The organism is Flavobacterium sp. AJR (assembly GCF_002156885.1).
Classification (GTDB): Bacteria; Bacteroidota; Bacteroidia; order Flavobacteriales; family Flavobacteriaceae; genus Flavobacterium.
In genome coordinates, this window is sequence record NZ_NCWQ01000055.1 from 1 (window position 1) to 57,671 (window position 57,671).

Below are 57,671 nucleotides of genomic sequence, written 5' to 3' on the forward strand. Positions count from 1 at the left end.
ATACCACATGTTTTTATTAAAGCACTATTCCAAAAATAGATTTTTTTCTTGATTGCTCTATAACTTGAAAGTTCATTCTTTTGAGTTGTAGTGCTTTCGGAAATTCTTTCTTCAACGCCATTTTTCGATAATATATTTTAAAATCTTAAAAATAAAATGTTTATGAAAAGTTGGATGGCGGTATTCTTATTTATCTCTCAAGTAGCGATTTCTTTCGCGCAAAGCGAAACCGGTTTTTTAGGAAAAATTATCGATTCCAGAACACAGAAGCCGTTGCAATATGTTGTGGTTAGTATTCAAAATTCTTCAACCATGCAATTAACAGATAGTGATGGTACATTTAAATTAGTTTTATTATCCGAAGGAGATCAATTGTTATTACTGCACAGTCAAGGATACAAAGATTTGCTTTTTCCTGTAAAGGTCGTTTCTGGACAAATGACAGATTTAGGAGTTTTGATTTTAGAAGAAGACAATCAAATTGGTTCACAAGCTATTCTGATTTCTTTATCCGAGAGTGATTTGACAGATGATAATAGTACATCCGAGAATACTTCGGGACTTTTGCAATCATCACGTGATGCATTCTTACAGGCATCGGCTTTTAATTGGGGACAAGCACGTTTTAGGATGCGAGGCTTAGATAGTGAGCATGCTAAGATGACGATTAATGGTGTCGAAATGAACAAAATGTATGATGGCAGACCACAATGGGGAAATTGGGGAGGGTTGAATGATGCTACCAGAAATCAAGAGTTTTCTGTTGGGACGGCAACATCAGATTATACATTTGGAGGAATTTTAGGCACGCAACAAATTAATACCCGAGCTTCGATATACCGACCAACTTCCCGAATTACATTTTCGGGTAGTAATACCAATTATAGTTTGCGAGCAATGGCAACTTACGCTACAGGATTAATGCCTTCTGGATGGGCTTTTGTAGTTTCAGCAGGGAAACGCTGGGCAAACGAAGGTTATTTTGAAGGAACAAATTACGATGCCGATTCTTTCTTTATGAGCATCGAAAAGAAATTAAGTGATAGTCATTCGCTCAATTTCACAGGATTTTATACACCAAATTCAAGAGGGAAAAATTCACCAAATACAAACGAAGTAACACAACTTACCAACGAACAATATAATTCGTATTGGGGTTGGCAAGATGGTAAGAAAAGAAATGCACGACTAAAAACAGTTGAAGAACCCGTTTTAATGCTGAATCATTTTTTTAAGATAGATGATAAAACAACTTTAAATTCCAGTATAACATATCAGTTCGGGAAAATCAGCAATAGTAATATCGATTATCAAAATGCCGATAGTCCAGATCCTACCTATTATCGTAAGTTACCAAGTTATTATAGTTCGCTTTATGCAAAAGACCAAGGAGAATACCCAGGCGATTTTACTCCCGATTATGAAAATGCAGAGATAAACAGAACTCATTTCTTAACAAATCCTCAAATAAATTGGGATGAATTATATCGATCAAATCGAACTATTACAACCGACTCAAAAGGAATCGTAAATGGTTATGTACCCGCTCAGAGTCATTACGTTTTGTATGAAGACAGAACTGATGATAAAACAATATCTTTTAACTCTACTATAAACTCTCAATTAACGGAGAATATAATTTTTAATGGCGGAATTGCTTTTAGAAATTTAAAATCACATAATTATCAGTTTCTCACGGATTTATTGGGAGGATCGTATTTTGTAGATATTGATTTGTTTTATAAAGGTGATCAATCGCAATCGGATTTGCAGCATCCAAATCGTCAAGTAGGAGTAGGAGATACGTATGGATATAACTATAATTATCTGGCAAATACAGTTGACGTTTTTACGCAGTTTAAATTCTCTTATCGCAAAGTCGATTTTTATCTTGCTCAGGCCTTCTCAAGTGCTACTTATCAAAGAGATGGTTTATATCAAAACGGAATCTATGCTACAAATTCTTTTGGCAAAAGTGAGAAAGTGAATTTTGAGAATTTTGCTTTTAAGGGAGGATTAACATATAAAATGTCAGGAAAACAATGGTTGTTTTTTAATGGAGCGCATTTAACCAAAGCGCCTACAATAAGAAATACATTTCCCAACGCTCGACTTAATAATGGTATAGTCGACGGAATAGAAAGTATGAACATTAGTAGTCTTGAAGGAAACTACATATATCATTCGCCTAAACTAAAAACCAGATTTACGGGATATTATAGTTTGATAAAGAATGCAACGCAAACTTCCTTTTTCTATGCCGAAGGAATTTTTGATGATGGTGCTGGATATGATAATACAAATGCATTTGTAAGCCAGACATTAACACATTTAAACAAAAAGAATATTGGAGCTGAGTTAAGTTTTGAATATCAAATCCTACCTACTTTTAAAACCACTTTGTCTGCAGCATACGGGCAATATACGTATGATAGTAACCCGAATGTAACAATTACAAATGATGCTCAGGCATCTTTAAAAAATAGTAATCCTGTTTATAATTTCGGAACTGCGGCACTAAAAAATTATAAACAACCAGGAATGCCACAACAAGCCTATTCATTTGGGATAGAATATCGTAATCCTAGATATTGGTGGCTTGGTACCAATATAAATTACCTCACAAATTCTTATATAGACGTATCTCCAATTTCCAGAACAGCGCAGTTTTATATTAACCCTAAGAGTGGTTTTCCTTTTCCTGAAGCCTCAGCAGAAAGAACCAGGGTATTATTGAAGCAAGAAAAGTTTAATCCGATTTCATTATTAAATATCACAGGAGGAAAATCATGGCGTATTCGCAGAAAGAATATTTCTCTTTTTGCAAGTGTAAATAATGTGCTGAATACGATCTATAAAACGGGTGGTTTTGAACAAGCAAGGAATGCAAATTTCCGTCGATTAGATCAGCAAGCTTCGAGCGGAACCCCATCATTTGCGCCAAAGTATTTTTATGGATACGGAAGAACCTATTTCGGAAACCTGGCAATTAATTTATAAATATATAAACGTATTTAATATGAAGAATAAATATAACTCTTCGGTTTTTTTAGTAATTGTGATGCTTACTTTTTTTGGTTGTGCAGGAGAAGAAACGGCAATTCCAGAGCTTACTTGTAACCAGCCTAATTTAAAAGTAAACAAGACAGTGTCTGATGTTTATAATGCTGCCAATCCTGTTGCGGCTAAATATCTATATGATGATATTATAGAGGGATATGTCGTTTCTAGTGATGAATCGGGTAATTTTTTTAAAACAATATCTTTTCAAACCATACCTACAAATGGCGTTGCACAAGGATATAGTATAGGGTTTGACGCGACAAACTCCTATATCGATTATAGAATAGGGAGTAAGGTATTCATAAAATTAAAAAACCAATTTACCGATGTTAATTATGGCGGAATGCGAATTGGGAGTTTGTATGTTAATGCCTATGGAGAAGCAACAGTTGGAAGAATTGCGCAAAATGAGTATAAAAATGTATTGAATACTTCTTGCGCTGTAATTGATGAAAGCAAGTTAGTTCGTTCACTTTCGATGGCTGAATTATTAAATGATAATAACATAAATACATTAGTGCAATTATCTGATGTTCAATTTGCCGATGCAGCATTAGGTCGCCATTATTTTGAAGAAGCAAATAATGTAGGAGGTGCTACCAACTGGAATTTGCGCGATAAAGCGGGTAATCAAGTTATTTTTAGAACTAGTAGTTATGCCGATTTCGCAACCAGTTTAGTGCCAAAAGGAAGTGGAACAGTTCGAGGAATATTGACAAAATATGGTACAGATTATCAAATAATGGTACGTTCAGAAAAAGATGTAGTAATGGAGGGGAAGAGAACTATTCCGTTTTTCTCAGAAGATTTTCAATCAGTCAAGCATAATGTGAATTTTAGTCTGCCGGGTTGGAGTAATATTGTTGAAAAAGCAACCAAATTATGGAAAAGTATTGTTTACGCAGGTAATGGTTACGCCGAGTTCAATACGACAAGTACAACAGCAGCCGAAAACGTTGCTTGGTTGGTTTCTCCTAAAATCAACACAACAGATTATAAAAACGCGGTACTGTCTTTTAGAAGTGCACAACATGATTTAAAAGTGGATTCTCCGTTGAATGCTTTAGAAGTTTACGTGTCAACTAATTTTGATGGTTCGAATATCGCTAAGGCTAAATGGATAAAATTAACTGCAAAAGTTGCCTCGTTATCAACTCCTACGCGACAGTTTATAAGTTCAGGAGGAATAGATTTATCTGCTTATTCAGGAAATATTCATATTGCATTTAAATATATTGGGTCAGGTAAAGACAAAACACTTAACGGAGCTTTTATGGTAGACGATGTTGTAATTGTAGGAGATAAGTAAGGATTTATATTTTGAGTACTATTTGTAAAATAATATAAATCGCTGGTATTCAATTGATAAATAAAAACTTGTTTTAAGGATTTGTTATATCACTTAGTTTTTTAGAAGTAAAAACAGTATTTTTTCGATGATTTTTGTATTTTGGTCATCCCAAATCGATATAAATACCATGATGAAAAACTACTTCATTGCCATTTTTATGATGGCTTTTCCATGTTTGATCCACAGTCAAGATCAAGAAAATCAAGTTAAGTTAAAACAAATTAATGTCGTAAAGACTAATTACCGCGATTTAAAAAGTGGTGAAATTGAAAACAAAACGGTTCTGTTTAAGGATGGTAAACTTTTGTCAATTAAAACATCCGATGTTGTGCAAAGTTTTTTTTATAATCCAAAAGGATTGCTAGACATGACTGTAAAAGAAAGAATAGGTAGCAACTGGAAAGAGGTTGTAAATTATAGTTATGACAAAGAAGACAGAATCACCAAATTCTTAAAAAAATATGATGAAAACGGTGAGACGGTAACCAAGACAGTAACGATGACTTACGAAGGTGCCAGAATAAAAGCTATTACCAAAAAAAGCAATATTCATACTGTAATTGAGGATATTGAATATGTGGTTGAAAATGGACTTATCATCAGACGTTCTTCCAGAGATAGAAATCAACAAATTTTTAATAAGATCGAATATGTGTATTCTAATGATAATGTTATAAGACACAAAGGAGTACTTGGAGAAAAAATGTTTAATAATTTTACTTTCGATGACAAAAAATCGGTTGATTTATTAATCGTGCAGAATTTATTTGGACCAAACTATAAAGTAATTGTACCATTAATCTCTTTTCATGAAGAAGAGTTTGACTTTGAGTCTATCTCATATAATAATGAATTAGCATTTATTCCATCATCTACAAATTACACTGGAGTTACCGGAAAATATAAGTATAATGCTTCGAATTATCCAATATCATCTTCATTTTTAGAGCAAAATGGTATTGTTAAAATTGATAAAACTTACATTTACGAGTAAGAATAATTACTGAATAGCAATTGAAGTCTTTGGTTTTGTATTATAAAAAAAGACTTCAATTGGCTTTAGTACCTTGCAAATCACTAAATTTGTAGCTTATTTAAAGTTATGTTAGAAAAAGAAGTACTAAATTTTGAAAAAACAGCCATTGTTGGGATTGTAACTCAAAATCAAAGTGAAGAAAAGTTAAATGAATATCTGGACGAGTTAGAGTTTTTGACTTTTACTGCAGGCGGAGAAGTTATAAAACGCTTTACGCAAAAAATGGAACGTCCAAATCCTAAAACTTTTGTTGGAACAGGTAAAATAGACGAAATCAATCTTTTTGTAAAAGAACATGGTATTTCGACTCTAGTATTTGATGATGAATTATCACCATCGCAACAAAAGAATATATCCAAAATTATAGATTGTAAAATCCTTGATAGAACGCATCTTATCCTGGATATTTTTGCTCAAAGAGCCGAAACATCTTATGCGAGAACACAAGTAGAACTTGCACAATGCCAGTATTTATTGCCTAGACTTTCGGGTATGTGGACACACTTGGAACGCCAAAAAGGTGGTATCGGAATGCGTGGACCTGGAGAAACGGAAATCGAGACAGACAGACGTATCGTTCGTGACCGAATTGCATTATTGAAAGAGAAAATAAAAACTATCGATAAGCAAATGGGTGTGCAACGTAGTAATCGCGGTGCAATGGTTCGTGTGGCTTTGGTAGGATATACCAATGTTGGAAAATCGACATTGATGAACGCAGTTGGTAAAAGTGATGTTTTTGTAGAAAACAAATTGTTTGCTACTTTGGACACAACAGTTCGTAAGGTAGTTATCAAAAACTTACCTTTTTTACTTTCGGATACGGTAGGGTTTATTCGTAAATTACCAACTCAATTAGTAGATTCTTTTAAGAGTACACTAGATGAGGTTCGCGAAGCCGATTTGTTATTGCATATTGTAGATATTTCTCATGCTGATTTTGAAGATCATATCGAATCGGTAAATCAAACCTTGTTAGATATTAAGGCTAATGACAAGCCAGTTATTATGGTTTTTAATAAGATAGATGCTTACAAACATTTAACAATCGATGAAGATGATTTAATTACCGAAAAAACACCAAGACATTATACGCTTGAAGAGTGGAAGACTACTTGGATGCACCGTTTAGGAGAGCAAAATGCTTTGTTTATTTCGGCTACCAATAAAGAAAACTTCGAAGAGTTTAGAGAGCGAGTTTATGAAGCTGTTAGACAAATTCATATTACCCGATTCCCATACAATAAGTTTTTGTATCCAGATTATAAGGATGCAATCGAGAAAGAAGAAGACGAAGATTAAAAAAAAGCGCTTACAATTTGTAAGCGCTTTTTTTTATGTTTTAAAATAAGTAGTTGATTCCTAAACCAAATACTTCTCTGGTTTGAAATCCTTGAAAAGCATTGTCGTCATAAATCGCTTGAAAAGATAAATTGGTCGACAAGAATTTATTAATTTTCATTACAATGTTTAATGAATAATCGATGTCTACATTCTGAGGATCCTCTAAGTAATTAGAATATAAGTTTAAGATGTTTTCGGCAGAAACATTTGTCATAATATTAAGTTTATAATACGCCGAAGCATAGAAACCTAACTCGTAACGCATCGTTTTGTTCGCTTTAACGCCAAAATAAGATTCATCTACATATCCAACTTCAGAAGTGTATAACTTGTCTACAAAGGTCATTTTTGAGGTTACTGGTGCGAAGTTTAGTTTTAGATTGTCATCTTTCTTCCAGAAAATACCTGGACCAAAAGTAAGATAACCCGGAGACATGAAATTCGTGTTCTCAGTTCTTATTTCAGCACCATTTGCATCTTGTCCGTAAACATATCCTTTGGTAAACTGAGTTCTGAAATTACCAAAAAAGGAGTAATACCAATTTCCGAATGCCCTTTTTCCGTAAATAGAATTAATCTCTAAACGGTCATCTGTTTTTTTCTCAAAATCAGAATTCTCTGTTTGCAAGATACCATAAGAAGCCAGGATTTTATTGTCCCAACTGATGTCATCTTTCTTGTAGTTGATGTTGTAATTAAGTCCTAAGTTTCCTGATACATTATTTTCACCACCAGCAATCCAGTTATTAAAATTAGATTGGTTAAAAAGGAATGAGATATTCCCTGTGCTTTTCCATCCATTTCCTGTTGTATCGGATATGAATTTTACTGCTTTTTCTGTGTTTTTTACTAATTCTTTTTCAGTGTTCTGTGCCTCAACAAACGTTAAGCTTGTTAGGAAGATAAAAAGGAGTTGAAGAAGATTTTTCATATGATCCTGTTTAAAAGTTGATTTAAACAAATATACTAAAAACCTTGAAGTTGTTAAAACTTACTCAATTTTATTTGTAATTTATTTCTTATTTTCTTTATATAAAGGCACGGCAGAGCACGCTTCGCCATACATGATACTTCTGGCAAAAGGTTGTAAATAGTGTGCCGCCAAGATGTAAGCACGTGTAGGGACAGGTTTTTTAGAACATCCTTTTATAATAACAGGTTTGCTTTTATATGTAGTATAATCCAGCTCGCGCAAGATTTCTTCATACAAACTAGCATCTAGATCTTCTAATGTGCCATCAACAATTTTTTTAGCAAATGGAGCTAATTGCACAGCAACCAAAATTGAAGCCCAAGCGGGAACTATCGCATCTGTGCTGCAATTAATTGCTACATAAGCATCTTGGTATTGTGACCAATTGTGGTTTTTAAGGTGTTCGCGAAAGTCTTTTTCTTTTAATAGAAAACCTTCCAGAAGCCATTGCGAAATATCAATTTGCGCACGTAATCCTTTTGGATAATAATCCTCTAGGTCAAAAACTTCCAAAGCACTATTGGCAACTTTATTGATTATTTCTTCCATTTCTTTTAGTTTTCAGTTTCAGTCCTCAGTCACAGTTAAATACTGTAAACTGAGACTGAAAACCGTTTACTTTTTAAAGCATTCCTAATTCTAATTTAGCTTCTTCGCTCATTAACTCTTTGCTCCAAGGCGGATCAAAAGTAATCTCTACTTCAGCATCTTTTACATTGTCGATAGATTTTACTTTCTCTTCAACTTCTCTTGGTAAACTTTCGGCTACTGGGCAGTTTGGAGATGTAAGTGTCATTAAGATTTTTACTTCGTAATCAGTATTTACCATTACATCATAAATTAATCCTAACTCATATATATCTACAGGAATTTCAGGATCGTATATTGTTTTTAAGATTTTTACGATTGATTCTCCTAATTCGTTAGTGTCTATTTCGTGTTCCATTTTTTTGTATTTGTTTTTTCACCGTATAAGTGATGTAAGTTCATTTTAAACAGCAAGCTTATTTTTTCTCACCATTAAGATATTAAGAAAATTAAGTTTTGCTTCTTTATGAAATTTAATGTTTTGATGTTTTAGTTATTTTATAGTAAGATGATTAAGTTTATTTCTTAATGAAACTTAATTTCTTAATGGTTCAAATCAAAAACATTATGTTTTATTAATTTAATTTTTGTTTTTTGAGTCGAATGCCAAAGCGTACATTTTGATATTTTTAATCATCGAAACTAAACCGTTTGCACGTGTTGCAGATAAATGCTCTTTTAGTCCAATTGCATCAATAAAATCAACATCTGCTTTTAAGATATCTTCTGCTTTCTGATTTGAGAAAGCTCTAATTAAGATTGCAATGATTCCTTTGGTTAAAATAGCATCACTATCAGCAGTAAAAACAATTTTATCATCATTCTGTTCGCCTTGTAACCAAACTTTCGATTGGCAGCCTTTAATTAGATTTTCATCTGTTTTATATTCTTCTTTTATTAACGGAAGATTTTTGCCTAGTTCGATAATGTATTCATAACGTTGCATCCAATCGTCGAACATGGAGAACTCGTCGACTATTTCGTCTTGTATTTCTTTTATTGTCATGTTATTCTTGCGTAAAAGCAACTAATAAAGTTACTAATTTTTCTATTTCTGTTGGCGGAAAACCATCGTCAAATCCTTTAGTTTCATAGGTCTTTCCGTTTTGTGTTATTTTTAAATTTGCAATGGCAGCTCCATCATGAAAACGTTTTTCGGTAGGTGCTTTTAAATTTGGAATTGCCTCTAAATTTATTTTTTTAAATTCAGAAGTAATTTTCGCCCATTGCATTCCATTGATTTTGTTGGTAGCAGATTCTTCACCTCTGCTTTTTGTGATAGTAACCATTTGGTCTTTTACCACAACCTTCAGATAATAACCTCGCGACATAGCCGAATATTCTATCTGTGTTGTACTCATATCCGTATTCTTTTGGCTAGTACAGCTGTTTCCTATAAAAATTGTCAGAAGTAAAAAAGATAGTATTTTCATATGTCGTGTTGTTAAGATAGCATTGTTTTAGCTTTTTTCACTGCTTCGACCATTAAATCAATTTCTTCTTTTGTATTATAAAAAGAGAAAGATGCTCTAACAGTTCCCGGAATTTCAAAGTAATTCATAATCGGTTGAGTACAGTGATGTCCTGTTCGTACTGCAATTCCTAATTTATCAATTATCGAACCAATATCATATGGGTGAATTCCGTCGATATTAAATGAGATAACCGAAGCTTTTTCTTTACCAGTACCATAAATTCTTAAACCTTCAATTTCAAGTAATTGTTTTGTAGCATGAGCTAATAATTCATTTTCTTGTTGTTGAATATTCTCAAAACCTACGCTATTCATGTAATCTACCGCAGTTCCTAAAACAATTCCGCCAGCAATATTTGGCGTTCCGGCTTCAAATTTATGAGGAAGATCAGCATAAGTAGTTTTTTCGAAAGTAACTTCTTTAATCATTTCACCACCACCTTGATAAGGAGGTAATTTATTTAGCCAACTTTCTTTACCATATAAAATTCCAGTTCCTGTTGGTCCACACATTTTATGTCCTGAAAAAGCATAAAAGTCACAATCTAAATCCTGAACATCAGGTTTTAAATGTGGAACGGCTTGTGCACCATCTATTAGAACTGCTGCGCCAACTGCATGGGCTTTCTCAATCATATGTTTTATCGGATTGATTGTTCCCAATGCATTCGAAATATGATTTACAGTTACAATCTTAGTCTTATCCGATAATAAAGATTCGTATGCAGTGATGTCAAGTTCTCCAGACTGAGTCATCGGAATCACTTTAAGAATAGCACCAGTTTTCTCACACAACATTTGCCAAGGCACAATATTACTGTGATGCTCTAACGCCGAAACCAGTACTTCATCTCCAGGTTTTAATATAGAAGCAAAACCATTTGCGACTAAATTAATTCCGTGAGTTGTTCCCGAAGTAAATAGTACTTCGTGCAAAAGTTTGGCATTAATATGATGTTGGATTTTTACTCTTGAAATTTCGTAAGCATCGGTTGCTAACTGGCTCAAAGTGTGTACTCCACGGTGTATGTTTGCATTAATTTCTTGGTAATATTTTGAAATTGCATCAATCACAACTTGTGGTTTTTGTGATGTTGCTCCGTTATCAAAGTATACCAAAGGTTTCTCGTTTACTTTTTGTGAAAGTATCGGAAACTCAGCTCTTATTTTATGAATATCTAGCATATCTTATTTAGAAAAATTCTACATACAAAAGTACTAAAACAAAATTGTTTTAAGTAGCAATTGCTAAATTTCCTTTTCTGGTTTTAGATAATCACATTAAATACAATGTTGTCTTGCTAATTTGATATTTTTTAGAGGTTTGTATTTGATTTTGAATGGATTCAAAGTTAATTTGTGAAGAAATTATAATTATATTGCAGTGTAAATTAACCTGTACAATTATGAAAAAAATCTTAAAACTACTTGTTCTTCTTCTGGTTATCATTGTTATTTATTTCAGATTTACTACTTATCCCAAACTCGATTTGATTTCTGGCTTTACTTCAAAAAGTATTGCATCATGTCATTTTATCGATAATCGTTCGCTGGAATCTATAGAAAAAGGAGATAATGATATTCCTTTACTCGACTTGGCTACAAGTAAAATTAATGAAGAAGGGAAATTTGCTACATCAAATGTTTACGGATTAAAAGAACGTAAAGCAATTTACCGTGAAGGCATCGGCGCTACATTAATTAATGATAATTTTGATGTATCTAAACCATATGAAGTTCCTAAAAGAACGAAGTTGGTGAATAATTTACCATTCCCTTATGGGAATAATGAACCGAAAGATACCTTGTTTTCTAATATAGATTATGCAAAATTAAATAAAGCTGTTGCAAACGCTTTTGATATTTCAGGAGGAAAAACGAAAAGAACACGATCAGTTTTGGTTTTGTATAAAGATAAATTGATTACTGAAAAATACGAGTCAGGTTTTACTAAAAACAGTAAATTACTTGGTTGGTCTATGACTAAAAGTATTACTGGAACTATGTTTGGAGTTCTGCAAAAGCAAAAAAAGTTTGATATTTATAAACCAGCTCCCATAGCCGAATGGCAAAATGATGGGCGTAAAGTTATTACAACCAACGATTTGCTTCATATGAACTCGGGCTTAGAATGGGTTGAGAATTACAATACAATTTGTGATGCTACTATTATGCTTTTTGAATCTGAAGATATGGCAAAAGTACAGTTAGAAAAACCAGCTTTGTTTAAGCCTAATACACACTGGAATTATTCTTCGGGAACTAGCAATTTGCTATCGGCTATTTTGAGAAAACAATTTAAGACACATCAGGAATATCTGGATTTTTGGTATTCGGCTTTAATAGATAAAATCGGAATGAACTCTGCAGTTATCGAAACGGATATGGTTGGGAATTATGTAGGTTCGTCATATGCTTGGGCTACAACAAGAGATTGGTCGAAATTAGGTTTGTTATATTTGCATAAAGGAAACTGGAATGGAGAGCAAATTCTTGACGAAAGTTGGGTGAAATATGTATCTACACCTACCAATACATCAAATGGTGATTACGGGGCTCAATTTTGGTTAAATGCCGGTGGAAAGTATAAAGATGCACCACGAGATATGTTTTACTGTAGCGGTTTTCAAGGTCAGAAAGTATTTATTATTCCATCTTTGGATTTAGTAATAGTAAGAATGGGCTTGACAGATGATCTCGAATTTGATTTTAATGTATTTTTGAAGGAGGTAGTTTCTGCCATTAAATAAAAAATTAACCGCAAAGTTCGCAAAGTAAAAGAAATCACAAAGGGCGCAGAGTTTAATTACTAAACTTAGCGCCCTTTGCGTAAACCTTTGTGAACTTTGCGTTTAAAACTTTAAAGTTTTGCGGTTAAAATCCTCTATAAATCAAACCCCATTTTCACACCTAGTTTGCTAGCTATAATCGTAGTGATTCGTTTTTTTAATTCTGGTATTTTGATGCTTTCGATAACGGCATTAGAGAATGCATACATTAACAATGCTTTGGCTTCTTTTTGAGGAATTCCACGAGATTGCATGTAGAACATTGCTGTTTCGTCTAATTGTCCAACTGTACAACCATGAGAACATTTTACATCATCAGCAAAAATTTCTAATTGAGGTTTTGCATTTATAGTTGCTTTATCGCTCAATAAAATATTGTTGCTTTTTTGAAATGCATTTGTTTTTTGCGCTTCTTTTTCAACCAATACTTTTCCGTTGAAAACACCTATTGAACGGTCTGTAAAGATTCCTTTGTAATCCTGGAAACTTTCGCAATTTGGAGTAGAGTGTTTTACTAAAGTATAATGATCGACGTGTTGTTTCTCGCCAATAATTGTTATTCCGTTTAACGTACTTGTTAACCTTTCTCCAAAGTGATAGAAATTCAGATTGTTTCGGGTTAAGTTTCCGCCAAAAGAAAATGTGTGAACCGATGCGTGACTTTCTTGTTGTTGTGAAACATAAGTATTGTCAATCAAATTGGCTTCGCTATTATCATTTTGAATCTTGTAATAATCAATAATGGCACGTTTTTCAGTAAAAATCTCTGTAACAGCATTGGTTAAAACAGGATTCTCATTTAAACTTTGGTGGCGTTCGATGATCTGTACATGGGAATTTTCTCCCACGATTACCAAGTTTCTTGGCTGAACCATAAGTGCAGCTTCATTCCCTGTTGAGAAATACATAATCTCGATAGGTTTAGCAGCTACTTTCTTTTTAGGGATATTGATATAAGCTCCTTCAATTGCAAATGCTGTGTTTAAAGAAGTTAAACTGTCTTCTTTATTAGCGATTTGATTAAAGTACTTATCAATAACCATTTTATATTTAGGTTTTGTCAATGCCGAAGACATCAAACAAACATCAATTCCATCATGTGTGGTAGAAGATAAATGCGAGCTAAAAACACCATCAATAAAAACTACTTTATAAGTGTCTATTTCATGTAAGAAGTATTTCTTTACATGATTAAATTCGATTGCATTTTCTTGTTTCGGAAATACTGTAAAGTCATTTTTTAGGATGGCATTTAACGATGTATATTTCCAAGCTTCTTCTTTTTTAGTTGGGAAACCTTTATTTTCGAAGTTTTTTATCGCTTGTGTTCTGATTTCGTGAAGATCTGAATTGACATCAACACTTTCTTCAAAAGCCATAAAAGACGATACTAATTTTTCTTTTAAATCCATTTTTTCTTTTTGTTTAAAGTTTAAGGTTTAAAAGTTTAAAGTTGTTGTAGGAACTTTAAACTTTAAGCTTTAAACAACTTTTAATTTTCTGCTTTAATCCAGTCGTATCCTTTTTCTTCAAGCTCATAAGCCAATTCTTTTCCTCCAGATTTTACAATTTTTCCGTTGTAAAGTACGTGAACGAAATCAGGAACGATATAGTCTAGTAGACGTTGGTAGTGTGTGATAACAATAATTGCGTTTTTGTCGCTTTTTAGTTTGTTAACACCATTAGCAACGATTCTTAACGCATCGATATCTAAACCTGAATCTGTTTCGTCAAGGATTGCTAGTTTTGGCTCCAACATTGCCATTTGAAAAATTTCATTACGTTTTTTCTCTCCACCAGAAAAACCTTCGTTAAGAGAACGTGATAAAAACTTACGGTCAATTTCTAATAATTCAGATTTCTCGCGAATTACTTTCAACATTTCGTTAGCTGGCATTTCCTCTTGTCCGTTTGCTTTGCGAGTTTCATTGATTGCAGTTCTCATAAAGTTAGTTACACTAACTCCTGGGATTTCTACAGGATATTGAAAAGAAAGGAAAACACCTTTGTGTGCTCTTTCTTCTGGTGCTAAATCGGCTAAATCTTCTCCGTCAAGAAAAACCTCACCTTGTGTTACTTCGTAGTTTTCGTTTCCGGCAATTACTGCCGAAAGTGTACTTTTTCCAGAACCGTTTGGTCCCATGATGGCATGTACTTCGCCAGCTTTAACTTCTATGTTTATTCCTTTAAGAATTTCTTTATCGCCAATTGAGGCGTGAAGGTTTTTTATTGATAACATGTTTTCTTTGTTTAAGGTTTAAAGTTTAAAGTTCCCGTGTTTACTGAAACTTTGTTCCTTTAAAATCTTTCTTGTTTAAATATGATATAAAATTGTTTATTCTTCCACTTAGATTTTCAAAATCTTTTTTCAGGATTTCAAATTTATCTACGTTAATATAATTATAATCAAAAGCTCGGTATAATTGAGATCTCGTTTCTCCGGCAGAACCTTTTGCAATCGATAAAAATTGTCTAAATTCTAAATTACCGTTTCTTTCAAATCCTTCAGCAATGTTATCCATTATTGAACCTGATGATGCTTTTATTTGATCTCTAAATCTAAAATCATTTTTCAATTCGGTTTCAGTAGCAATAATCTGAATTTCTTTGGCTAATCTCCGAGCTTCTTGCCAAATGTCTAAATCTTCAAATCTTGTTATTGTTGCCATTTATATTTTGTTTAAAGTTATATTCGAAGTTTAAAGCAGTTTTAAAACTTTAAACTTTAAACTTTAAACAATTTCTATCCTACAGAACCTTCCAAAGAAATTTCTAATAATTTTTGTGCCTCTACAGCAAATTCCATTGGAAGTTTATTTAAAACGTCTTTACTGAAACCGTTTACAATTAATGCAATTGCTTTTTCAGTTGGAATTCCACGTTGATTACAGTAAAATACTTGGTCTTCACCAATTTTACTTGTTGTAGCTTCGTGTTCTATTTTTGCAGAAGGATTTTTACTTTCGATATAAGGAAAAGTGTGTGCACCGCAATTGTTACCCATTAAAAGGGAGTCACATTGAGAAAAGTTTCTGGCATTATCAGCTCGAGCACTTATTTGCACTAATCCGCGGTAGCTGTTTTGTGATTTTCCAGCCGAAATACCTTTTGAAATGATAGTCGATTTAGTATTTTTTCCTAAATGAATCATTTTTGTTCCAGTATCCGCTTGTTGGTGATTATTGGTAACGGCAATCGAATAAAATTCACCTACCGAATTGTCGCCTTTTAAAACACAAGAAGGATATTTCCAAGTAACGGCAGAACCAGTTTCAACCTGAGTCCATGAAATTTTTGCGTTAGTTTCGCATAAACCTCTTTTGGTTACAAAATTAAAAACCCCACCTTTTCCTTCTTTATTTCCTGGATACCAGTTTTGAACAGTCGAGTATTTAATTTCAGCATCATCAAGAGCGATTAATTCTACTACAGCAGCGTGTAATTGATTTTCGTCACGGCTTGGTGCTGTACAACCTTCCAGGTATGATACATAGCTTCCTTCGTCAGCAATAACCAATGTTCTTTCGAATTGTCCTGTTCCTGCTTGATTGATTCGAAAATAAGTTGAAAGTTCCATTGGGCAACGAACGCCTTTTGGAATATAACAGAATGAACCATCTGAGAATACTGCAGAATTTAATGCAGCATAAAAATTGTCTTTTTGTGGTACAACTGTTCCTAAATATTTACGAACTAATTCTGGATGCTCTTTAATTGCTTCTGAAATTGGGCAAAAAATAATGCCTTTTTCTCCCAATGTTTTTTTGAAAGTAGTTGCAACAGAAACAGAATCGACAACAATATCCATAGCGACATTGTTCATCATTTTTTGTTCATCGACAGAGATTCCTAACTTTTTGTACATTTCTAAAAGTTCCGGATCAACGTCGTCTAATGTTTTATTTGGATCTACTTGTTTAGGAGCAGAGTAGTATGAAATAGCCTGGAAATCGGGTTTTTGATAATGTACATTAGCCCATTCTGGTTCAATCATTTCTTCCCATGCACGAAAAGCTTCAATGCGCCAATCGGTCATCCATTGAGGTTCTTCTTTTTTTAGAGAAATGGCACGAACTATGTCTTCGTTTAGCCCAATAGGAAACGTATCCGATTCTATATTTGTATAAAATCCGTATTCGTATTCTTTAGTTTCGAGTTCGATTTTTAAATCGTCTTCTGTGTATTTGCTCATTGTTTTTTTATTGAAAGATTTAAAAATTGAAGGATTTAAATATCAAAATCACTTACGCAATTTTTAAATCTTTAAATTTTGCAATCATTTAATTATTTATAGAGAAAAAGATTCTCCACAACCACAAGTTCTGCTTGCGTTTGGATTATTAAATACAAATCCTTTTCCGTTTAATCCACCTGAGAACTCTAATATTGTTCCAGCTAAATACAGAAATGATTTTTTCTCGACAGCAATAGTTATATCATTGTCTACGAATATTTTATCGTCGTCTCCTTTGGTTTTATCAAATTTTAGATCATATGATAAACCGGAGCAACCACCACTTTTCACGCCTACTCTCACGTAGTCATGTGCGGCATCAAAACCATCGTCTTGCATCAAGTCGATAATTTTCTTTTTGGCAGTATCTGAAACCTTTATCATTGTTATATAGATTATTGTCTAAATTATGGGCAAAGATACTATATAAAAACCTTTTTCCATAACGCTTAACATTTTTATAATTAATGTTAAAATAGATAAAGTCTATTTGATTTCATTTAATGCAAAAGGATTTTGTTAAATTGCAGGATTATTTAAAAAGTTTGAGGTTTTGATAATTTAAGAGGCTATTTGATAGTTTTTTTGAATATATCGTGATTTTGCTTTTTTGATGTTTAATTTTATAATAAAAAATATAATGAAGTTATATCCTATAGAAACTGGAAATTTTAAATTAGATGGGGGTGCAATGTTTGGTGTTGTACCTAAAACTATTTGGAATAAAACCAACCCAGCCGATGCTAACAATTTAATAGATATCGCCGCAAGATGTTTGCTTATTGAAGATGGTAATCGACTTATTCTGATTGATACTGGAATGGGTGATAAGCAAACTGAAAAGTTTTTTGGGTATTATTCGCTTTGGGGGTCACACTCTATAGATAAATCATTGGCTCAATATGGGTTTCATCGAGATGATATTACCGATGTTTTTATGACGCATTTGCATTTTGATCATTGTGGCGGAAGTGTACAATGGAATGCTGATAAAACAGGGTATGAACCAGCATTTAAAAATGCAAAATTCTGGAGTAACGAAAATCATTGGGAATGGGCAACGAAACCTAATGCTCGTGAGAAAGCTTCTTTCTTGTCCGAGAATATTTTGCCAATGCAAGAAAGCGGACAATTAAATTTTATAAAAAGACCAGAAACAGATTTTCTTCCAACATCTGAACTTGGCTTTGGTATTTTCTTTGCCGATGGTCATACCGAAAAACAAATGATCCCGCATATTCAGTACCAAGATAAAACGATTGTTTTTTGTGCTGATTTATTGGCTACAGCCGGACATATTCCGTTGCCGTATGTTATGGGATATGATACTCGACCTTTGTTAACGCTACCTGAAAAAGCAAAATTCCTAAACGCTGCCGCAGATAATAATTACTATTTGTTTTTGGAACATGATGCACACAATCAAATTATAACTGTAGAATATACTGAAAAAGGTGTTCGCCTTAAAGATGTTTTTACTTGTGAAGAGATTCTTTAAAAGAAAACTTAAAACATAAAAAATCCCATTTTCATTATATCGAAAACGGGATTTTTTTAGTTAACTAATTGAGATTATTCTACGATAACTTTTTTAGCAGTATTTGCGCCTTCGCTTTCTAGATATACATAATAAGTACCTTTTGGTAAACCAGCCAAATGAATTACGTTGTCATTATTACCAGTGCTGAAAGTCGTTGTTTTTATCAATTTACCTAATGAATCATAAACAGTTGCTTTGTTAAGCAAAATGTTATTAATGTGTAATTCTCCTTTTGTTGGGTTTGGATAAATTACAACTTTATCGAATATGGATTCTTCGAGACCCAAAGTTTTACAAGTGTTTGAATAAATCGTGGTTGGTTCTTTTATATTTGACCAATTAGCGTTTGAGTATTCCTCATCATCTACCTGAATACAGTCAAGCTTATTAAGACCTAGAAAGTTTGTGCTAATAGCAGTTCTTTTTCCTGCTTTTGATGGTACGATAAGTTTTGTATTATTTCCATTTCGTATGTTTAATGATACTAGCGGATTGTTTGCAATATATATGATTTTAAGATTGGTGTTTTTTGATAAATCCAATGTAGTAATTTGATTAGAGGACGCATTAAGTGTTTCTAAAAGTAAATTTTGATTCAGGTTTAGAGTCGTTAATTGATTATTACTACAATCTAAATCCGTTAACGATGTGAAATTTTCAATACCTGCTAAATCTGAAATATTACTATTTGAAAGATTCAAAGAGGTGATCGTGCTTATATTTGAATTGGAAATTTTTCCGTTTAAGCCATCTGTATCAATTCCTAAATCAATTAATTTTTGTTCAAAATTATTGTCAGGTAGTAGTATGTATTTTGGAGAACAATCGGTACTAAAACTTGCTTTAGCATCTTTTTTGCTTGACCAATTTGCATCAGAATATGCTACATCATCTACTTGAATACAGGTTAATTGTGGATTATAAATGAATCCCAAATTTGAACTTTTTAAAAGCGTATTTTTTCCGTTTTTTAAATTAAGACTTGCTAATAATAGGTTTTCACTACAGTCGAAATTTGTTAAAGCAATATTTTTTGAAAGATCTAAATTAGTTAATTGGTTTACGCCGCAATATAATTCTGTTAAGTTAACATTCTTAGAAAGATTTAAATTTGTTAATTGATTGACCGCTACGTATAAAATATTTAGAGAGACGTTCTTTTCAACATCCAGATTAGTTAATTTATTGTCACTACAATTTAAATTTGTTAAAGCAGTATTATTGGAAACATTTAAAGATGTCAACTTATTAGCATTACATTTTAAATATGTTAAAGCAGTATTTTTAGAAACATTCAAATTTGTTAGTGCGCTATTGGAGCTACAATATAAAGTTGTTAAAGCAATGTTGCTAGAGGCATCTAAACTGGTTAATTGATTGTTATCACAGCTTAAAGTTTTTAAATTAATGTTACTAGAAATATCCAAATTTGTTAGTCGATTGCTGCTACAATTTAAATATGTCAGAGCATTATTTTTGGATATGTTTAAATTTGTTAAGTAATTAGCTCTGCAATTAAGGACTTGTAAAGCGGCAAAGCTTTCAATTCCAGTTAAATCGGATATCTGGCTGGCAGATGCGTCTAAGGAAGTTATAGATGAAATATTTGCGGTCATGACTTTTCCATTAATAGGACCAGAATCAAGTCCTAACGCGATTAACTTTTTCTCAAAGTTTGCGTCGGGGATTAATGTGTAAAAACTGCTTGTGTCACCAGACTCATATAAAGCGTTGATTTCTGTTGGAGTTAAAACACGATTCCAAATTCCAATATCATCTATTTTACCTTTGAAGCTTTCATCTGTAGTATCCCCAGGAATTCTTTGTCCTATCTTGAAAGTATTGCCTGTAGTGTTTAAGCTTATAAGATTTTCAGATACAAATTCGCCATTGATAAATAATGAAGCTTTAGTTCCATCGTATGTAAGTGTGTAGAAATACCAGTCATTGTTTGAATAATCAAAGTTGTTTACATAAAAAGAGCCGTCAGAAAAAACAGGGCCATTTACTACATTGAGGTATCCCTTTGAGTAAACAGAAAGAGAAAGTCTTTGTGTTTTTGCTAAAATACCATAGTTAAAAATACAAATTTCATATTTGTCTGGGGCTGTAAAGGCATCATTTGTCTTGAACCATCCCGAAATTGTTCTAGGAGAATTGTTTTGAGGAATATTGGTTATTAGAGCATTAATATTACTGCTGATGCCATTAAAAGAGTAGGCTGTATTGGCAACTCCAAAACGATCGGTAGTTAGAGTAACATCTGTAGGATTTCCGTCGCTTCCACTTCCGCTTGCATCATTTGCATTACCATTAAAAGGAAAATAAGCAAGTAATCCGTCCTTAGGTACGTATGTTGGGACAGTAGAAGTTTGAGCATAAGTTGAGGAAAACGCCAATAAAACAAACAAGAGTAGTTTTTTAATCATAATTTTAACTATTTGAATTAGAATATGCAATGATACAAATTACAAATGATTTCGTGTTAAAATATTATTTATCAGATTGTAATTAGATTCAGTATTTTCATTTCTTAAAGAATGTTTATATTTGAGCCGTTTCATTTTGTCAAGAAAAGATTAAATCAGATTCCTAACAGATTGTTAATCTGTCTTTTTTTTGTAACAAAAATCATAATTTAGGCCCATATTTTAACTTTTATTAAATTTACATAAATGAATAGTATTAAACCTATTTACATATCTGCTTGGGTATTACTTGCTTTAGCTAGTAGTGCAACTGTACAGGCACAAGTTTCAACTTCTAAAGAAACGATTACTGCACCTTTAGTTATTGTAAAAAAAGCCCCACTTTCTGAAAATGATTTAAAAAGATGGAGTCATCTGGATTTAGTAAAAGATACTATCCCCGGAATGAGTGTTGATAAAGCGTATGCCGAATTACTAAAAGATAAAAAAGGAGTAAAGGTAATCGTAGGAATTGTTGATTCGGGTGTAGATATAGAACACGAAGATTTACAAGGAAACATCTGGACGAATGCAAAAGAAATTCCTGGTAACGGAATCGATGATGATAAGAATGGTTTTATAGATGATGTTCATGGATGGAACTTTCTTGGTGATGCTGTAAACGAGAATACAGAAATGACTCGTATAGTAAAGAAAGGTGACGATGGTTCTGCGGAATATAAAAACGCATTGGCACAGTACAATGAAAAATACGAGAAAGCTTTAAAAGATAAAGAACAAGTAGATTTTTTACTAGAAGTACACAAGACTGTGAAAACAGCTCTGAATAAAGAAAACTACAATCTTGAAGATTTAAGTACAATTAGCTCTACAGATTCAAAAGTACTTAGAGCTAAAATGATAATGACCCAAATTTTTGGTAATGCAGGTCCAACTTTTAATCCTGAAGCAGATTTTGAAGAATATAGAGCTCAGGTTTATGATCAGTTAAATTATAATTTGAATAAAGAATTTGATGGTCGTAAAATTGTAGGTGATAATCCAGAGGATATTAAAAATACTCGTTATGGTAATAACAATGTTACAGGACCAGATAAAGAAAAAGCATTACACGGAACTCACGTAGCAGGTATTGTAGCTCAGGTTCGTCATAACAATTTAGGTGGAGACGGAGTTGCTAATAATGTCGAAATTATGACTGTAAGAGCTGTACCAGATGGAGATGAGTATGATAAAGACATTGCATTGGCAATACGTTATGCAGTAGATAATGGAGCAAAAGTAATTAACGGAAGTTTCGGGAAAAGCTTTTCTCCACATAAAAAATGGGTTTATGATGCCATAAAATATGCTGCTAAAAAAGATGTGCTAATTGTACACGCAGCTGGAAATGATGGATACAATATAGATATTGAGAAAAACATCAATTATCCAAATGATTCTGAAGACAACATAAAAGAGTTTGCAGATAATTTAATTACAATTGGAGCAATTAATAAAGTATACGGAGAAAATGTAATTGCTAGTTTCTCTAATTTTGGAAAAATAAATGTTGATGTTTATGCTCCAGGAGAAGAAATCTATGCAACAGTTCCTAATAACAAATACAAATATTTGCAAGGAACATCGATGGCTGCTCCAAATGCAGCGGGAGTTGCAGCTTTAATTCGTTCGTACTATCCAAAATTAAAAGCTTCACAAGTAAAACAGATATTGATGGATTCTGGTGTTTTGCTTCCGTCGATGGTAGTTTTGGGTGAAAATCCAAATCCAGCTGAAAAACCAGTAGCTGTTTCATCGTCAGAGTCGTCAAAAACGGCTAAAATGGTGAATGCTTATAATGCGTTATTGATGGCAGAAAAAATGTCAAAAAAATAAATTGTAAAGAATATTAATCCGATGGAAGGGTGGCAACCCTTCCATTTTTATTATATAGCCCATGCGAAAAATTATATTACTTTCTTTTTTGAGCCTTAGTTTTGGCTCACTAGTTGCTCAAAATGCACCTTATTGGCAACAACATGTAGATTATAAAATGGATGTATCGATGGATGTAAAAGACTATCTATACAAAGGCAAGCAAGAATTGGTTTATACTAATAACTCGCCAGATACTTTAAGAAAAGTATTTTACCATTTGTTTTTTAATGCATTTCAGCCAGGAAGTGAGATGGATGCAAGAATCCAGACTATAAAAGATCCTGATGGAAGAATGATAAATAAGGTAAAAGTTGATGGCAAAGATGTTAAAGAAAGCCGCATGAAAACTTTAAAACCTAATGAAATAGGTTTTCTTAATATTACCAATTTCAAGCAAGATGGTGTAAATGCTACAACAAGAGTTTCGGGAACTATTATGGAGGTTACTTTGGCTAAGCCAATTTTACCAAACTCAAAAACTACTTTTACATTAGACTTTGACGGACAAGTTCCAGTACAAATTCGTCGTGCAGGAAGAAATAACTCAGAAGGTGTTGCTTTGTCAATGTCTCAGTGGTATCCTAAATTGGCCGAATTTGATTTTGAAGGTTGGCATGCAGATCCTTATATCGCAAGAGAATTTCATGGAGTTTGGGGAAATTTTGACGTAAAAATTACAATCGACAAAGACTACACAATCGGAGGTTCTGGATATTTGCAAAACAAAAATGAAATTGGTCATGGATATGAAGATGCTGGTGTTACAGTAGTTTATCCTAAAAAAACAAAAACACTTACCTGGCATTTTGTAGCACCAATGGTACATGATTTTACTTGGGCAGCCGATAAAGAATATACTCATGATGTAGTAAAAGGACCAAATGATGTTGATTTACATTTCTTATACAAAAACAATCCAAAAACTACAGAAAACTGGAAGAAACTAGAGCCATTAATGGTGAAAGTAATGGATTTTTATGATCATAAAGTAGGACCATATCCATACAAACAATATTCATTTATTCAAGGTGGAGATGGCGGAATGGAATATGCAATGTGTACTCTAATGTTAGGAAACGGAACTCTTGAAGGAATTTTAGGAACAGCAACACATGAGTTAGGACACTCTTGGTTCCAGCATGTTTTGGCTTCAAATGAATCTAAGCACCCATGGATGGATGAAGGTTTTACAACTTACATCGAAGATTTAGCTTTAAATGAATTAGCTGGAGATAAAAAAGTAGAAAATCCGTTTAAAGGAAATTATGCAGCGTATTATAAATTGGTAGAATCTGGTAAAGAGCAACCACAAACTACACATGGTGATCGTTATGATGAGAACAGACCATATAGTATTTCTTCTTATGTAAAAGGAAGTATCTTTTTGTCTCAATTAGGATATTTGATTGGTGAAAACAATCTAGATAAAACACTAAAAAAATATTATAGTGATTTTAAATTCAAGCACCCATCACCAAACGATATCAAGAGAACTGCTGAGCGTGTTTCTGGAGCAGAGTTAGATTGGTATTTAATCGATTGGACAGGAACTACTAATACTATTGATTACGGTATTAAAGACGTAGTTGATGGTGGAGATAAAACAGTTGTAACTTTAGAAAGAATTGGAAGAATGCCAATGCCTATTGATTTAACTGTAGAATATACAGATGGAACTAAAGAGAGTTTTTACATTCCGTTACGAATGATGAATTTCATAAAAGAAAATCCTAATCCTTCTATGAAAAGAACGGTTTCAAATGACTGGGCTTGGGCAATGCCAACTTATAATTTGACAATCTCAAAAAGCAAAAGCACAATTAAGAAAATCACTATTGATCCAAGCGGATTAATGGCTGATATTAAAGCTGCGAATAATGTTTATGAAGTGAAGTAAATCTTTGCTCTTATTCAATAAAAAAGCCCTTAAAGACATATTGTTCTTTAAGGGCTTTTTATTTAAAAAAATGGTTTTCTTAAAAAATGATTATTTTACTACTTCCGTATTAGTTTCAGAAATAATAGTATTCTGTTTTTGTTTTTTAAATGGAAATAATTGCCTGTAACTCGCGACTCTCCATAACCATTCGACAGGACCATAGTTGTACCTAGAAAGCCACCATTTGCTTATAAAAAGCTGAACTATGAATAATGCTACCGCAAGAAAAAAGTAAAACCAATAAGGTAATGTATTGTGGATTTTTAAGCCAATACCCGAAAAAATAAAGGTAGCCAGAATGTTTTGAACCATATAATTGGTCAATGTCATTTTTCCACTCACGTTAAAATAGCTAAAAATAGTTTTTAGTTTACCATTTGTGTAAAGCAAGCATATTCCCGATGCAATAAATAGCATCGTATTTATTATTAACCAGAATATTGGATGGAAATATTTAAGGAAAGGTACTTTATAATTTATTGCCGTTATTAAAAGAAAACCGAATACTAGCGCAATAATAAAAGTTGTTATAATGGTTCTTTTTAATAGTTTTTTGAATTCAGGTAAACGATTAAAGAAGTTAATTTTTTGAGCATAAAAACCCAAAAGCATACAAGCAAACATTACTACATGTACCGTAACGGCATATACGAGATTAATCATTTCGCTATAATAAGTACCTAGCAAATTAAACTGGAAGAGATCAAGCCAATTGCCCGAGTAAAATAGTTTTAAATAACCAGCATTCGATTGTACATCGGGTAAATTCTGTTTAATTGAATTGATATAGGCCGTAAGAAACGGAATGGTCAAAAAGAGTATTGCGCAGGTTATAAGTATTGTTTTTTTAGAACTTTTGTAAAACAATAAAAGAAATAGACCCAAAAAGGCATAATCTTTTAAGATGTCGCCAAACCAAAAAGCAGAGTTAATAAAAGCAAGTATAAAGAGAATAACCATTCTCCAGCAAAAAAATAAAACTGGATTTTTGCCTTTACTTGCCACATTATTAATAAGTACTGCAAAACCATAACCAAATAAAACGCTTAGTAAAGTCCAGGATTTGGCGGCAAAAAAATATTGATTAATTGCAGCGATTACTTCAGAAAAAGGGCCTTTTTTAAGAACAGCGCTTTCTAATCCTACATAGCGATAATCGACATAGTTACCTATTACAACCCCTAATAATGCCCATCCTCTTAAAATATCTACGATGGCAGTTCTTTTGTTTTCCTGAACTGGTTGAAATGAATTTGTCATATAATTAACTGAATTTGTAGTTTTTATAAATGGTTTTTTTATTGAGATGATTATTCTGCTGCTTCTGCATTAGTTTCAGAAATAAAGGTGTTCTGTTTTTGTTTTTTAAACGGAAATAATTCCCTATAACTTGCACATCTCCATAGCCACTCAATTGGTCCATAATTGTATTTAGAAAGCCACCATTTGCTAATAAATAATTGAATTATAAAAACAGAAACAGCTAATAAAAAGTAAAACCAATACGGAAAGGAATTCTCAATATTTAAACCAATTCCAGAGAAAATAAAGGCAACGAGTATATTTTGAGATATATAATTTGTCAAAGTCATTTTTCCGCCAGCACTAAAATATTTGAAGATCGTTTTTAGTTTACCATTTTCATATAGTAAGCATATTCCCGTTGCAATAAAAACCATTGTACTTAAAATAAGCCAGTAATAAGGGTGGAAGAATTTGAGGAAACCAGCTTTGTTTTCAATAGCAAAGAAAAAAACAATACCAATTATAACGGCAATAATCAGACTGATTATAAGTACATATTTTAAAAGTTTTTTCTTTTCGTTTAAACGATTAAAAAAATCTAATTTTTGAAGCAGAACCCCAAAAAGCATACAAGCCAGCATTACAATATGTGCTATAATGGCATAAGCAGGAGAAACGATTTGTTGGTAATAAGAAGCCAATAGATTAAACTTAAAAAAGTCCAGCCAGTTTCCTGAGTGGTATAATTTTAAATATTCAGGATTGGAGATAATATCTATTCTTTCGAAGTTAAAACCTTTGATATAGGCCATTAAAAAAGGAATGATAAGAATAAGAACTGTACAGATTATACTTAATGTCTTTGCAGAACATTTGTAAAAAAACAATAATACAAGTCCTAGAAAAGCATAATCTTTTAAGATGTCGCCAAACCAAAAAATACAATTAATAAAAGCCAAACCAAAAAGCAATATCATTCGCCAGCTAAAAAAAGTAACTGGATTTTTGCCTTTCGCAGCGACATTATTAATTAAAATTGCAAAGCCATAACCAAACAAGATTGTTAATAAAGTCCAGGATTTTCCAGAGAAAAAAAACTGATCAAAATTAGATAGTATTTCAGATAACATACTATTCTTAGTTTCTTGTGGTAGATTAATGTGTGGTAAACCGGAATAATTGCCAATTGCAACGCCTAATATGGCCCAGCCCCGAAGAATGTCGACAATAGCAGTTCTTTTGCTTTGTTCGACAGGATGATAAGAATTTGTCATTTGATTAACGTTTTTATTGTGATTTGATTGATGATTTTGTATGAATTATTGAGTTATTCATAGCTAAATCAAAAATAAGAAAAATATAAAGCAATCAAATTTTAAATGACAAATATTGTTTGTAATTAAAAGGAAAGGATCTGTTTGGTAAAAAAAGAAAAGTCCATTTTTAAAAGGAATTCCTTTTAAAAATGGACTTTTATAGTATAAAGGCGATGTTTATTTTTTGTTACCTAAATGCTCCAGCATATCTTTAGTCATTGACTCAAGGTCGAAAGTATGATTCCAATCCCAATCTTCTCTAGCCGAACTATCGTCGATGCTAGCAGGCCAACTATCAGCAATTTTTTGACGGAAGTCTGGATTGTATGAAATCGTAAATTCAGGAATATGTTTTTTAATTTCTGCTGCAATTTCAGTAGGAGTAAAACTCATTGCTGCCAAATTGTAAGAGGAGTGAATTTTGATCTTTTCAGCAGGGGCTTTCATGATATTTATAGTTGCTTCTATAGCATCATCCATATACATCATTGGCATTTTAGTTTCAGATGACAAGAAACATTCGTATTTTTTATCGGCAATAGCTTTATAAAAAATATCAACAGCATAATCTGTTGTTCCACCACCTGGAGGTGTAGACCAGCTAATTAAACCAGGGTAACGGATACTTCTTACATCGACACCATATATGTTGTGGTAGTATTCGCACCATCTTTCACCAGCTTGTTTACTAATTCCGTATACAGTCGAAGGTTCCATGACAGTATATTGTGGAGTGTTTTCTTTTGGAGTTGTTGGTCCAAAAACAGCAATACTAGATGGCCAGAAAATCTTTTTTATTTTATTTGCCTTGGCTAAGTTTAAAACGTGAAACAAAGAGTTCATGTTTAAATCCCAGGCAAAAGCTGGATTCTTTTCGGCAGTAGCCGATAATAAAGCAGCCATTAAATAAATATCAGTTATTTTATGAACCTCTACAAGGTGCTCGATTTGATTGAAATCTAAGGCATTTACTACTTCAAAAGGACCAGAATTAACAACGTCAGTATTTAATTTACGAATGTCAGATGCAATTACATTTTCTGTTCCGTATAATTTGCGTAGTTTTTGGGTAAGCTCCGTTCCGATTTGACCGCAAGCACCAATGATTAATATTTTTGGATTCATTATGTGTTGTTTTTAGTAACGCAAATATAACGTTTTCGCAAATAATTTTACTTTTCGGAATAACAAATTATAAATTTAATAAGGATGAAGATTGATTTTTGGATTATTCTCCGTTGAAGAGCTTAATTATCTTTACCGTTAAGCACGCGGATGATACGGATTTACAAAAGTAAAAACGCGGATTAAAAACGGATTTTAAAAAATAATAGATAGAAAATCCGTTTAATCTGTGTTTTCGCCTTAGCGAATCTGTTTAATCCGCGTTCCTCTATAGACAATTTATGGTCAGCTTCATCATTATATCTGTTTGTTCATCATTTCCTAATTTAAAAATGTGTTTGTCAAATTCGACAAAGCCATTTTTTTTATAAAAAGCTAATGCTCTATGGTTTTCTTCCCAAACGCCAAGCCATACATAACCTACGTTTTTTTCTTTGGCAATTTGTAACGCTTTGTCATATAAAAGTTGCCCGACCTTTTTACCTAAGAATTCTTTTGAAACATAAATGCGTTCTATTTCTAAGGCATTATTATCTCCTAATTCTGTTTGTGCTTTTCCAGAATTCACCTTTAAATATCCAATAACTTCATTATTCAATACTGCAAAGAAGAATTTGGAATCTGGATTTTCAATTTCTTTTTTAAGTTTATCAAAGGCAAAACTACTGGACAAATAATTGTTCATGTTTTCCTCAGTATTAGGCAATGAAAAAGTTTCTAAAAAAGTTTGTCTTCCGATATTTTGCAGTTTTTCAATATCTGCGATTGTTACTTTTTCGAGTATAATAGATTCCATGAATAGGTAATAAATAAGTTTTTACTAAATTAATGTTTATTCCTCTTTTCTCCAAAGCAAGAATTCTTCATTATCAGTACAAGACATTGATTTTATGAAATTTTCAAAATTAAAATTTTCGTATTCTGATACGATATTGTAAACTGTTTCGAATCCTTTTGAGCCTTGAGGAATTAAACACCCAGAATCTTTACCAATTAATACCAACCAAATATCTGGTGCAAAAGGACCTTCATCTGTATTTATCAATTTTATTGCCTCAATATCTTTCCATAAAATGGTTTCAGTTTCCCTTCTCGGATGTTCTACTTTTATGAATTCTTCTGTTGTTGTTATCAGATATTCATCCTCTGGATTTTTAGGCTCAGATTTTCCAAATAGTCTGTCAAGTATTCCCATAGTTTAGCTAGTTTGAATTGCGATATGAAGTTATTGTACTGGAATTGTTTCTATAGATTTCATTTGATTAAGACCGTCTAGCATTTCTTTGAAAAGATGTAATAATGATTTCAATTCTTCGATATCTTTTATTTTTCCTTTAGTATAAAATGATAATTCGAATTCACCTTCTGGAAGTTTTTCTTCCCAGATTCCTTTTTGATTAGATATTTGAATATTTACTTCCTTTTGAGAAGATATTAAATCTCGTATTCTCTGACTTTGAAGTAATGACTTTATTTTAAGTTCATTATTTGCTTTAATTATAAATGCTTTATCAAAATCATCTCGACCAATAATAACATCTTGGGCTCCAAATAATTTTTCAATTGTTCTTATAAAACCATTTCTATAAATTTCAAATTGAAATTTATCTGCTGAAACAAAGGGGACAATTACTCGAGTTACCTCGGTGGCGTATTTGCCTGACCAAATTGTAAAATTATCAAAAGTTATTTTCCAGTTATTGTACTCGATTTCGGTTTTGTCAGAATGCCATGAATAACCTTCAATGAATTTTCCACCAGTTTCATTTGCGAACTCTTGCCAAATATTGGTTATATTATTTGTCATTTTACTATCCTCATTTTACATCTTACCCTTTTTAAGCTAGTTGCTTTTTCATTTCAATATTAAAACGGAACTGTTCTTCAACTGGAATTTCCTTACGGCTATTTTTGTTTATGTCTTTGCCTTCTTTACTCCAGAGAAATGGGACGAAATTAAAAACCTTATTTCCGTCTAATTTAGAAACTTCAGTTTTCCAGTTTTCCCATCTTTGATTTCTATAAAACTCATCCAAATCATTATTAAAGCAAAACAATAAAAACTCACTGTACGTTATTTCTAATGGTTCGTATTCCAGAGTGTCTGGAGCGAAATAATATATATTCCCTAAATCACTTCCTAAATCTCCTCCATTCAAAATAAAGAATCCTCCAAGAGCATCATCAGCAATTAATAATAATCTCGGATTTTCTCCAAACTCTTCTGTGAATTTTCCAATATTCCAATCGGGTAACGAACGATTTAGTTTCTCATTTCCTGAGCCAAGGATTCTAATCCAGCCATTATCAACTAATATTCCACCAGTGCTGAAGATAATAGCGCCCATTGGCGAACGTGTAGAAACCTGTGTTTTATACAATGCTTCTTCTGCTTTTGCACTATCAACGGTTAGGATTTCGATCTTGTTTTTGGCATCATTAATCCATTCCGTTACGATTGGCCAACCTGAATCTTCTTTATTTATTAATTCTTCGACGTTTCTCATTTTACTAATCTTAATACCAATGATTATTAGATAAATTCGGTTCGGCGTAATCTATAATACCATCATTTTGTAATTCATTTAGTTTTTCTCGGATTGGCTCATATTTTACGGTCGATAAAACTTCCATTACAAAATATCCTTCATTGAACTTTTCAGATTCGCATCCCAAATGGTTAAATATCATACGGATATCGTCAGTAGAAATAGTTTTATCTAATACTACAACCTGAATAGTCGAATTTCCTGAATGTTCTATTGTTTGTCTGTAGGTTAATTTTTGTTCTTCTTCATCAAATTCTGCAAGCACTACATCTTCGCAAGAAACGGGTGCGTAAAACGGAATGTTATCTAGTTTATATAATCCTTTTTCGGCATTGATTACTGTTGCCCATATAGTTTCTACAGCTGATTCGTTAAGGATTTCACTGAAAAATCTAAAAAGTATTTTGACATATTTGTCTTGTTCTTCTGCCATTTTATTTAAATGCTATTGTTTTTATTATAATTTATCTCCCCATTCGCTTGGGTCAAAAGGTTCAAATTCTCTTTCGGTAAATGCTTCGGTCAAAATTCCTGACGAGCACAACCAAGTTATAGTTTCTTCGAGCGTTTTTCCTGCTTTGTATATCATCTCGCTATTTCTTGGCAAAATGTAATATTCACTTTTATACAGGATAATTTCATCTCCATCAAATGTATCACCAATTCTTACAGTCCCGAAGTCTCGGGATAAAACTTCCTCTTTCGTCAGGACATCTTTTCCTTCATCCCAAAACCAATATTCGGTAATTCGACTTTTCCACTCAGCCATAGTCATGACAATTGTTTCGGGAAGATATATCCTTACGTAAGTTCCGCCAAGAATTCCGCTTCCGTACGTTAGAACATATTCTTTATAATCATCATCAAAACTGACGTTTAGTGTTTGTTCGCAAGCTTCAATATCCTCTTCTTCGGCAAGAAACAAGTCGGTTTTGTTTGTGTTATAGTTTGGGATTATTTTATAATTCTCGAAGTTCATGTGTTTTTTATTTATTATAGCTAAGATATGGCTTTTTTATTGTTGAGAATAATGTTTTCTAATAGAAAAAGCCGCAGTCACAAATCGTGATTACGGCTTTTGTTAAGATATAATTATGGGTTTTATACCAGTTTTGCAGCTACAAGATATTCAGCAATCTGGATTGTATTAGTCGCAGCACCTTTTCTTAGGTTATCGGCAACAATCCACATATTTAAAGTATTTGGTTGGCTTTCGTCACGACGAATACGACCTACAAAAACATCATTTTTACCTTCGGCATAAAGTGGCATTGGGTATGTAAATGTGTCTAAGTTATCCTGAACTACAACACCATCAGTATGATGTAAAATTTCACGTACTTCATTTACATCAAAATCATTTGTAAACTCAACGTTTACCGCTTCGCTATGACCACCAACAACAGGAACACGAACCGCAGTTGCTGTTACAGCGATAGTGTTATCACCTAGAATTTTTTGTGTTTCACGAACCAATTTCATTTCTTCTTTGGTGTATCCGTTTTCTTCAAAGCTATCGCAATGTGGAATCGCATTTCTGTGAATAGGATATTTATAAACCATTTCGCCTTTTACACCAGCGTATTCATTCTCTAATTGTTTCACAGCTTTTACTCCAGTTCCAGTGATAGATTGGTAAGTAGAAACAACGATTCTTTTTATGTCGTATTTTTTGTGCAAAGGAGCCAATGTTAAGACCATTTGTATAGTCGAACAGTTTGGGTTTGCTATAATTTTATCTTCTTTAGTTAAAGTAGAAGCATTGATTTCTGGAACAATCAATTTTTTTGTTGGATCCATTCTCCAAGCCGATGAGTTATCGATAACTGTAGTTCCTGCTGCTGCAAATTTTGGTGCCCATTCTAGTGAAGTTTCACCTCCTGCAGAGAAAATAGCAATATCAGCTTTCAAATCTACTGCGGTTTGCAATCCAACAACCGTATAATTAGTTCCTTTATATTCGATTTGCTTTCCAACTGATTTCTCAGATGCAACCAAAATTAATTCTGTAACAGGGAAATTTCTTTCTGCCAACACTTTTAGCATTACTTCGCCAACCATACCGGTAGCGCCTACAATCGCTATTCTCATTTTTATATTTTTTATTGTGAATGTTTGTTATTTGAAGTGCAAAAATAGGTATAATGAAGTTGAAAACAAGCGGGTTCACAAAAAATAACAAAATGTTACATTTGCAACAAAAAAGAAAAACCGTTCAGATTTTGAACGGTTTAGTTAGACAATAGTGTAGCGGATTATTTTTTTAATAAATCTCTAATTTGTGTAAGTAATTCTTCTTGAGTTGGTCCAGCTGGTGCAGCAGGAGCAACATCTTTTTTCTTTGCTTTTTCAGCAGCTCTTAAAACTATAAAAACAAAAAATGATATAATTACAAAATTAATTATTGCTTGAACCAGATTTCCGTAAGTAATTACAGCAGCACCAGCGGTTTTAGCAGCAGCTAAAGTTGTATATGAATTTCCATCCAGAGTAATAAATTTTTGAGTAAAATCTATCCCACCAGTAAGTAGACCAACAATTGGCATAATAATATCATCTACAGCAGAACCAACAATTTTTCCAAATGCACCACCAATAACTACAGCAGTAGCTAAACTCAGTACATCACCTTTCAATAAAGAAGCTTTAAAATCTGCAAAAAATCCCATACTCGTTCTTTTTTATTTGTTATTAATTTAAGTATTCAAAGATAATAATAATTCTATAAAATAAATAGTACTAATTTACTGACGGAAAAACACACGTTTAACCCGTTGCGAAATACTAGTTAGGATTTCATACGGAATCGTACGTAATTCTTGTGCCATTTCTATAACAGTTGGGCTTTCGCCAAAGATAATTACATCATCACCTTCCTTACAGTCAATAGCACTTACATCGACCATAAGCATATCCATGCAAATGTTTCCTACTATTCGAGCCTTTTGATTTTTGATAGTTACAAATCCGACTCCGTTACCCCAAAGTCTGGCAATACCATCAGCATAGCCAATTGGTATTGTTGCGATTCGGGTTTCTTTTTCAGCCATAAAACGACGTCCGTAACCTACGCTGTCATCAGCAGGAATAGTTCTTACTTGCGAAATTATTGATTTTAATGTGCTTACGTTTTCCAGGTATTTTTGTTCTGCAGGATCATTAGAAACTCCATATAAGCCAATCCCCAAACGCACCATATTGTATTGTGCTTGCGGGAAATTACTAATTCCGGAAGTATTCAGGATATGACGAATTGGGTTAATGTCTAATTCCTTTACTAATTTAGAAGATAGTTTTTCGAATAAATCAATTTGAGAAAGAACAAAATCAAAATGTTTTTGTTCATCGCTTGTTGCCAAATGCGATAAAACACTTTTTACCTCAACGTTTGTATTCCCTTTTAGAGTAGCGATTAATTCATCGAGGGTATTGTCTTCAAAACCCAATCGATGCATGCCAGTATCTAGTTTTATATGAATCGGAAAATGGTGTAGTTTCTTCTCCTTTGCAATTTTCAAAAAAGCATTCAACCCTTTTAAACTATAAATTTCAGGTTCTAATTGATGCTGAATAATAGCCGAAAAAGTGGTTGTTTCGGGATTAAGCACCATAATTGGTAGTTTGATACCGCCGTTTTTAAGCGAGATTCCTTCATCGGCGAAAGCCACACCCAAATAATCTACCTTATGATGTTCAAGCAATTTGGCTATTTCTAGCCCGCCATTACCATAACTATATGCTTTTACCATCACCATCATTTTGATGTTTGGATTTATTTTAGATTTAAAGAAATTAAGATTATGACCAATAGCGTTGAGGTTGATCTCAAGAATCGTTTCATGAGTTTTCTCTTCGAGTAATGCGACAATTTCTTCAAATTGAAACGAACGTGCTCCTTTTATAAGAATGGTTTCATTTTCAAAATCCAATGATTCATAATGTGCAATAAATTCGGCTGTATTAGGGAATGTAATACAATTGGTAAATTTATCTTTATAAGCCGAAATGGTCGAGCCAATACCAATAACACGACTTATTTTATTAGACTCGATAAGTTGAGCCACTTTCGAATATAATTCATCATTAGTAAATCCGCTTTGAAGAATATCCGATAAAATCACGGTTTTCTTTTTGAATTTATTTTGACTTTCTAAAAAGTCTAATGCGATTTTTAATGATTGAAAATCCGAACTATAACTATCATCGATTATGCTACAGTTGTTGATTCCGTTTTTTACTTCCAAACGCATTTCTACTGGATACAATAAATGCATGCGATTCTGGATTGTAGCCGAATCGTATTTTAAATACAACAAAACCATTAAGCAAGAAATAGCATTTTCTATCGAAGCATCATCCTGAAACGGAATGGTAAATTCGTTTAATTCATCCTTGTATTCATATCGAATTCGTGTATTCTCGTCATGAGTTTCTTTTGTAGAAACTAAAACATCGGCATTTTTATCGGTAAAACTCCAAGAAAATAACTTCCTGGAATCGAGCAGATATTCGGCAGCAAATTGAGTTAAACAAGAATGAACAACCTCGGTTTTCTGATAAATAATTACAGGAGTTTCTTTAAACAAAAGTAGTTTCTCATCTATCTTTTGTACAAGATTTAAGAAACCTTCATCATGTGCCGAACCTATATTGGTAAGAAGTCCGATAGTAGGTTTGATGATTTTTTCTAGTTTGTCCATTTCAGAAACAGTTGAAATTCCTGCTTCAAAAATCCCCAGATTGTGTTTCTCATTTATTGCAATAACCGAAAGCGGAACGCCAACCTGTGAGTTGTAACTTTTTGGACTTCTTATAATGTTGTGATCAGGACTTAGCAAGAAATTAAGCCATTCCTTTACTATCGTTTTACCGTTACTTCCGGTCAATCCGATAATAGGGAAATGGAAAAGACCACGATAATAACCTGCAACTGCCTGCAAAGCCGACAATGAATTTTCGACAACTATATAATTGGCTCTTTGTGTATAGTTTTCTGGAATTTGTGTTACTACAAAATTATGAACGCCTTTCTCTATTAAATCAGGAATGTAATCGTGAGCATTATTGTTAGGTCCGCTTAAAGCGAAAAATAAAGTTTTAGGTCCGTTTTGTAAAGAGCGACTATCGATAGAAATATGGTCGATATTGATATCTGAATTTCCTCCAATCCATTTGGCATGAAGTATTTGAATTAGACTTTTAAGATTTACAGGCATTATATTGTGAGGTATTTTATGTTGGATGTTTTTGTGTAAAATGTTTTATGCAAAATGTGAAATAGCAATTGTGATGAGTTAGAAAAACATATTGTTGTTTGAAACATTAAAGGTAAAAAAGAGTTTTTAATATTTTCTTAAAAATAAATTTATTCAGGTTATAAAGTTTGTCTATAATGGAACGCGGATTAAACGGATTTAAAAAGTAAAGACGCTGATAAAAACGGATTTTTTAAAACAATTGAAAAAAATCCGTTTTAATCCGTGTTTTCGCCTTAGCGAATCCGCGTCATCCGCGTTCCCTTTCTTAGACACTGTTAATTTTTGATGCAAATTATACAAAGTCATATATTTTTTTATATTTGTTCAAGACAATAAATCCAAGCCGTTGAAAAAGATTCTTCCGATATTTTCGTATGTATTTCATCCATTATTTATTTCGATGTATGCGAGTATGTTTTACCTTTTCTTTAAAGGAGATATATTTGTAAATGAGGAAAAAATCTTTATTCTTTTTCAGATATTAATTATCACGGTTTTTGTTCCTATGTTGTTTTTCTTGCTGCTTCGTTCTACAGGAAATGTCGATTCGATTATGATTAATGAAACCTCACAACGTAAGATTCCGTTGGTGCTTCATTGTTTTTTAATCATTTTGTTAGTAAAACGCAGCGTGGTAATTATGCGTTATCCAGAGTTGCATTTCTTTTTTTTAGGCGCATTATTTAGTACAATAATTGCGTTGATTTTATCTTTTTGCAAAATAAAAGCCAGCTTGCACATGATAGCCATAAGTGGATTAACCATTTTTGCAATTGCTTTGTACCGACACCTTCAGGTACCAAATATGATGTATTGGGTTGCTTTCTTTATTTTAATGAATGGTTTTGTGGCATCATCCCGACTGGAAATGAATGCGCACACCAATAAAGAACTTGTAATAGGTTTACTTATTGGGATAATTCCACAATTAATGTTTGCGTTTTTCTGGTTATAGAATATAGAAAATTACACCAATATTCATTGTTCGCATATCGATGTCTTCCGTAGGAGTTTTTGCCGATTTAAATAAAGAGTTTAAACCATAATAAGCATATATATTCCAGGTATTAAAACCAGACGAAATATAAACTCCGTATTGTATTTTTTCGAAGTCTTTATTGTTTTTAATGACCACTTTTTGCTCAGAATCTTTGTAAACAGAGCGATCGAATAAAAGATAACTAAATTTTACACCTCCATAAATTCTCCAAAATTTATAACTCTCAAAAGTAGAAGTTCGCCATCTAAACTCAATCGGTAAATCAATTAAATACTGAGTGAATTTGTTTGTATTAACATCAGAATAATTCACAACATTATAAACAGGAGCGTCGTTTGTACCAGTTATGGCAAGATTTTGAAAGTAATTTTTATAGCTAAATCCTAAACCTGTGGCGATAGATACGTTACGATTTTTATTAATAGGCATATCTCTTAAAAAACCAAAATTAAGTCCTGCCGAAAATTTCTTTTGCGACAATCCTTCTGGAGCATTTGCTAATGCATTATAGGTAATTGCAAAATAAAACTGATCTTCTCGATACAGAGAATCAATTTTTACTTTTGGAGTTTCTGTAGCAGGAGCTTTCTCTTCCTGAGAAAAGACATTCAGAAACGATACTAAAAATAAACAACTAAAAAATAATCGCATTTTGGATTTTGGTTTTAATGATTGTTCCAAGAGTATAGGTAGTTTTTGCATTTTGATATTCACTTTACAAATATAAGATATTGAGTGTTTCAGTTGTGGTTTGACTGTGGTTAATTTTTTTTCCACTAATTACTCGAATTAACACTAATTTTTTATTGAGAGCAAATATACTATACATGTAGTATTTAAACTCAAAACACAAACCGCTCATAATATCGAGGAAAAGCTTTGTGACCTTTGCGTATCCCGATAGCTATCGGGACTGCGCTCTTTGCGGTTAATTTTTTTGCCACAGATTAAAGGATTAAGTGGATTTAAAAAAGTTAACCACAAATTACTCAAATTAGCACAAATTAAAAACTTTGCGAGCTTTGCGTAAATCTTTGCGCTCTCTGCGGTTAAATAATTCTTTCTGGTTAAATAATCTTTCCGGTTAATTTTCTGTCTTTAATTATAGTTTTTTAATGAAACTCCTGCTTATTTCATTTCGCTTATATGTTTTTTATACCTTTGCAGGGCATGAAAAGAAAACAACTCATAATAAGTATTTCTTTGACGATGACGGTATTGTTCTCAATGCTGTTTCAGTCATTCCATAGTTATGAGCATATTGTACAAGAGTTTTCAAAAAAACAATGTCATCACGAGTATAACGTAACAAATACCGAAATAACGCATCAGCATCATAATTTCGATTATTGCTATGTATGTCATTTTGCGATAAGCAGTTATATTACACCTGAAAAATTCACTTTTCAGTTGCCTGTTTTTCATGATGAAATCCCTTATTCCTTTACCTTTTCGGAAACAGCAATTTCATTTTCCGGAAGTCTGTACTCACTCCGAGGTCCGCCCATAGTTTAGATTTTTAGTATCCGAATAATTTCGGAATACAACGTTTTACCCTGTTTTGGTTTTCTTTAAAATCAAAAACAATCTTTATTTATACAATTCAAAATAGTAAAAATGGTTTACTAATTCTGATAGTTATCGGAGTTATTGAGCGTATTTATACTTTGGTTTTTGATTGTTTTTAAAGGAAGAAATAATCTAACTATAGCATCATTTTCAATGAAAAAAATAATAATTGCCCTAATTTTAGGGTTTTCGGGCTTGATTAATGCCCAAAATACAGTTTCTGGAACCGTAACCGATTTACAAAATCAACCAGTTCCAGGAGTTTCGGTTTATGCTCCCGAATTACATAAAGGAACTACAACTGACGAAAACGGAAAATATACTTTGAATAATCTTCCGAATGGAGGATTACGTATTGCATTTACGTTTGTAGGTTTTACAACTCAAAATAAAAATATCGAAAAACTATTAAAAGAGAATACACTCGATATCTTACTTTCGCAAGCAGCTTTTGAAATGGATGAGGTAATTGTATCAACCGCTTTTAGCAAATTGCAATCGCAAAATGTAATGAAAGTGGAACATGAAACGATTAAAACATTGCAACAAAAAGGAACTTCGACATTGATAGAAGGATTGGCAACAATACCAGGAGTTTCTCAAATTTCTACAGGAACGTCTATAGGTAAACCTGTAATTCGAGGATTAAGCGGAAACCGTGTTTTGGTATATTCGCAAGGAGTACGATTAGAAAACCAACAATTTGGAGATGAGCATGGTTTAGGATTAAATGATGCAGGAGTAGAAAGTGTTGAGGTTATAAAAGGACCAGCATCTTTATTATATGGTTCAGATGCTTTAGGAGGAGTTTTATATTTTAACCCAGAAAAATTTGCCGATGCAGGAGATTTTAAGGCTAATTTCAGTCAGAAATATTTCACCAATACACAAGGAAGTAATTCTTCTATCGGATTAAAAACATCTACAGAAAATTGGAAATTCTTGGCACGCGGAAGTTTTAATTCACATTCTGATTACCAAGCAGGAGATAGTGACCGTGTAACAAACACCCGTTATAACGAAACCGATTTTAAAACCGGAATCGGATATAGTAATTCTAGTTTCTCGAGTGTTTTACGTTACAACTATAATAAGCTGGATTTAGGTATGCCAGAAGAAGGATTTGGAGAACAAACAACAAGCAAAAATACAGAGTTTCCCAGACAAGGAGTATTTAATCATTTGTTGAGTTTAAACAATGTTTTCTTTTTTCAGAATTCAAAACTAGATGTTGATTTAGGATACATCACAAATGACAGAAGTGAGTTTGAGGATAGTAATGAAGCTTCATTACACATGAAACTGAAAACATTTAATTATAATGCCAAATACCATTTGCCTAAAATGGGTAAAATTGAAACTATTGTTGGAGTTCAGGGAATGCACCAAACCAATGCAAATTCGGGAGAAGAATATTTAATTCCAGATGCTACAACAAATGATTTTGGTGTTTTTGGAACGGCAAATTATGAGTGGAAAAGTAATGTATTGCAAGCAGGTTTGCGTTTTGATAACCGTAATGTAACTTCAATCGCGCATGGAGTTGAGGGAGAAGAAGGATATTTCCAGGCATTAGACAGATCGTTTGATAGTTTTAATGCATCGTTGGGTTACAAAACCAATCTTGCCGATAACTTGACAATGCGATTAAATGTTGCTTCGGGATTTAGAGCGCCAAACTTGGCAGAACTAACATCAAACGGAGTACATGAAGGAACAAACCGTTACGAAATAGGAAATAGCACTTTAAAGACAGAACAAAACGTTCAAACGGATTTAAACTTAGAATACAAAAACAGTCATTTTGAGTTCTTTGTAAATGGGTTTTATAATCACGTAAACAACTACATTTATACTTCGCCTACAGGAGATGTTTTAGACGAGAATGATGTATTTGCTTATGTTCAGGATAATGCCAAATTATATGGTGGAGAAATCGGATTACATTTTCATCCACATCCATTAGATTGGTTGCATTTTGAAACTAGTTTTGAAACCGTAACAGGTAAAAAACAAAATGGAGATTACTTGCCATTAATTCCTGCAAACAACTGGAATAATACGATAAGAACAGAGTTTAAAATTAGTAACTGGTTCCAAGATGGGTTTGCTACTTTAAATGTAAGTTCAACTTTTAACCAAGACAATGTAAGTGGTTTCGAAACAGCTTCAAAAGGATATTCGCTACTTAACTTAGGATTTGGAGGAACAGTAAAGTTGGGTAAAACGGCTTTTGATGTAAATATAAACGGAAACAACTTATTCGATAAAAAGTACATCGCGCATTTATCCCGATTAAAAACAGATGGAATTCCTAACATAGGACGCAACATAGTTTTAGGTGTAAACTTCAATTTGTAGAAGAATCAGTATTAAAAAAAGCTCTAAAAGCGCCAACGATGTAGTTGGCGCTTTTTATAACAATACCAATGAAAAAATAACTATTTTTGTTTTAAACAGTAATATTATAACAATGAAAAAAATTAGTATTCTAATGGCTATAACCGCTACAACTGTTGCGTTTGGACAAAGTCAAAAATCAAATGCAATAAAGTATCCTGATACTAAAAAAGGAGAAACAGTTGACACCTATTTTGACACTAAAGTAAACGATCCATATCGTTGGCTTGAAGATGATAAATCTGCTGAAACTGCTGCTTGGGTAAAAGCAGAAAACAAAGTTACGTATGCCTATTTAGACCAAATTCCTTTTCGTGAAGAGTTGAAAAACCGCATGGAGAAATTATGGAACTATGAAAAAATTGGAGCTCCTTTTGTAAAAGGAAAATCAACATATTATTCTAAAAACAACGGATTACAAAATCAATCTGTAATTTATAAAAAAGGAGTAAACGGAAAAGATGAAGTTTTTCTTGACCCAAATACATTCTCAAAAGACGGAACAACATCTTTAGGAGGATTAGATTTTAGTAAAGACGGTTCTCTTGCAGCTTATTCTATTTCTGAAGGAGGAAGCGATTGGAGAAAAGTAATTATCATAGATACAGAAACTCGTAAAGTATTAGAAGATACATTGGTAGATGTAAAATTTAGCGGAATTTCCTGGAAAGGAAAAGAAGGATTTTATTATTCTAGTTATGAGAAACCAAAAGGAAGCGAATTATCTGCTAAAACAGATCAGCACAAATTGTATTTCCATAAGTTAGGAACTCCACAAAAAGACGATAAAGTTGTTTTTGGACTTGACCAAAAAAGAAGATATGTTGGAGGTTCAGTAACTGATGATATGAAGTATTTGGTGATTACAGCAGCAAACTCAACTTACGGAAATGAGTTATACATTAAAGATTTATCTAAAGAAAATAGTCCAATTATTACTATCGTAGATAACTTTAATAGCGATAATAATGTTATCGAAAATGAAGGAACTAAATTATTTATCGAAACGGATTTAAATGCACCAAACAAACGTATTGTAACAGTTGATGTAAGTAATCCGAAACCAGAAAACTGGAAAAATTTCATCGCTGAAACAGAGAATGTACTTTCGCCATCAACAGGAGGAGGATATTTCTTTGCAAATTATATGAAAGATGCTGTTTCTGCAGTAAAACAATATGATTATACAGGAAAATTAGTTCGCGAAATAAAACTTCCAGCGTTAGGAACAGCAGGTGGATTTAGCGGAGAAAAAGCAGATAAAGTAGTGTATTATTCATTTACAAATTACACAACTCCAGGAACTATTTACTCATTTGATGTTAAATCTGGAAAATCAGAAATTTATCAGCAACCTAAAGTTGATTTCAAAAGTGCCGATTACGAATCAAAACAAGTATTCTATACTTCAAAAGATGGAACAAAGGTACCAATGATGATCACTTATAAAAAAGGATTAAAATTAGACGGTAAAAACCCAACTATTTTATATGGTTACGGAGGATTTAATGCAAGCTTAACACCATCATTTAGTATTGCAAATGCAGTTTGGATGGAAAACGGTGGAGTATTTGCAGTTCCAAATCTTCGTGGAGGAGGAGAGTACGGAAAAAAATGGCATGATGCAGGAACAAAAATGCAAAAACAAAATGTATTTGATGATTTCATTGCAGCAGCCGAATATCTTATTGCTCAAAAATACACATCTTCAGATTTCTTAGCAATTCGCGGAGGATCAAACGGAGGATTATTAGTTGGAGCAACAATGACACAACGTCCAGAATTAATGAAAGTAGCTTTACCAGCAGTAGGAGTTATGGATATGTTGCGTTACCATACATTTACAGCAGGAGCAGGTTGGGCATACGATTATGGAACAGCTCAGGATAGCAAAGAAATGTTTGAATACATTAAAGGATATTCACCAGTTCATAATGTAAAAAATGGAGTTCATTACCCAGCAACAATGGTAACTACAGGAGACCATGATGATAGAGTAGTACCAGCACATAGTTTTAAATTTGCAGCCGAATTACAAGAAAAACAAACAGGAGACAATCCAGTTTTAATTCGTATCGATGTAAAAGCAGGACACGGAGCAGGAAAATCTGTAGCAGCTACAATTCAGGAAAATGTCGATATTCAGGCATTTACATTGTATAATATGGGTTTTAAAGCATTACCGAAAAAGTAATACTTAAGAATTAAAATATTTAAAAGCAGGCTTTTCTAATTTAGAGAAGCCTGTTTTTTTTGTTGTTTGTAGAGAGTTAACCGCGAAGCAAGAAAATTAACCGCAGAGTTCACAAGGATTTACGCAAAGGGCACAAAGGGATACGCAATGTTTTTCCTCAATCTTGTCTTTCTGAGGCACGAAGAATCTCCACAAGAAACTCTACTAAGCAAACCACAATAGATTACGGTGAATAGAACGCGGATGAAACGGATTCACTAAAGTGAAAAACGCGGACAAAAACGGATTTTTTCTATTCGGAATATCTTATCCTAAATCTTGTCTTTCTTGTAACAATATTGAAGTTAGTTTGTGTTTTGAGTTTAAATACTACATGTATAGTTTTTGCTCTCATTAAAAATTCGATAAAGTTAGTGCAAGTAGTGACAAATATTTTTTTAAATCTCTTTAACCCTTTAATCTGTGACAGGAAAATTTCTCTCAAAGAACACAAAGTTTAAAATTCGTGGCTAACTTTTATGTAGTTTAAACTAAATTTGAAATATCAAAATAATAGAAACATGAAAATTGTTAGATGGGGAATTATAGGTTGTGGTAATGTAACCGAAGTTAAAAGTGGACCTGCATTTCAGAAAACAAAAAACTCAGCATTAGTTGCAGTAATGCGTAGAGACGCTGCTTTGGCAGAAGATTATGCAAAACGTCATAATGTGCCAAAATGGTATTCAAATGCTGCCGATTTAATAAATGATCCCGATGTCGATGCCGTGTATATTGCAACGCCGCCATCATCTCATAAAGAATATACGCTGTTATGTGCCAAAGCAGGAAAACCTGTTTATGTCGAAAAACCAATGGCGTTAAACTTCGAAGAATGCAACGAAATGATAAGCGCTTGCAAAGAACACAATGTACCATTATTTGTGGCGTATTACAGAAGATGTTTGCCTCGTTTCCTAAAAATAAAAGAACTAATAGATAACGGAATCATCGGAACTCCAAGACACGTAAATTGTGTTTTGTATCATTCGTTTGAAAAAAGATACGACGACGAAATTAACTTGCCTTGGACAGTTTTACCACATCTTTCAGGTGGCGGAATATTTGTCGATTTAGCATGCCATACGTTAGATTTTCTAGATTTTGTTTTCGGACCAATTAAGTCCGTTCGAGGTCACGCCACATCGCAACTTATGGCATATCCCGCCGAAGATAGCGTTTCGATGTCGTTCTTATTCGAAAACGGAGTTCATGGCACAGGATTATGGAATTTTGGTAGTCACCGTCGCCATGATATTGTTGAAATTGTGGGCGATAAAGGCAAAATTTCCTTTTCAACCTTTGGCAACGACCCCGTACAACTTGAGGATAAAGACGGAAAAACAGAAAGTTTCCCAATAGATAATCCGTTGCACATCCAGCAACCACTTATCGAAACCATCGTGCAGGAATTACTTGGTACTCCGGGTTGTCCGTCTCGCGGCGTTTCGGCAGCAAGAACCACTTGGGTTATCGATGAGGTCTTAAAAGAATTCAGACAAGCGCATCCCGTTAAATAACAGTATTTTAGTTTTTAGGAGCAATTTCCTGCTGTCCGCTATATCTTTTTATAAGGTGAAAAAACCTTATAAAAAGGATGCCTCCCGAGACTTCGGGGCATCAGGGCTAGAGCCATAGAAATTCATAATAATAAAATGCCTTTATAGGACTTGTTTTCTGTAAAGGCATTTTTGTGTAGAAAAATACTGCTATTTATACAGTTTTAGACTACCTTTAATACTCCCATCTTAAAATTACTTAGCATGAAACAAATTATTAATAAAATAAAATACTTTGTACAAACAAGTCATTTTAAAAAATATGCCAAGCGCATTGGGTTTTTCTTCCTAGGTCTTATCGCATTATTACTACTTGCATCGGGAGGATTAGCCTATTATTTTAATCACAATAAAGATAAAATCGTTGTCAGGATAAATGATAAGATAAACGACAACATTAGCGGAACGATACACATTGGTGATATTCAGTATAAATTCTTAACAGGATTTCCTAATCTTACATTAGCATTAAAAGATGTCGAGCTAAAAGATAGTTTGTGGGCAATGCATAAACGAACATTTCTTACCGCAAAAGAAATAGAAGTACGATTGAATATTCTGAGTTTAATATCCGATAAAATCGATTTTCATAAAATTGAAATCAACGACGCAACACTCGATTTGTACAAAGGTCCAAACGGAATTACAAATTCGGACATCTTCAGAAAAAAGCCTAAGAAAGACACAAAAGAAAGCGGAAAAACTACATTGGTAGACGAAATAAGTATGACCAACGTGCATTTTATCTCCGAAAACAAACCGCGAAATAAACTCTTTGATTTTGAAGTTGCAGCATTAAAAGCCAAAATCGATTACGATGGAAGCGATTTTAAGACCAATCTTTTTGTCGATACCAATGTAAAAAGCATGGCATTTAATACCGAAAAAGGAAGTTTTGCCAAAGACAAACGAATCAGAGGAATTATTGCCGTTGCTTATAAAGCCGATAAAAATAAAATCACTGCCGACGTTGATGGACTCGAAATAGGAGGAGATAAATTTGATGTTAAATCCTATTTTGATGTAGGTAAAACCAGTTCCAATTTTGGTATCGAAATCAAAACCAGAATCCTCTGGAAAAACGCCACCTATTTGCTAGCCAATAATATTAGTTCCAAGCTAAAATGGTATGATTTAAAAGACCCAATCGGTGTAACCTGTACAATCGATGGAGATTTAAATTCCGAAGGCGATCCTAAAATAAATGTAGTAGCCGAAGTTAAAGACAATGAATTACGCATTCCCGACGGATTAATTTCAGATTGTACCTTCAATGGGAAATTCACAAATATACTCAAGGAAGAGTTAGGCTGTTATGATTCCAATTCAGCGGTAATAATACATGGATTTAAAGGAGCATATAACACAATTCCTTTTGTAATTCCAGATGCAATGATTCATAATTTTGATAAACCAGTTGCAACAGGAATCCTAAACGCCGATTTTGATGTTACAAAACTCAACAATATAATCAATGCCGATTTAATGCGCTTTTCCAATGGTCAAGCCAAAGTCAATTTTAAATTCGAATGTGATATCGTCGATTTATACTTCCGAAAACCAAAATTCATAGGAAGCGTTCGGGTTGCTAACACCAGCTTAAAGTATATTCCCAAAGGACTTACTTTCGAGAAAACTTATATTCAGCTAGATTTTACCGAACAGGCATTGGTAATTAAAAAATTCGCATTCAAGGATCGCCGTAATACTGTTTTTGTAGAAGGAAGAGTCGATAATTTCCTGAATCTGTATTATGATGCACCCGAAAAAATGCTTGTAGATTGGAAAATTTATAGTCCAAGTATCGATATAAAACAATTTCTGGGAGTTATTGCTGCAACCCAAAAAAATAAGCAGGTCAGTAAAAAGCCAGCAAATCATGAGAGTTTTTCAGATCAGCTTCATACCGTAATAAATAAATGTCAAGTAGTCTTACAGCTTAATATGGATAAGCTTGTTTATGCCAAATTAGCAGCAACAAATGCAAAAGCAACTATTAGGTTAACAAATTCTAATGTAACGGTACAAAACGGATTCTTGCAAACCGCAGGAGGAACAATTGCTTTCTCGGCTGTATTAAACCCAAATGGGAATAAGTATAATTTTAAATCAGATGCAGAGGTTACCAATGTAGATATTACAAAGTTCTTAACCTCATTCAATAATTTTGATATTAAATCATTCGACGCAAAAGATATTAAAGGAAAGCTAACATCCAAAGCAAGTGTTGCCGGAATAATGGATTCCAAAGGAGACTTAATTAAAAACTCTGTGACAGGTAATGTTAACTTCAAAGTCAATAATGGCGCTTTAATCAATTTTGAGCCTATTGTAAAAATCGGGAAGTTTGCATTTCCGTTTCGTGATGTAAAGAATATTACGTTTAGTAATTTATCTGGCGATGTTATCTTGAGAGGGCAGAATATAGATGTGAATAGTTTAAGAGTAAGTTCAAGCGTTCTTAATTTTGATGTTGCCGGAATTTATTCTCTAGGTCATGAAACCAATTTAGCCCTGACAATTCCACTCCGAAACTCTAAAAATGATGTGAAATTAGCTTCCAAAGCCGAGCGTGATGCCGTTCGTAACCGAGGAATCGTTTTACATTTATTAGCCGTCGATGATGGTGGGAAAATCAAAATTAAATGGGGGAAGAAAGAAGAAAAGAATAAGTAGGGTTTTAGTACTAGTATAATATTGTCATTCATGTAAAATGACTTAAACGCCAATCGAGAGATTGGCGTTTTTTTTGTGCCAAAATTCAGAATTATCAGTGTTAGTTATTGATGAAAAGTGACTCTTATGCCGTTGTACAAAAAGCAACATTTAGATAGTTTTGTTTCATCTCAATAGGACAAATTAATGGATATCAATATTAAAATTGGCGACCGAATTCGAGAATTAAGAAAAGAAAAAAAAATCTCACAAGAAGCATTAGCTAACCTAGCTGAAGTAGATAGGACTTACATGACAAAAGTAGAGACAGGGAAAAGGAATGTAACAGTTAAGATTTTAGACAAAATAATCAATGCTCTTGATACTGATTTTGGAACTTTTTTTAACAATAATGAATTTAAGAAATGAAGAGGGTGAAAAAGTATTCGGATATAAGAGGAAAACTTCAAATTGAAGTTGATAAAAAAACAGATAATGGGCTTGCTCAACTTACTCATTATTTTCAAAACCATACAAATGGAGTATCGCAATATTTTAAAAGTGATGCTGTAGAATATTTAACGGATTTGCATGAGAAATTAAATATTATTGAAGAACCTAATTTTCAATATTATTTGCCCATTAAATGGGATATACCATTTCCTCCGCCTAAAAAACCAGATTTTAAATTTATTGATTTATTTGCAGGCATTGGCGGTATAAGACTAGCATATCAAAATTTAGGAGGCAAATGTGTTTTTACTAGTGAATGGGATACTTATTCAAAAAAAACATACGAAGCAAATTTTGGAAAAGTTCCTTTTGGAGATATAACACAAATAAATGAAACCGAAATTCCTGATCATGATGTTTTATTAGCAGGTTTTCCATGTCAGCCATTTTCCATTGCAGGAGTTTCAAAAAAGAATGCTTTAGGTAGAAAACATGGTTTTCTGGATGAAACACAAGGAACTCTTTTCTTTGATATAGCACGAATTCTTAAACATAAAAGGCCTAAAACTTTTATGTTAGAAAATGTCAAGAATCTTGTATCTCACGACAAAGGCAACACTTTTAAAGTTATCCAAAAGACATTAAGAGAATTAAATTATACTATTTATTTTAAAGTTTTAGACGGTAAACATTTTGTTCCTCAACACAGGGAAAGAATTATAATTGTTGGATTTGATAATGAATATTTTAAAGGAAAAGAAAATTTCAAATTCCCCGAAATGAGTGATACAAAATTCGCATTGAAGGATATTCTTTTACCTGAAGTTGACCCAAAGTACACTTTGTCAGACAAGCTTTGGAACTATTTACAAGAATATGCTAAAAAACACAAAGCTAAAGGAAATGGTTTTGGATTTGGTTTAGCAGATTTAAATGGAATTTCAAGAACAATGAGTGCTAGATATTATAAAGACGGTGCAGAAATATTAATTCCTCAAGAAGGTAAAAATCCTAGAAGATTAGTGCCAAGAGAGTGTGCCCGACTTCAAGGATTTCCAGATAGTTTTGTTATTCCGGTATCTGATAATCAGGCTTATAAGCAATTTGGGAATTCGGTAGTATCTCCTCTTATGCAAGCAGTAGGAGAATGTCTAATCAAAGAAATAGCAACATTTAATGGAGAGCATATTAAGTAAAGCAGTTGAATCAGTTCAAAATTCTGAGATTTCTTTCTGTAAATATATCACTGCAAATGATGTAGGTTCAACTGGAGGGCATCAATCGGGATTTCATATTCATAAAAACTCATGGAACCTTTTTTTTAAAGAACAAGGGCAAAAGGGGGCTAATAAGGATAAATTTATAACGATTAAATGGCAAAACGATTTTGAAACTACAAGTCGTTTTATTTATTATGGAACTGGAACTAGAAATGAATATCGTTTAACTAGATTCGGTAAGGGTTTTCCTTTTTTAAATGATGAAAACATCGGAGATATTTTGATTATTTGCAAAAAAAATGATGATTATTATGAAGCTTTTGTTTTGTCACATGATGAAGAAATTGATGGTTTTCTAAATAATCTAAACATTTCATCAACAGATATAAATGGAATTATACCTAAACAAAATGAGCTTTCATCTGAGGATAAAATTTTAAATTGCTTTTCTGAATATATTAAAACTTTAAAAACCGATTTCCCCTCTACATATGAATTAGCATTTAATTCAAGAAACTGTTATATTAATTCTTTTGGAACTACAAAATTAGTGATTCAAAATAATCCAGATAGAGAAATCTTAAATTGGTTAAATACAGAATTTAATTTATTTAAAACTATTGAAAATGATAGATATGATAACATTCTTAAAACTCATTTTTCATCTGTTGAAGATTTAATCAGTACTGCTAATACAATTTTAAACAGAAGAAAAAGTAGAGCAGGAAAATCTTTAGAGCATCATCTTTCTGAAATCTTTAATAATTTTGATATTAAATATAGCACTCAATCTGTAACTGAAGATAACAAAAAACCTGATTTTCTTTTTCCTGATCTAGATTCATATCATAATCCACATTTTGATAACAAGAAGCTAATTACACTAGCTTCAAAAACGACATGTAAAGATAGATGGAGACAAATTCTAAACGAAGCTGATAAGATAAAAACAAAACATTTATTTACGCTTCAGCAAGGAATTTCTAAAAATCAATTACAAGAAATGTACAAATATGATGTGTGCTTGGTTGTTCCAAAGCCATATCTTAAAAGTTTTCCAGAAGAATTTAGAGGCAAAATTCTGACTCTTGATAATTTCGTAAAACATGTTAAAGATTCTCAAGTTTAACTTGTCTTAAATATAAATTATAAAACATTATCTAAACAATTTATAAATAATTAAATACTACAAATTATTAAATCTCATCATCTTTAATAATTACAAATTATGGATGTCCATAATCCAGAACAACGCTCAAAAAACATGCGTGCCATCAAAAGCACAGCAACAAAAGCCGAAGTTACTTTGGCAAAAGCATTATTGAATCTAGGTTATAGATACAGAAAAAATAACAAAACAGTTTTTGGTAAACCGGACTTTACATTTAAAAAACTCAAAATTGCCATTTTTGTAGATTCAGAATTCTTTCATGGTAAAGATTGGGAAACTAGAAAAAAGCCACAAACTAATCCTGAATTCTGGATCAAAAAAATCGAACGAAATATGCAACGAGATATAGAAGTCAATGCGTATTTAGAGTCTCAAAACTGGAAGATTTTGCGTTTCTGGAGTAATGACATCAAAAAGAATTTAGATTTCTGTATTCTTGAAATTCGGAACGCAATTGTTGAAAAACAGAATTCTTAATTTAATTATGGTTGCAGGATTTCGACTCCGCTCAGTCTGACAAAAGCATCCAAAAATCTCCATTTATTTTCATAATGTTTTATTAACTTATTCGTTTCTTAATTCAATTTTCGATAGCTTTGAGAAACAAACATTAAACATATAGTAAGATGAAAATTCAAATCAACACCGACAAAAACATTGATGGACACGAAAGATTAGAAGCTTATTTCTCTGGAGAATTAGAAAAGTCTTTAGCACGTTTTGATAACAAAATTACTCGTATCGAAGTGCATTTTGGAGATGAAAACGGAGAGAAATTCAGCGTAAACGATAAAAAATGTGTGATTGAAGTTCGTCCAGTAAAACTACAACCTATTACAGTTACTGACCACGCCGATACGCTTGAAAAAGCTTTCCAAGGTGCTTTAGGTAAAATCAAAAAATCACTTACTACTACTTTCGAAAAAATGAAAGAGTATTAATCTAAATACTAATAAATGTAAAAGGCATTATCTAATTTGAGATAATGCCTTTTTTTATTTTAGTAAAGTTGTCATTTCCTTCCAATGCAATATTTTGATTTTGTCGTTGCTGTTATTAGCAGCGTTAACCATTGCCTTGGCTATATCACTTGCTTCAATACCTTTGTATTTACTTAGGTTTCCTATGAATAACGGATTGATAAATTTAAATATTCCTATGAATACTTTTTCCAGAGGTCGGCTTTCTTTTCTGTTTCCTAAAATCATCGAAGGTCGGAAGATATAAGTATGGTCAAAATTCAAGCTAATAATATCTTGTTCCATTTCTCCTTTTGTTTTAACGTAAAAAACCGATGAACTTGGGCTTGCTCCAACGGCAGAAACTAAAAAGACAGATTTTGCTCCATTTTCTTTAGCTAGTTTTGCTGCCAATACAGGATAATCATGGTCTATTTGGTAATAGATTTTTTTATCGGGTGTTTTCTTTTGGGTAGTTCCTAGGGCAATGTAAACTTCGTCTATGGCGATGTCTTTAACTACATTGGGTAAAGATTGAAAATCATCAATAAGGGTTTTTAGTTTTGGATGCTTAATGTCTAACTCTTTCCGAACAACGATTATTATCTGTTCGTAATTAGTATTACTCAATAAATTTTCGAGAATATAAGAACCAACTAATCCGCTTGCTCCATAAACAATTGCTTTTTTCATAACATTGAGTGATTTGTTTTGTGTAAGTTAGAAATTTTTGCCACAGATTTCACAGATTAGAATGATTAATCTTTTTTAATCCCTTAATCTGTGGCAAAAAAATAACTCTCTAGCTTTTATCTAAAGCTCCAGCAACATAACTATATGTTTATAAGGGTTTGTATTTTTGTTTCACGCAGATTTTGCAGATTGAGCCGATTTTTTTCTAATCTAAAGCTCAAGCGAAGCGACATATATATTTACCACGATTCGATATGTCAGCCCGATGGGGTTCTGTTGGTGTGTGTTTTTGATTTTCTTGTACATGAATCTTTGTGTAACTCTGTGGATTCTTTGTGAATCTCTGCGTAACCCAAAAATAAAATTAAGATAATAATAACGCTTTTCGCTGTTGTAAAAAGTAATTTTGCAGTCCCCAAAAATAGATTTGTCCTTTATAGAAAGGCAAGTAATTTGATTTGGGTTATCAAATAATAAATCATTTAAAATAAATTCATGAAAAATCAACTACTCGCATTCTTAACCGCAGTTCTTATAGGTTTTGGTGTAAATGCGCAAGTAAAATCATCAGAAACAAATGTTCTGGTTCTTATTCATTCTCAAAATGGAGGAACATATAAAATGGCGAAAGCTATGGCTGAAGGAATCCAGGGATATCCAAATACAAAAGCGACAATAAAACGTGTTGCTTCTATTAATCCGAAAGAAAAATTGAATGCTGAGGTTGAGAAATTACCAATAGCAACTATTGAGGAATTAGCAAATTATGACGGAATCGCATTCGGGAGTCCAGTTCATTTTGCTAATATAAGTGCCGATATGAATTACTTTTTCAGCAAGAGTATTCCGCTTTGGACTTCAAGAGCTTTAGAGGGAAAACCAGCAACAGTTTTTATGTCAGCAGGATCAGGTGCAGGAAAAGAAGCAGCAATATTATCTTTTTGGAATATACTAGCTTCCCACGGAATGGTAATTGTACCTACAGGAATTATGGGAACAGCTACGCTAGATAAATCAGTTCCTCAAGGAAATACTCCTTTTGGAGCAACTTCTTTAGCTGGTTCTGTTGGTACACGACCATCTGCCAGCGAATTGAATTTGGCGAAAGAACAAGGAAAAGCCTTGGCAAGAGTGGCTTCAGGATTAAAAAATACAGAAAGTGCAAAAGAGGTAAAAACAACTTCGGTAGAAAGTAAAGGGAATATCGATGTCAATAAAACATTAAAAGATAATAATATTGTGCTTCCAGAAGCTCCTAAACCAGTTGGAAACTATGTGCCTTATACAATTTCGAATAATAAAGTATACATTAATCAGGTAGCGTTAAAAGATGGTAAAATATTAAATCCGGGTAAAGTTGGTGCAACGGTTACAGAGGAGCAAGCTAAAGAAGCAACGTATCAAACAATGCTTAACGTTATTGCAGTTTTAAAAGAAGCTTGTGGTGGCGATTTGAACAAAGTAAAGCAATGTGTTCAGTTAACAGGATATTTTAATACAACCCCAGATTATACGCAACACGCAGGGATTATGAACTCAGCTTCTAATTTAACTGCATTGGTTTTTGGAGAAAAAGGAAAACATGCAAGAGCTACAATTGGAGCGGCTTCGTTACCAATAAACTCGGTTGTAGAAATTCAAGCTATTTTTGAAATAGAATAAAGTATCTTTTAAATAAAAAAAATAAAAAACCCGAATACATATTTAAAGTATTCGGGTTTTGTTTTTATGTTAATCGAACGAATTCGTTGGGTTTATGATTTTGGTAATGCTGCACCAACAGCAATATCGCAACGGTGTCCTTCTTGTCCGTGTGGCGGATTCATTCCAGGAGCAGTAACAGCATAATTAGTTGAACCTGCTGGAGGAGGAGGTACAGTTACTTGCTGACTAACGGTGCCCGATGCAGGTTGTGCAGTAGTAGTTTGTGTTGTAGTTGTTTTTGCAGCTGCAGAATTTAATGGTGCTCCAACAGCAATATCACAACGATGTCCTGCTTGTCCGTGAGGAGGATTCATTCCTTTAGGAGTTTTAGTAGTTGTTGGCTGTGGCGTAGTATTTGTAACTACGGCAGTTGTAGGTGCGGCTTGCGTTTGTGTTGTAACTTGTTGTGCAGGCTGAGAAGAAGGCGAATTTAAAGGCGCTCCAACTGCAACATCACAACGGTGACCTGGTTGCCCGTGTGCTGGATTAACTCCTCCTGTAGCGCCCATTACTGTATTTGGGTTTGCAGCAGGTGCAGGGGTTTGAACTGTCGAATTTGCTTTGGTAGTATCTTGTGCTAATCCTAATTTTACCAATTCTGAGGCTGGTGTACTTTCCTGAGGTTCTAATTCTTTTTTGCAAGAAATAAAAAGGATTGAGGAAATAACTAACGAACTTATAAGGATTTTCGGATTCATGGTTGCATAATTTTAAAGTTCTCAAATATACTCGTTTTTGATTGATTTTTGTAGTCCATATTTGTTAAAACAGGTTTTTAGCTTGCCTTTTTACCGCAATGGGACGCGGATGATACGGATTTACAAAAGTAAAGGAGAAAATACCACGCCAGGTACACCAGCAACCGCATATCGTTTTGTAGGAGACAAACAATATGAGTTGTCAAACCATTTAGGAAATGTTTTATCTGTTATTTCAGATAGAAAATTGATAGGTGGAAATAATTTCATGCCAGACGTTCTTAGTTATTCTGATTATTACCCTTTTGGAATGCTTGTTCCTACAAGACATGGTAATACCAACGAGTACAGATATGGTTTTAATGGAAAAGAAAAAGATAGTGAAATCAAAGGTGAGGGATTACAATATGATTATGGCTTTAGAGTTTATGACCCAAGAATTGGGAAATTCTTATCACAAGACCCATTATTTAAGTCTTTCCCATGGTATACACCTTATCAATTTGCTGGAAATAAACCAATCGTAGCGATTGATTTGGATGGTTTAGAAGAAAGAATAGTTATTATGCATACAACAGTTGCAGGAAAAATCAGAAGAGAAGTTTTAGATTCTAAAACTTTGTTAAAGTCAACTGATTACGTTGGGGTTAAGCACTCAGCATTATATGAGCCAATAACTATTAAAGAATTTATGCAATACAAAAAACAATTTTGGGATGCATTTTCAAATTCACCAGAATTATTTTCGTCAGGATATAAATCATACACAATAGGAGGAATGAATGGTGAAAAGTATAAAAATAGTGGATTTATTGGTTTAAATAAAGGTACGTTTACCATTGGTTCTAGTGAGTTTGGTAGTACCATTTCCTACGACCCAACTCCTATTGACAGGTCAATTCCTAGTTTTTTACAAGTGCTTAAGGAAGCACACAAAAGCGCAAGAATGGCTGCGGGTATGAATACAGCAAAAAATTATGTTGCAGGAGTTAGTTTGGTAGTGGCAGGACCTACACTACTTGCTGGTGAGGCAGGTATACTTGGTTATGCAGGAGCCGCTTCAGATGTAGACCAACTTACGGGTATTTCTAGTAAGTTAACGGAAGGAAATGAAAATGCTCAAAAAGCAGTTTTGTATGCAAAGTTTTTCATTGATGCCGCTAATATGTTTAGCAACGTAGGAAACATATATAATTTCAAAACTATAAAAGAATTGCAATCAACAACAGTTTTGCCAGATACAATGATTAATGCTGCTACATCAGCAGGAGATGCACAAAGTGCAAGTGAACTTAATCAAGAAAAAAATGAACAATAATAATAATAATAATAATAATAATAATTGTTTGTTAGTTCGAAAAGTATCATGGATAAAAACATTATTTCCACTTTTAGCTGGGATATCAATTTATAGTATTTGTTGTGTTTTGTCTTGGGATGATTTTAATATTACAGTCTTTCTGTGGGTTCAGTCTATGGCTATTTTGTTGATTTTTTTTTCTAGATATAATGCAGTAAGACTTTATTTGTACGAGGATTATATGATTGTTAAATTTTATCTTTTAAAAAAAGAAATGAAAGTAAATTATAATCAGGTGAAAGAAGCTCTAATAAGTTCTAATAGATATGACGGAACGACTATTAGATTTAGAGTAACCGTTGGCGATAAAAAATATACTTTCCGAATTGATAAATTCGATACTGAATTCACTAATTTTCTTAAGGCAAAAGTTAATTATAGGATTTCTAATAATTAGTAAGCCTAAATGATTTAGTAAGAGCATCGATTAAAACAACAAAACCTAATACTAGATATGATTCTGGTATTAGGTTTTGGCGTATGGTAGAAGTTAAGAAAGTAAAGCAGTTTTTATAAGGTCTTTGAAAAGAGTATAAGGTGTTATCCTTTTGGTATGCAAGTTCCAACCAGACATGGCAATACCAACGAATATCGATATGGGTTTGGTTCTCATGAAAAAGACGATGAAATCATGGGAATTGGAAATAGTTATGATTTTGGTGGTTATAGCTTGAATGTAAGAATAGGCATGAGAAATCAACAAGACCCCATAAAAAATGCTTCGATTTCTCCGTATGCTGTGTTTAATGATAATCCAATTTATTATACTGACCCTACTGGGCTTGCTCCTGATTGGCATCGAGATTCTTCGGGTACTTTAGTTGCTGATAAAGGAGATACAGCCGAAACATTGGCGAAATTTAAAGGAACTTCATTGCAGGAAGCTAGAGCAGAATTCAATAAAAATCATTACCGTTACGAAAGTCAAATGGCTGGAGGGGAATCTTTTTATAAATCAGAAAGACATGTTTCTTCTGGAGAATATGGTCCAGACAAAGACCCTGTACATGCAGTTATGGCAGCTGGTGTAGTTACTTTACCAGTATTGGCAGCATCAGGTAGTTTAGCGGCTGGAGGAGCTTATTTGTGGTCAGAAGGAGCAGCGGGATATGCATATTTGGCATCAGAAGGAGCAGCGGCATGGTCTCAAGTAACTTGGGGTTCTGCTGTAACATATGCTGTAACAAATGCAACATTACAGTATTATTCTAATGGAAGAAATGCAGGAAAAATAAACATGGTTTCATCGTTAAGTTCAATAGTTCCAGGAATTGGTCCTGCAATTTTTGGAGAAACATTTACTAGGACACCTAATAATATTATGGAAGGAGATGGACCTACAATGCCAGAATCATTTAATAAATGGGCTGTTCAGGCTGGTTCGGCAGTATTAAGCAATCGTTTCGGAAAAGCAGCAGATAGTCATCTTTCTGGTTCAGCTTTTGGAGAGGCGATGGTTAGAGAATATTTTAAAAGCATAATAGGAATAGGGGCTAATTCTGTTCCAGAGGTAATAAAAGAATAGTTATGAAAGGTAATACAAAAGGTTTATTGATTGTTGGTTTTGTATTCATTCTTATGATATTCGGATATATGAGAAGTTATTGGGCTGAAAAAGAATTAAAAAAAGATGGTAAAATAACAATTGCGAGAATTGATTCTATTTTTGTACCTCCTAAATGGTCTTCAACTATATATTTATCTTACTATATAGATAATAAGAAATGTACCTCTTCTAAAGAGGATGTAAATTATAAGAGTTCTAAGAAAGATATAGGGAAATTTTATGAGTTTAAGTATTTACCAAATTCGCCTAGAATTGTT

Annotated in this window: 50 protein-coding genes (1 of these 50 running past the window's edge); 23 read left to right on the top strand and 27 right to left on the bottom strand. The window is 33.0% G+C overall.

Features of this window, described 5'->3' with window-relative positions; translation table 11 throughout:
• Positions 1-162 precede the first annotated feature (162 nt).
• The 4 genes from B8T70_RS14705 (at position 163) to hflX (ending at position 6,752) form a co-directional block, all read left to right on the top strand.
• Entirely contained in the window at positions 163-3,000 is a 2,838-nt protein-coding gene (locus B8T70_RS14705; protein ID WP_086895329.1) for a carboxypeptidase-like regulatory domain-containing protein, read from the top strand.
• Between the two features lie 19 nt (positions 3,001-3,019).
• On the top strand, positions 3,020-4,372 hold the full coding sequence (locus tag B8T70_RS14710; RefSeq protein WP_086895370.1) for a DUF5689 domain-containing protein: 1,353 nt from the start codon (positions 3,020-3,022) through the stop codon (positions 4,370-4,372).
• Between the two features lie 127 nt (positions 4,373-4,499).
• Positions 4,500-5,408 carry a hypothetical protein gene (locus tag B8T70_RS14715; protein ID WP_242667488.1) on the top strand — a complete coding sequence of 303 codons (909 nt, stop codon included), beginning with the start codon at positions 4,500-4,502 and terminating at the stop codon, positions 5,406-5,408.
• Positions 5,409-5,516: 108 nt separating this feature from the next.
• Positions 5,517-6,752 carry a GTPase HflX gene (gene hflX, locus B8T70_RS14720; RefSeq protein WP_039113593.1) on the top strand — a complete coding sequence of 412 codons (1,236 nt, stop codon included), beginning with the start codon at positions 5,517-5,519 and terminating at the stop codon, positions 6,750-6,752.
• A gap of 40 nt (positions 6,753-6,792) precedes the next feature.
• Here hflX and B8T70_RS14725 read toward each other — a convergent pair whose 3' ends face one another.
• From B8T70_RS14725 to B8T70_RS14750, 6 genes are all read right to left on the bottom strand, one after another.
• Positions 6,793-7,725, bottom strand: a complete 933-nt coding sequence (locus B8T70_RS14725; protein ID WP_039113594.1) for a DUF3078 domain-containing protein — start codon at positions 7,723-7,725, stop codon at positions 6,793-6,795.
• A gap of 81 nt (positions 7,726-7,806) precedes the next feature.
• Entirely contained in the window at positions 7,807-8,316 is a 510-nt protein-coding gene (locus B8T70_RS14730; protein WP_086895331.1) for a DUF2480 family protein, read from the bottom strand.
• 73 nt (positions 8,317-8,389) lie between these two features.
• Positions 8,390-8,713, bottom strand: a complete 324-nt coding sequence (locus B8T70_RS14735) for an SUF system Fe-S cluster assembly protein (RefSeq protein WP_039113842.1) — start codon at positions 8,711-8,713, stop codon at positions 8,390-8,392.
• 222 nt (positions 8,714-8,935) lie between these two features.
• Positions 8,936-9,361 carry a SufE family protein gene (locus B8T70_RS14740; protein WP_039113598.1) on the bottom strand — a complete coding sequence of 142 codons (426 nt, stop codon included), beginning with the start codon at positions 9,359-9,361 and terminating at the stop codon, positions 8,936-8,938.
• A 1-nt stretch (position 9,362) separates the two neighbouring features.
• On the bottom strand, positions 9,363-9,716 hold the full coding sequence (locus B8T70_RS14745) for a hypothetical protein (protein WP_242667489.1): 354 nt from the start codon (positions 9,714-9,716) through the stop codon (positions 9,363-9,365).
• Positions 9,717-9,799: 83 nt separating this feature from the next.
• A complete protein-coding gene (locus B8T70_RS14750; protein WP_086895332.1) occupies positions 9,800-11,014 on the bottom strand; it encodes an aminotransferase class V-fold PLP-dependent enzyme in 1,215 nt (404 codons plus the stop codon).
• Between the two features lie 221 nt (positions 11,015-11,235).
• Here B8T70_RS14750 and B8T70_RS14755 point away from each other — a divergent pair, with 221 nt between their 5' ends.
• Entirely contained in the window at positions 11,236-12,579 is a 1,344-nt protein-coding gene (locus B8T70_RS14755) for a serine hydrolase (RefSeq protein ID WP_086895371.1), read from the top strand.
• A 134-nt stretch (positions 12,580-12,713) separates the two neighbouring features.
• Here the strand turns inward: B8T70_RS14755 and sufD are convergent, their stop codons facing one another.
• The 5 genes from sufD to B8T70_RS14780 all read right to left on the bottom strand — a co-directional run bounded on the left by sufD (position 12,714) and on the right by B8T70_RS14780 (position 17,236).
• Positions 12,714-14,030 carry a Fe-S cluster assembly protein SufD gene (gene sufD / locus B8T70_RS14760; RefSeq protein WP_039113603.1) on the bottom strand — a complete coding sequence of 439 codons (1,317 nt, stop codon included), beginning with the start codon at positions 14,028-14,030 and terminating at the stop codon, positions 12,714-12,716.
• A gap of 80 nt (positions 14,031-14,110) precedes the next feature.
• Positions 14,111-14,857: a Fe-S cluster assembly ATPase SufC gene (gene sufC / locus B8T70_RS14765; protein ID WP_035618340.1), complete on the bottom strand. Its 747-nt coding sequence runs from the start codon at positions 14,855-14,857 to the stop codon at positions 14,111-14,113.
• Positions 14,858-14,897: 40 nt separating this feature from the next.
• Complete coding sequence (locus B8T70_RS14770; RefSeq protein WP_086895333.1) at positions 14,898-15,287, bottom strand: four helix bundle protein; 390 nt, start codon at positions 15,285-15,287, stop codon at positions 14,898-14,900.
• A gap of 74 nt (positions 15,288-15,361) precedes the next feature.
• Positions 15,362-16,810 carry a Fe-S cluster assembly protein SufB gene (sufB, locus tag B8T70_RS14775; RefSeq protein ID WP_039113609.1) on the bottom strand — a complete coding sequence of 483 codons (1,449 nt, stop codon included), beginning with the start codon at positions 16,808-16,810 and terminating at the stop codon, positions 15,362-15,364.
• Positions 16,811-16,906: 96 nt separating this feature from the next.
• Complete coding sequence (locus B8T70_RS14780; protein WP_035618328.1) at positions 16,907-17,236, bottom strand: iron-sulfur cluster assembly accessory protein; 330 nt, start codon at positions 17,234-17,236, stop codon at positions 16,907-16,909.
• 256 nt (positions 17,237-17,492) lie between these two features.
• Between B8T70_RS14780 and B8T70_RS14785 the strand changes: the two genes are divergently transcribed.
• On the top strand, positions 17,493-18,350 hold the full coding sequence (locus tag B8T70_RS14785; RefSeq protein WP_086895334.1) for an MBL fold metallo-hydrolase: 858 nt from the start codon (positions 17,493-17,495) through the stop codon (positions 18,348-18,350).
• 74 nt (positions 18,351-18,424) lie between these two features.
• On the opposite strand, the gene B8T70_RS14790 is transcribed toward B8T70_RS14785, so the two are convergent.
• Positions 18,425-20,821, bottom strand: a complete 2,397-nt coding sequence (locus tag B8T70_RS14790; RefSeq protein WP_086895335.1) for a LamG-like jellyroll fold domain-containing protein — start codon at positions 20,819-20,821, stop codon at positions 18,425-18,427.
• A 246-nt stretch (positions 20,822-21,067) separates the two neighbouring features.
• Here B8T70_RS14790 and B8T70_RS14795 point away from each other — a divergent pair, with 246 nt between their 5' ends.
• Positions 21,068-22,699, top strand: coding sequence for a S8 family peptidase (locus B8T70_RS14795; RefSeq protein WP_086895336.1), 1,632 nt, complete (start codon positions 21,068-21,070; stop codon positions 22,697-22,699).
• 61 nt (positions 22,700-22,760) lie between these two features.
• Complete coding sequence (locus B8T70_RS14800; protein ID WP_039120119.1) at positions 22,761-24,638, top strand: M1 family metallopeptidase; 1,878 nt, start codon at positions 22,761-22,763, stop codon at positions 24,636-24,638.
• A 90-nt stretch (positions 24,639-24,728) separates the two neighbouring features.
• Here the strand turns inward: B8T70_RS14800 and B8T70_RS14805 are convergent, their stop codons facing one another.
• The 12 genes from B8T70_RS14805 to B8T70_RS14860 all read right to left on the bottom strand — a co-directional run bounded on the left by B8T70_RS14805 (position 24,729) and on the right by B8T70_RS14860 (position 36,131).
• Positions 24,729-25,940 (bottom strand): DUF418 domain-containing protein, encoded by a 1,212-nt coding sequence (locus B8T70_RS14805; RefSeq protein WP_086895337.1) that lies wholly within the window; start codon positions 25,938-25,940, stop codon positions 24,729-24,731.
• A 50-nt stretch (positions 25,941-25,990) separates the two neighbouring features.
• Positions 25,991-27,199 (bottom strand): DUF418 domain-containing protein, encoded by a 1,209-nt coding sequence (locus B8T70_RS14810; protein ID WP_086895338.1) that lies wholly within the window; start codon positions 27,197-27,199, stop codon positions 25,991-25,993.
• Between the two features lie 219 nt (positions 27,200-27,418).
• Positions 27,419-28,366 carry an L-threonine 3-dehydrogenase gene (locus B8T70_RS14815; RefSeq protein WP_039113620.1) on the bottom strand — a complete coding sequence of 316 codons (948 nt, stop codon included), beginning with the start codon at positions 28,364-28,366 and terminating at the stop codon, positions 27,419-27,421.
• A 268-nt stretch (positions 28,367-28,634) separates the two neighbouring features.
• On the bottom strand, positions 28,635-29,162 hold the full coding sequence (locus tag B8T70_RS14820; RefSeq protein ID WP_086895339.1) for a GNAT family N-acetyltransferase: 528 nt from the start codon (positions 29,160-29,162) through the stop codon (positions 28,635-28,637).
• 36 nt (positions 29,163-29,198) lie between these two features.
• A complete protein-coding gene (locus tag B8T70_RS14825) occupies positions 29,199-29,561 on the bottom strand; it encodes a hypothetical protein (protein WP_086895340.1) in 363 nt (120 codons plus the stop codon).
• A 30-nt stretch (positions 29,562-29,591) separates the two neighbouring features.
• On the bottom strand, positions 29,592-30,173 hold the full coding sequence (locus B8T70_RS14830; RefSeq protein WP_086895341.1) for a hypothetical protein: 582 nt from the start codon (positions 30,171-30,173) through the stop codon (positions 29,592-29,594).
• 31 nt (positions 30,174-30,204) lie between these two features.
• Positions 30,205-30,873, bottom strand: coding sequence for a DUF2625 domain-containing protein (locus tag B8T70_RS14835; protein WP_086895342.1), 669 nt, complete (start codon positions 30,871-30,873; stop codon positions 30,205-30,207).
• Between the two features lie 10 nt (positions 30,874-30,883).
• Complete coding sequence (locus B8T70_RS14840; RefSeq protein WP_086895343.1) at positions 30,884-31,348, bottom strand: DUF4265 domain-containing protein; 465 nt, start codon at positions 31,346-31,348, stop codon at positions 30,884-30,886.
• A 24-nt stretch (positions 31,349-31,372) separates the two neighbouring features.
• Positions 31,373-31,894: an SMI1/KNR4 family protein gene (locus B8T70_RS14845; RefSeq protein WP_039117003.1), complete on the bottom strand. Its 522-nt coding sequence runs from the start codon at positions 31,892-31,894 to the stop codon at positions 31,373-31,375.
• Between the two features lie 122 nt (positions 31,895-32,016).
• Entirely contained in the window at positions 32,017-33,006 is a 990-nt protein-coding gene (locus B8T70_RS14850) for an aspartate-semialdehyde dehydrogenase (RefSeq protein ID WP_039113746.1), read from the bottom strand.
• A 164-nt stretch (positions 33,007-33,170) separates the two neighbouring features.
• Entirely contained in the window at positions 33,171-33,584 is a 414-nt protein-coding gene (gene mscL, locus B8T70_RS14855) for a large conductance mechanosensitive channel protein MscL (RefSeq protein WP_039113747.1), read from the bottom strand.
• Between the two features lie 75 nt (positions 33,585-33,659).
• The gene (locus tag B8T70_RS14860) at positions 33,660-36,131 is read right to left on the bottom strand and encodes a bifunctional UDP-N-acetylmuramoyl-tripeptide:D-alanyl-D-alanine ligase/alanine racemase (protein ID WP_086895344.1); all 2,472 of its coding nucleotides are present in this window, start codon (positions 36,129-36,131) and stop codon (positions 33,660-33,662) included.
• Positions 36,132-36,519: 388 nt separating this feature from the next.
• Here B8T70_RS14860 and B8T70_RS14865 point away from each other — a divergent pair, with 388 nt between their 5' ends.
• Positions 36,520-37,128, top strand: coding sequence for a hypothetical protein (locus B8T70_RS14865; RefSeq protein WP_242667490.1), 609 nt, complete (start codon positions 36,520-36,522; stop codon positions 37,126-37,128).
• On the opposite strand, the gene B8T70_RS14870 is transcribed toward B8T70_RS14865, so the two are convergent.
• Positions 37,123-37,875 carry a porin family protein gene (locus tag B8T70_RS14870; protein ID WP_240474728.1) on the bottom strand — a complete coding sequence of 251 codons (753 nt, stop codon included), beginning with the start codon at positions 37,873-37,875 and terminating at the stop codon, positions 37,123-37,125. The two genes, B8T70_RS14865 and B8T70_RS14870, sit on opposite strands and share 6 nt — an antisense overlap.
• A gap of 1,020 nt (positions 37,876-38,895) precedes the next feature.
• Between B8T70_RS14870 and B8T70_RS14880 the strand changes: the two genes are divergently transcribed.
• The 9 genes from B8T70_RS14880 (at position 38,896) to B8T70_RS14920 (ending at position 51,374) form a co-directional block, all read left to right on the top strand.
• Complete coding sequence (locus B8T70_RS14880; protein ID WP_086895345.1) at positions 38,896-41,103, top strand: TonB-dependent receptor; 2,208 nt, start codon at positions 38,896-38,898, stop codon at positions 41,101-41,103.
• A gap of 133 nt (positions 41,104-41,236) precedes the next feature.
• Positions 41,237-43,336, top strand: coding sequence for a prolyl oligopeptidase family protein (locus B8T70_RS14885; RefSeq protein WP_369827403.1), 2,100 nt, complete (start codon positions 41,237-41,239; stop codon positions 43,334-43,336).
• Between the two features lie 560 nt (positions 43,337-43,896).
• Positions 43,897-44,895 (top strand): Gfo/Idh/MocA family protein, encoded by a 999-nt coding sequence (locus B8T70_RS14890; RefSeq protein WP_086895346.1) that lies wholly within the window; start codon positions 43,897-43,899, stop codon positions 44,893-44,895.
• A 243-nt stretch (positions 44,896-45,138) separates the two neighbouring features.
• Positions 45,139-47,610, top strand: coding sequence for an AsmA family protein (locus B8T70_RS14895; RefSeq protein WP_086895347.1), 2,472 nt, complete (start codon positions 45,139-45,141; stop codon positions 47,608-47,610).
• 186 nt (positions 47,611-47,796) lie between these two features.
• Positions 47,797-48,018, top strand: coding sequence for a helix-turn-helix domain-containing protein (locus B8T70_RS14900; RefSeq protein ID WP_086895348.1), 222 nt, complete (start codon positions 47,797-47,799; stop codon positions 48,016-48,018).
• Complete coding sequence (dcm, locus tag B8T70_RS14905; protein WP_086895349.1) at positions 48,015-49,238, top strand: DNA (cytosine-5-)-methyltransferase; 1,224 nt, start codon at positions 48,015-48,017, stop codon at positions 49,236-49,238. The genes B8T70_RS14900 and dcm overlap by 4 nt, the downstream gene beginning before the upstream one ends.
• Positions 49,219-50,391: a type II restriction endonuclease gene (locus B8T70_RS14910; protein ID WP_086895350.1), complete on the top strand. Its 1,173-nt coding sequence runs from the start codon at positions 49,219-49,221 to the stop codon at positions 50,389-50,391. The genes dcm and B8T70_RS14910 overlap by 20 nt, the downstream gene beginning before the upstream one ends.
• A gap of 99 nt (positions 50,392-50,490) precedes the next feature.
• The gene (locus B8T70_RS14915) at positions 50,491-50,910 is read left to right on the top strand and encodes a very short patch repair endonuclease (RefSeq protein ID WP_086895351.1); all 420 of its coding nucleotides are present in this window, start codon (positions 50,491-50,493) and stop codon (positions 50,908-50,910) included.
• 149 nt (positions 50,911-51,059) lie between these two features.
• Positions 51,060-51,374: an HPF/RaiA family ribosome-associated protein gene (locus B8T70_RS14920; protein WP_035622048.1), complete on the top strand. Its 315-nt coding sequence runs from the start codon at positions 51,060-51,062 to the stop codon at positions 51,372-51,374.
• Between the two features lie 54 nt (positions 51,375-51,428).
• On the opposite strand, the gene B8T70_RS14925 is transcribed toward B8T70_RS14920, so the two are convergent.
• Positions 51,429-52,085: an oxidoreductase gene (locus tag B8T70_RS14925; protein ID WP_086895352.1), complete on the bottom strand. Its 657-nt coding sequence runs from the start codon at positions 52,083-52,085 to the stop codon at positions 51,429-51,431.
• 495 nt (positions 52,086-52,580) lie between these two features.
• On the opposite strand from B8T70_RS14925, the gene wrbA reads away from it, so the two are divergent.
• Complete coding sequence (wrbA, locus tag B8T70_RS14930) at positions 52,581-53,747, top strand: NAD(P)H:quinone oxidoreductase (RefSeq protein ID WP_086895353.1); 1,167 nt, start codon at positions 52,581-52,583, stop codon at positions 53,745-53,747.
• A gap of 92 nt (positions 53,748-53,839) precedes the next feature.
• Here wrbA and B8T70_RS14935 read toward each other — a convergent pair whose 3' ends face one another.
• Positions 53,840-54,487 carry a hypothetical protein gene (locus B8T70_RS14935; protein ID WP_086895354.1) on the bottom strand — a complete coding sequence of 216 codons (648 nt, stop codon included), beginning with the start codon at positions 54,485-54,487 and terminating at the stop codon, positions 53,840-53,842.
• A 109-nt stretch (positions 54,488-54,596) separates the two neighbouring features.
• On the opposite strand from B8T70_RS14935, the gene B8T70_RS14940 reads away from it, so the two are divergent.
• The 4 genes from B8T70_RS14940 to B8T70_RS14955 all read left to right on the top strand — a co-directional run.
• Positions 54,597-55,805: an RHS repeat domain-containing protein gene (locus tag B8T70_RS14940; RefSeq protein ID WP_086895355.1), complete on the top strand. Its 1,209-nt coding sequence runs from the start codon at positions 54,597-54,599 to the stop codon at positions 55,803-55,805.
• A gap of 256 nt (positions 55,806-56,061) precedes the next feature.
• Positions 56,062-56,244, top strand: coding sequence for a hypothetical protein (locus B8T70_RS23625; protein ID WP_123912114.1), 183 nt, complete (start codon positions 56,062-56,064; stop codon positions 56,242-56,244).
• A 156-nt stretch (positions 56,245-56,400) separates the two neighbouring features.
• Positions 56,401-57,372, top strand: coding sequence for a hypothetical protein (locus B8T70_RS14950; RefSeq protein WP_039115260.1), 972 nt, complete (start codon positions 56,401-56,403; stop codon positions 57,370-57,372).
• A gap of 2 nt (positions 57,373-57,374) precedes the next feature.
• Positions 57,375-57,671 carry the 5' portion of a hypothetical protein gene (locus B8T70_RS14955; RefSeq protein WP_039115262.1) on the top strand. The gene runs 111 nt beyond the window's last position, so the window shows 297 of its 408 coding nt (coding positions 1-297); it begins with the start codon at positions 57,375-57,377; its stop codon lies beyond the right edge, outside the window.

Bases quoted from the DNA above. Each gene is read 5' to 3' on its own strand.
- B8T70_RS14705 (WP_086895329.1), top strand. From the start codon at position 163: ATGAAAAGTTGGATGGCGGTATTCTTATTTATCTCTCAAGTAGCGATT.
- B8T70_RS14710 (WP_086895370.1), top strand. From the start codon at position 3,020: ATGAAGAATAAATATAACTCTTCGGTTTTTTTAGTAATTGTGATGCTT.
- B8T70_RS14715 (WP_242667488.1), top strand. From the start codon at position 4,500: ATGATTTTTGTATTTTGGTCATCCCAAATCGATATAAATACCATGATG.
- hflX (WP_039113593.1), top strand. From the start codon at position 5,517: ATGTTAGAAAAAGAAGTACTAAATTTTGAAAAAACAGCCATTGTTGGG.
- B8T70_RS14725 (WP_039113594.1), bottom strand. From the start codon at position 7,725: ATGAAAAATCTTCTTCAACTCCTTTTTATCTTCCTAACAAGCTTAACG.
- B8T70_RS14730 (WP_086895331.1), bottom strand. From the start codon at position 8,316: ATGGAAGAAATAATCAATAAAGTTGCCAATAGTGCTTTGGAAGTTTTT.
- B8T70_RS14735 (WP_039113842.1), bottom strand. From the start codon at position 8,713: ATGGAACACGAAATAGACACTAACGAATTAGGAGAATCAATCGTAAAA.
- B8T70_RS14740 (WP_039113598.1), bottom strand. From the start codon at position 9,361: ATGACAATAAAAGAAATACAAGACGAAATAGTCGACGAGTTCTCCATG.
- B8T70_RS14745 (WP_242667489.1), bottom strand. From the start codon at position 9,716: ATGAGTACAACACAGATAGAATATTCGGCTATGTCGCGAGGTTATTAT.
- B8T70_RS14750 (WP_086895332.1), bottom strand. From the start codon at position 11,014: ATGCTAGATATTCATAAAATAAGAGCTGAGTTTCCGATACTTTCACAA.
- B8T70_RS14755 (WP_086895371.1), top strand. From the start codon at position 11,236: ATGAAAAAAATCTTAAAACTACTTGTTCTTCTTCTGGTTATCATTGTT.
- sufD (WP_039113603.1), bottom strand. From the start codon at position 14,030: ATGGATTTAAAAGAAAAATTAGTATCGTCTTTTATGGCTTTTGAAGAA.
- sufC (WP_035618340.1), bottom strand. From the start codon at position 14,857: ATGTTATCAATAAAAAACCTTCACGCCTCAATTGGCGATAAAGAAATT.
- B8T70_RS14770 (WP_086895333.1), bottom strand. From the start codon at position 15,287: ATGGCAACAATAACAAGATTTGAAGATTTAGACATTTGGCAAGAAGCT.
- sufB (WP_039113609.1), bottom strand. From the start codon at position 16,810: ATGAGCAAATACACAGAAGACGATTTAAAAATCGAACTCGAAACTAAA.
- B8T70_RS14780 (WP_035618328.1), bottom strand. From the start codon at position 17,236: ATGATAAAGGTTTCAGATACTGCCAAAAAGAAAATTATCGACTTGATG.
- B8T70_RS14785 (WP_086895334.1), top strand. From the start codon at position 17,493: ATGAAGTTATATCCTATAGAAACTGGAAATTTTAAATTAGATGGGGGT.
- B8T70_RS14790 (WP_086895335.1), bottom strand. From the start codon at position 20,821: ATGATTAAAAAACTACTCTTGTTTGTTTTATTGGCGTTTTCCTCAACT.
- B8T70_RS14795 (WP_086895336.1), top strand. From the start codon at position 21,068: ATGAATAGTATTAAACCTATTTACATATCTGCTTGGGTATTACTTGCT.
- B8T70_RS14800 (WP_039120119.1), top strand. From the start codon at position 22,761: ATGCGAAAAATTATATTACTTTCTTTTTTGAGCCTTAGTTTTGGCTCA.
- B8T70_RS14805 (WP_086895337.1), bottom strand. From the start codon at position 25,940: ATGACAAATTCATTTCAACCAGTTCAGGAAAACAAAAGAACTGCCATC.
- B8T70_RS14810 (WP_086895338.1), bottom strand. From the start codon at position 27,199: ATGACAAATTCTTATCATCCTGTCGAACAAAGCAAAAGAACTGCTATT.
- B8T70_RS14815 (WP_039113620.1), bottom strand. From the start codon at position 28,366: ATGAATCCAAAAATATTAATCATTGGTGCTTGCGGTCAAATCGGAACG.
- B8T70_RS14820 (WP_086895339.1), bottom strand. From the start codon at position 29,162: ATGGAATCTATTATACTCGAAAAAGTAACAATCGCAGATATTGAAAAA.
- B8T70_RS14825 (WP_086895340.1), bottom strand. From the start codon at position 29,561: ATGGGAATACTTGACAGACTATTTGGAAAATCTGAGCCTAAAAATCCA.
- B8T70_RS14830 (WP_086895341.1), bottom strand. From the start codon at position 30,173: ATGACAAATAATATAACCAATATTTGGCAAGAGTTCGCAAATGAAACT.
- B8T70_RS14835 (WP_086895342.1), bottom strand. From the start codon at position 30,873: ATGAGAAACGTCGAAGAATTAATAAATAAAGAAGATTCAGGTTGGCCA.
- B8T70_RS14840 (WP_086895343.1), bottom strand. From the start codon at position 31,348: ATGGCAGAAGAACAAGACAAATATGTCAAAATACTTTTTAGATTTTTC.
- B8T70_RS14845 (WP_039117003.1), bottom strand. From the start codon at position 31,894: ATGAACTTCGAGAATTATAAAATAATCCCAAACTATAACACAAACAAA.
- B8T70_RS14850 (WP_039113746.1), bottom strand. From the start codon at position 33,006: ATGAGAATAGCGATTGTAGGCGCTACCGGTATGGTTGGCGAAGTAATG.
- mscL (WP_039113747.1), bottom strand. From the start codon at position 33,584: ATGGGATTTTTTGCAGATTTTAAAGCTTCTTTATTGAAAGGTGATGTA.
- B8T70_RS14860 (WP_086895344.1), bottom strand. From the start codon at position 36,131: ATGCCTGTAAATCTTAAAAGTCTAATTCAAATACTTCATGCCAAATGG.
- B8T70_RS14870 (WP_240474728.1), bottom strand. From the start codon at position 37,875: ATGCAAAAACTACCTATACTCTTGGAACAATCATTAAAACCAAAATCC.
- B8T70_RS14880 (WP_086895345.1), top strand. From the start codon at position 38,896: ATGAAAAAAATAATAATTGCCCTAATTTTAGGGTTTTCGGGCTTGATT.
- B8T70_RS14885 (WP_369827403.1), top strand. From the start codon at position 41,237: ATGGCTATAACCGCTACAACTGTTGCGTTTGGACAAAGTCAAAAATCA.
- B8T70_RS14890 (WP_086895346.1), top strand. From the start codon at position 43,897: ATGAAAATTGTTAGATGGGGAATTATAGGTTGTGGTAATGTAACCGAA.
- B8T70_RS14895 (WP_086895347.1), top strand. From the start codon at position 45,139: ATGAAACAAATTATTAATAAAATAAAATACTTTGTACAAACAAGTCAT.
- B8T70_RS14900 (WP_086895348.1), top strand. From the start codon at position 47,797: ATGGATATCAATATTAAAATTGGCGACCGAATTCGAGAATTAAGAAAA.
- dcm (WP_086895349.1), top strand. From the start codon at position 48,015: ATGAAGAGGGTGAAAAAGTATTCGGATATAAGAGGAAAACTTCAAATT.
- B8T70_RS14910 (WP_086895350.1), top strand. From the start codon at position 49,219: ATGGAGAGCATATTAAGTAAAGCAGTTGAATCAGTTCAAAATTCTGAG.
- B8T70_RS14915 (WP_086895351.1), top strand. From the start codon at position 50,491: ATGGATGTCCATAATCCAGAACAACGCTCAAAAAACATGCGTGCCATC.
- B8T70_RS14920 (WP_035622048.1), top strand. From the start codon at position 51,060: ATGAAAATTCAAATCAACACCGACAAAAACATTGATGGACACGAAAGA.
- B8T70_RS14925 (WP_086895352.1), bottom strand. From the start codon at position 52,085: ATGAAAAAAGCAATTGTTTATGGAGCAAGCGGATTAGTTGGTTCTTAT.
- wrbA (WP_086895353.1), top strand. From the start codon at position 52,581: ATGAAAAATCAACTACTCGCATTCTTAACCGCAGTTCTTATAGGTTTT.
- B8T70_RS14935 (WP_086895354.1), bottom strand. From the start codon at position 54,487: ATGAATCCGAAAATCCTTATAAGTTCGTTAGTTATTTCCTCAATCCTT.
- B8T70_RS14940 (WP_086895355.1), top strand. From the start codon at position 54,597: ATGATACGGATTTACAAAAGTAAAGGAGAAAATACCACGCCAGGTACA.
- B8T70_RS23625 (WP_123912114.1), top strand. From the start codon at position 56,062: ATGAAAGTAAATTATAATCAGGTGAAAGAAGCTCTAATAAGTTCTAAT.
- B8T70_RS14950 (WP_039115260.1), top strand. From the start codon at position 56,401: ATGCAAGTTCCAACCAGACATGGCAATACCAACGAATATCGATATGGG.